This is a genomic window from Amycolatopsis thailandensis, from assembly GCF_002234405.1.
In the GTDB taxonomy this organism is placed as follows: Bacteria; Actinomycetota; Actinomycetes; order Mycobacteriales; family Pseudonocardiaceae; genus Amycolatopsis; species Amycolatopsis thailandensis.
Genome location: NZ_NMQT01000036.1, coordinates 1 through 44,287 on the forward strand (window position 1 = coordinate 1; position 44,287 = coordinate 44,287).

The window sequence follows — 44,287 nt, forward strand, 5'->3', positions numbered from 1 at the left end:
AAGCGCCGGAAACGCTGTGGAGCAAGGGCGTCCCCCGGGAAGGCGAGCCCGGGGAATCCGGCGAGTCCGCCGATGGCGAGGCGAAGGCCGCGGCCGACGGCGAGACGCCCAAGGAAGAGGCGCACGCGGAAGTCGCGGCGGCTCCGGACACCGTCCGGGACTCGGCCGCGGACAAGGCGACCGAGGACCCGAAGCCCGACGCCGAAAAGTAGCGCTTTCTAGCAGCGCAAGTCCGTGAAGGCCTCCTTGAGGGACCCAGAGTCCCTCAAGGAGGCCTTCACGGACTTCAGGCCGGCCGGCGGGCGGGCCTCGTGACCTCCGGGAGATGTCATGAGGGGTCCCCTTGGGACGAAAACTGTCTCAAGGGGACCCCTCATGACACTTCAGGGGGAGACCAGGCCCCGCCCCGTCACCAAAGGCAGGTCCAGCGCGGTCAGCAGCCCGGGCGAAGCCGCCACCACCGCCGGGACCGCGTTCACCAGCCGCATCGCGGTCGCCTTCAGCCCGGCCGTGTTGTGGTCGCCGTCGGTCCCGACCAGGCGCAGGTCCAGCTCGTAGTTGGGCTCCCCGGTCACCTTGACGCGGTAGCAGCCCTGCCCGCTCGGCTGAGGCCAGTCCGGGCCGAGATCGCCCCGGAGCCGCGTGACGTGCTCCAGCACGCACACCGCCCGCCCGCCGCGCATTCCGCGCACCTCGAACCGCAGCGCGGCCGCCGTGCCCTCCTTGATCGTCCCGGAGGCGATCTCGAAGGTCTCGGGCGCCGGAAGCCGTTCGTAGACCTCCTCGACGGCGTCGAGTTCGACGTCCAGCCCTGCCGCGAGCTGCCGCACGACGCTGCCCCAGGCTAGCGAGAGGACACCGGGCTGCAACAGCAGCGGGAGGTCGTCCATCTCCCGGCCGAAGCCCATGATTTCGAAAAGGACCTTGCCTTGGTCGTACGTCGAGTAATCGAGGATCTCCATACAGCGGACCTCGTCGATTCGTTCGCACACGCCCGTCAGCAGCAGTGGCAGCCAGTCGTTCGCGAAGCCGGGGTCGATGCCGTTGACCCACAGCGAAGCGCCGCCTTCGCGAGCGGCCTCGCGGATCGGCTCGATCATTTCCGACGGGACGACACCTTCGGGGTACTGGAGGAACACCGGACTGCTGGACACCACGTTGATCCCGGCGCGCAGGAACCGCTTCAAGTCCTCGACGGCCTCGACGAGCCGGTCGTCGGCCATCGCCGTGTAGAGCACGCAATCCGGCTTCAGCGCGATGAGCGCGTCCGCGTCGGTCGTCGCCGAGACCCCGAGCGGGCGGCCGAGCCCGGCCAGTTCCCCGGCGTCGACCCCCGCCTTGGCCTCACTCGAAACCCAGACCCCGGCGAGTTCGAGATCGGGTCGCGCGGCTATCCCGGCCAGCGCGTGCCGTCCGACGTTCCCGGTACTCCACTGGACCACGCGCACGGCGTTCGCCTCCTATTGTCTGGTTGGTGAACCCGCGTCCGCGACCGACGTCGGCAGGACGCTGCCTGGCATGCCACCTCGCGGTGGGTGAGCAGGGCGTCCTGCCACCGCGATAGCGGGGCCTTCGGCCAGGGCGGGTTCACGCGTATGGTCATTTCCCCGGTACCTCTCAGCTCCGCCAACGGTTCCTACAAGTCAGGCAGGCCCAACTCAAGGTTCGGGGCCTGCAGTCCACCGTCGACTTCGATGATCTTGCCGGTGACGTACCGGCCCGCGCCGGACGCCAGGAACACGACGGTCGCCGCGATGTCCTCGGCCTCGCCGATCCGGCCAAGGGGAGTGGCGGCCTCCATGCGGCCGCGCAGTTCGTCGTTGCCCACCACCACTTCGAGCGCGGACGTCGCCACCGAGCCGACCGAGATCGCGTTCACCCGCACCTTCGGCGCGAGATCGGCTGCCGCGAGCCGGGTGTAGTGCGCCAGCGCGGCCTTCGCCGTTCCGTACGCGGCGAAACCCCGGCCCGCCACCCGGCCCATGACCGACGAGATGTTGACGACCGACCCGCCCGTCTCCAGTAAGGACGGTGCGGCCGCGACGGTCAGCGCGTGCGCGGTGGAGACGTTGAAGCGAAAGGCTTCTTCGAGGAAGTCACCGCTGGTTTCCAGCAACGGCCGGGGATAGGTGCCGCCGACGTTGTTGACCACCAGGTCCAGCCGTCCGAACTCCGTGGCCGCGATCCGCGCCAGCTCTCCGGCGGCGGCCGGGTCGCTCAGATCGGCGGGCACCACATGAGCGCGCCTGCCGGTGGCGGCGATCAAGGCCGCCACCTCGGTGAGCTGGCTTTCGGTGCGGGACGAGATCACCACGTCGGCGCCCGCCTCGGCGAGCGCCACGGCCGTCGCCGCACCGATCCCGCGTCCGGCGCCGGTGACCACGGCGACCTGGTCGGTGAGCCGGAAACGGTCCAGGATCATGCGCGGAACGGTAACACGTTCTAGTTGTGTGGCCCAGTGCGCGAAGAGCGTCCGGAGTGACTAGAGTCGCCTCAACGTGTCTCGTGACAACCCGGAACAGGACATATACTTAGCGGAACGAACTACCGCGACCCCATCAGGAACTCTGTCGTTCCGGGCATCCAGATCGTTACCCATCGGCGGGCTTTCGCGCCCTCCGAACTGATGCCGACGTGTTTCACAGGTGTTAAAGTCGCGCTAACGAACGGGCCATCGTCGTCCCGTGCGCATTCCCCCGGCCGGCCCGTCCGACCGCTGAGCACGACGACGAAGGAGGTCCCTTCATGATCTTCTCCGCCATTCCAGGCAAACAGGGGCTTTACGACCCCGAATCCGAACAGGACTCCTGCGGTGTGGCCATGGTGGCCGACGTCCGCGGGCGACGTTCGCACGGCATCGTCACCGACGGTCTGTCCGCGCTGACGAACCTTGACCATCGCGGTGCCGCCGGCGCGGAGCCGACCAGCGGTGACGGCGCGGGCATCCTGCTGCAGCTCCCCGACGAGCTGCTGCGGGCGGAAGCGGACTTCACGCTGCCCGAGCCGGACGCCGACGGTCACCAGGCCTACGCGACCGGGATCGGTTTCCTGCCCTCGGACGGCGAGGAGCGGAAGAAGGCCATCGCCCTGATCGAGCGGATCGCCGCCGAAGAGGGCCTCGACGTCCTCGGCTGGCGCGAGGTCCCGGTCGATGCCGACCGCGCCGACATCGGCCCGACAGCGCGTTCGGTGATGCCGCATTTCGCGATGCTGTTCGTCGCCGGCGCGGAGACCGGCGGCCGGCGTCCTGCCGGGCTCGAACTGGACCGGCTGGCCTTCTGTCTCCGCAAGCGCGTCGAGAACGAGAGCGTGACCGCGGGCTGCGGCACCTACTTCCCGTCGCTGTCCTCGCGGACCATCGTCTACAAGGGAATGCTGACCCCCGAGCAGCTCCCGCTCTTCTTCACCGACCTGACCGACACCCGGCTCGCCAGCGCCATCGCGCTCGTGCACTCCCGGTTCTCCACCAACACCTTCCCGTCGTGGCCGCTGGCGCATCCGTTCCGGTTCGTCGCGCACAACGGCGAGATCAACACCATCCGGGGCAACCGCAACCGCATGCGCGCCCGTGAGGCGTTGCTCGAATCGGACCTCATCTCCGGCGATCTCACCCGGCTGTACCCGATCTGCTCGGCCGACGCGTCGGACTCCGCCTCGTTCGACGAGGTGCTGGAGCTGCTGCACCTCGGCGGGCGGTCACTGCCGCACGCGGTGCTGATGATGATCCCCGAAGCGTGGGAGAACCACGCCGGGATGGACGCACAGCGTCGTGCGTTCTACCAGTTCCACGCGAGCCTCATGGAGCCGTGGGACGGTCCGGCCTGTGTCACCTTCACCGACGGCACGCTCGTCGGCGCGGTGCTGGACCGCAACGGCCTGCGCCCCGCCCGCTGGTGGCGCACCGCCGACGACCGGGTCGTACTGGCAAGTGAGGCCGGTGTCCTCGACGTCGCCCCCGCGGACGTCGTGGCCAAGGGCCGCCTCAAGCCCGGCCGGATGTTCCTGGTGGACACCGAGGCGGGCCGGATCGTCGACGACGAAGAGGTCAAGTCGGCGCTGGCCAAGGAACTCCCGTACGAAGGCTGGCTGCACGCCGGTCTGCTCCAGATCGCCGACCTCCCGGACCGCGACCACATCGTGCAGAGCCACGATTCCGTCCTGCGGCGCCAGCTTTCCTTCGGCTACACCGAAGAAGAGCTGAAGATCCTCCTCGCGCCGATGGTGGTCAAGGGCATGGAGCCGATCGGCTCGATGGGCTCGGACACCCCGCCCGCGGTGCTGTCGCAGCGTTCGCGGCTGCTCTACGACTATTTCAAGCAGAACTTCGCGCAGGTCACCAACCCGCCGCTGGACGCGATCCGCGAAGAGCTCGTCACCTCGATGAGCCGCATCATGGGCCCCGAGCGGAACCTGCTCGCCCCCGGTCCGGCCTCCTGCCGTCACGTGCAGCTGCCGTATCCGGTGATCGACAACGACGAACTCGCCAAGCTGATCCACATCAACGACGACGGCGACCTCCCCGGATTCGCGTGCAGTGTCCTTTCCGGACTGTACGAAGTGGACGGTGGCGCCGAGGCGCTGGCGGCCGCGATCGAGCGGGTCCGGCGCGAGGCCTCCGAGGCGATCGCGGCGGGCGCGCGCACGCTCGTGCTGTCCGACCGCGACTCCGACCACCGCATGGCGCCGATCCCGTCGCTGCTGCTGGTGTCCTCGGTGCACCACCATCTGGTGCGCACCAAGGAAAGGCTCCGTGTCGCGCTGGTCGTCGAGACCGGCGACGCCCGCGAGGTCCACCACGTCGCGCTGCTGCTCGGCTACGGCGCCGCGGCGGTGAACCCGTACCTGGCCTTCGAGACGATCGAGGACATGATCTCGACCGGCGCGGTCACCGGGATCGAACCCGCCACCGCGATCCGGAACTACGTCAAGGCGCTCGTGAAGGGCGTCCTGAAGATCATGTCGAAGATGGGCATCTCCACTGTCGGCGCGTACACCGCGGCGCAGGTCTTCGAATCCTTCGGCCTCGCACAGGATCTGCTCGACGAGTACTTCACCGGGACGTCGTCGAAGCTCGGCGGCGTCGGCCTGAGCGTGCTCGCCGAAGAGGTCGCGACGCGGCACCGCCGCGCGTACCCCGACAACCCGACCGACCGGGTCCACCGCGGACTCGAGACCGGCGGCGAGTACGCGTACCGCCGCGAGGGCGAACTGCACCTGTTCACCCCCGAGACCGTCTTCCTGTTGCAGCACGCGACGAAGACCGGCCGCGAAGAGGTGTACAAGAAGTACTCCGACGAGGTGCACCGCCTGTACCGCCAGGGCGGCGCGCTGCGCGGGCTGTTCTCCTTCCGCGCGGGTACGCGCGAACCCGTCCCGCTCGACGAGGTCGAGCCGGTCGAGGCGATCTTCAAGCGCTTCAACACCGGCGCGATGTCCTACGGCTCGATTTCGGCCGAGGCACACGAAACCCTCGCCATCGCGATGAACCGCATCGGCGGCCGGTCCAACACCGGTGAGGGCGGGGAAGACCCCGAACGGCTCTACGACCCGGCGCGACGCAGCGCGATCAAGCAGGTCGCGAGCGGCCGGTTCGGCGTCACCAGCGAGTACCTCGTCAACGCCGACGACATCCAGATCAAGATGGCGCAGGGCGCGAAGCCGGGTGAGGGCGGGCAGCTGCCGCCGAACAAGGTGTACCCGTGGATCGCGCGCACCCGGCATTCCACGCCGGGTGTCGGGCTCATCTCGCCGCCGCCGCACCACGACATCTACTCGATCGAGGATCTCGCCCAGCTGATCCACGACCTCAAGAACGCCAACGAGAACGCCCGCATCCACGTGAAGCTGGTGTCCTCGCTCGGCGTCGGCACGGTCGCGGCGGGTGTGTCCAAGGCACACGCCGACGTCGTGCTGATCTCCGGCCACGACGGCGGCACCGGCGCTTCCCCGATGAACTCGCTCAAGCACGCGGGCACGCCCTGGGAGATCGGCCTCGCCGAGACGCAGCAGACGTTGCTGCTCAACGGTTTGCGCGACCGGATCACCGTCCAGGTCGACGGCGCGATGAAGACCGGCAAGGACGTCGTCATCGCCGCGCTGCTCGGCGCGGAGGAGTACGGCTTCGCGACGGCGCCGCTGATCGTCGAAGGCTGCGTGATGATGCGCGTCTGCCACCTCGACACCTGCCCGGTCGGCGTCGCGACCCAGAGCCCGGACCTGCGCAAGCGCTACACCGGACAGGCCGACCACGTCGTCAACTACTTCCGGTTCGTCGCCGAAGAGGTCCGGGAAACGTTGGCGCTGCTCGGTTTCCGCACCCTCGACGAGGCCATCGGGCACGCAGAGGTGCTGAACACCGACGAGGCGATCGAGCACTGGAAGGCCTCCGGTCTCGACCTCGCGCCGATCTTCGAGATGCCCGCCGAGACTCCCTACGGTGGGGCGAAGCGGCGCACGCGGACGCAGGACCACGGCCTGGAGCACGCGCTGGACCGGACGTTGATCCAGCTCGCCGAGGCGGCGCTGGAGGACGCGCATCCGGTCCGGCTGGAACTGCCGGTGCGGAACGTGAACCGGACAGTCGGCACGCTGCTCGGTTCCGAGATCACCCGCCGCTACGGCGGTGAGGGGCTGCCCGAGGACACGATCCACGTGCTGCTGACCGGTTCCGCCGGGCAGTCGCTCGGCGCGTTCCTGCCGCGCGGCATCACCCTCGACATGGTCGGCGACGCGAACGACTACGTCGGCAAGGGACTTTCGGGCGGGCGGATCATCGTGCGGCCGCATCCGAACGCGAAGTTCGCCGCGGAAGGCCAGACCATCGCCGGGAACACCCTCGCCTACGGGGCCACCGGCGGCGAGATGTTCCTGCGCGGCCAGGTCGGCGAACGCTTCTGCGTGCGCAACTCCGGCGCGGTGGTCGTCGCCGAGGGCGTCGGCGACCACGCCTTCGAGTACATGACCGGCGGTCAGGCCGTGGTGCTCGGCCCGACCGGGCGCAATCTCGCGGCAGGCATGTCCGGCGGCGAGGCCTACGTGCTCGACCTCGACCGCGGCCGGGTCAACGAAGAGATGGTGAACCTTCAGACGCCGTCGTCGGAGGACCTCGCCTGGCTCAAGAAGACCGTGCAGAAGCACTACGACCTCACACGTTCGGCCGTGGCCGCGTCGCTGCTCGGCGACTGGCCCCGTCGCTCGGCGGCGTTCACCAAGGTGATGCCCCGCGACTACCAGCGTGTCCTTGACGCGGCGAAGGCGGCGCGCGCCGCGGGCCGCGACGTCGACGAAGCGATCATGGAGGCCGCTCGTGGCTGATCCGACGGGTTTCCTGAAATACGAACGCGAAGAGCCGAAGAAGAAGTCCACCCAGGATCGTCTCGCCACCTGGGGCGAGGTGTACGCCGACGTCGAACCCGGTGAGCGCAACGAACAGGTGCGCGAGCAGGCTTCGCGGTGCATGGACTGCGGTATCCCGTTCTGCCATTCCGGTGGATCCGGCTGCCCGCTGGGCAACCTGATCCCGGAGTGGAACGACCTGGTGCGCCGCGGCGACTGGGCCGCGGCGAGCGACCGGCTCCACGCGACCAACAGCTTCCCCGAGTTCACGGGGAAGCTGTGCCCCGCGCCGTGCGAGGCGGGCTGCGTCCTGTCGATCTCGCCGCTGTCCGGCGGTCCGGTGTCGATCAAGCGGGTCGAGCAGACGATCGCCGACCAGTCCTGGGAAGCGGGCTACGTGCAGCCGCAGGTCTCGGCGGTGTCTTCGGGCCAGCGGGTCGCTGTCGTCGGCTCAGGTCCGGCCGGGCTGGCCGCCGCGCAGCAGCTGACCCGCGCCGGCCACGAGGTGACCGTCTACGAACGGGACGACCGGCTCGGCGGCCTGCTGCGGTACGGCATCCCCGAGTTCAAGATGGAGAAGAAGGTCCTCGACCGGCGGCTCGCGCAACTCCGCAAGGAGGGCACGAAGTTCGTCACCGGCTGCGAGGTCGGCGTCGACCTGACCGTCGAGGACCTGCGGGCCGGCTACGACGCGGTGGTGCTCGCCGTGGGCGCGCTGCGCGGCCGCGACGACACCACGACGCCCGGGCGCGAGCTGTCCGGCATCCACCTGGCGATGGAACATCTGGTCCCGGCCAACAAGTACGTCGAGGGCGACGGCCCGTCGCCGGTGGACGCCGCGGGCAAGCACGTGGTCATCATCGGCGGTGGCGACACCGGGGCCGACTCCTACGGCACCGCGACCCGCCAAGGCGCGCTTTCGGTGACCCAGCTGGACCAGTACCCGACCCCACCGTCCACAAGGGACGACGAGCGGTCACCATGGCCGACCTGGCCCTACATCCTGCGCACCTACCCGGCGCACGAGGAGGCGGGCGAGCGCAAGTTCGCCGTCGCGGTCACCCGGTTCGTCGGTGACGACGAGGGCAACGTGCGCGCCGTCGAGCTCCGGCAGGTTCGCGTGGTCAAGGACCCGGAGACCGGCAAGCGCATGGTGACCCCGGTCAACGACGAGGTCGAGGAACTGCCCGCCGACCTCGTGCTGCTCGCGATCGGGTTCGAGGGTGTCGAGCACATGCCGCTGCTGGACGGGCTCGGGCTCTCCCTGACCGGACGCGGCACGCTTTCGTGCGGCTCGGACTGGCAGACCTCCTCGCCCGGCGTGTTCGTCTGCGGCGACGCGCACCGCGGTGCCTCGCTGGTGGTGTGGGCGATCGCCGAGGGCCGTTCGGTGGCGAGCGCGGTGGACGCCTACCTCACCGGTGCTTCGGACCTGCCCGCTCCCGTGCACCCGACGGCCTTGCCGCTGGCGGTCGTTTAAGCCCCGTAGAGATGTCATGAGGGGTCCCCATAGGACGTTTTTCGTCCCATGGGGACCCCTCATGACACTCCGCGGAGGATGACGAACGGCAGGGGCCGCTCCTGCCCCGGGTGGAGGTCCGGGATCAGGCCGAGGACCGATGCGGTAGGGCCGCCGGTCGCGCCAGGCTTTCCCTCATGAGAAAAACGTTGGCGATACTGGCTTTCCTGCCATTGACCGCGGCGCTTCCGGCGACAGCCGAAGCGGCTCCGGCGCTGAAGTGGACGTCACCCTGTCCGGACTACGGCATGACACCCTCGCCGACCGAAGGCCTCGAATGCGCGAAACTCGAGGTGCCGTTGGATTACGCCGATCCCGGCGGGCGAAAGATCGAACTCACCGTTTCCCGGAAGGCGAGCACCTCCCCGAAGCGCCGGGGGGTCCTGCTGATGAACCCCGGCGGCCCCGGGAGTCCCGGCTTGGCGATGCCCGCGCAACTCGCGCAGCGCCAGGGGAACAGCGGCCTGCTCGAGAGTTACGACGTCATCGGGTTCGACCCGCGCGGCACCACTTACAGCACGCCGGTGACCTGCGACCTGACCGAGGACGAGCGGTTCATCCTCACCGGCCCGTACGCGGACGGCCCGGACGACGTCGTCGAGAAGGCGGCGAAATCCCGGGTGGTGGCGCGGAAATGCGCCGAGGCGAAGACCGCGGATCTCCTGCCGCACATGACCACCGCGAATACCGCGCGCGACATGGACCGGATCCGCGAGGCGCTGGGGGAACGGAAGATCTCCTACTACGGCGTCTCGTACGGCAGCTATCTCGGCGCTTCCTACGCGTCGATGTTCCCGGCGAAGACGGACCGGATCGTGCTGGACAGCCTCTTGGGGCCCGACGGGCTGGGTGTCCGGGCGCACCAGCGTTTCGCGGACGGCTTCGACGACCGGTTCGGTGATTTCGCGGCCTGGGCGGCGGCGCGGGACGACGTCTACCACCTCGGGCGGACCCCTGCCGACGTGAAGGCGAAGTTCCTCGAACTGGCCGGGAAACGACCGGGAATCCGGACCGACACCTGGGGAGCGCTGTACGACGACGCGAACTTCCCCGGCCTCGCCGCGCAATGGGCGGCTTCGCCCGCGTCGGTGAAAGGCGGGCCGCTCGACGGCGACAACCACGCCGCGCTCCAGCTCCAGGTGCTGTGCAACGACACGGACTGGCCGGAAAGCGTTCGCTACTACCAAAAGGCTGTCGAACGCGCCCGCGTGACGCATCCGATGTTCGGCCCCGCCGCCGCGAACATCACCCCTTGCGCCTTCTGGCCGGTGGAACGCCGCGAACGCCCGGTGCGGATCACCGACCGCGGCCCGTCGAACATCCTGCTGGTGCAGAACCTCCGCGATCCCGCGACGCCGCTTTCCGGCGCTCGCGAACTGCGTTCGGCGCTGGGTGGGCGGGCCAAGTTCGTCACGGTCGACGCCGGCGGGCACGGCGTCTTCACCAAGGAGAACGCCTGCGGCAACGACTTCGTCGTGCGCTATCTGCGGGACGGCGTCCTCCCAGCGGGCGATTCCCACTGCCCGGCTCATCTGCCGAAGTAGATGACGATGATCGCCAGCCAGTAACCGAGGCCGCCGACCAGGATGCCCAGCAGCACTCCGGCGGCGGCTTCGGGGTAGGTGCGTTCACGCCGGGCGACGAGCGACCAGCACACCCCGGCGACCAAGAGCCAGCCGAGGTGCATCAGCCCGCCGAACGTGAACGTCAGCACGACGATCGCGCCGGACACGGTCGCGGTCTGCGGCGCGATCTCGAAGTCGAGGGCCTTGAAGACCGACCACACCGCGAGTGTCAGGAGCGCCGCGACGGCCAAAGCGGTCAGTGGTCCCCAGCCGGCGGGCCAGGGAGCTCCCCAGGTGATCGCGATCGGCAGCAGGGGAATCCAGATCCAGAGCGCGAGAACGTTCGTGCCGAGCCGGGCGAAACTCTTCACACCGGAAAGCTACCGGGCAGGTCACGGCCCGGTCATCGTGTTCGGCCGAACGGCCCATACGCCACCACGGATGCGGCCGAACGGCCGCTTGTACGCCCGGTAGCAGGACAAATACTTTCGAAATGTCGTGCAAGTCATACGGCAATTCACCGGTGGCGAAAGGCGGTACGCCATGAAGAGGACGGCTTTCCGGACGGGGATCCTGGCAGCGCTCACGGGGCTGGCGGTGACGGCGCTGACCGCGGTCGCGAGTCCAGCACAGGCCGCGCCCGCCCACCATCAGGCGGCGGCCGACGCGCAGGCCGTCGCCGCCTACTGGACGCCGGAGCGGATGCGGTCGGCGGTGCCGATCGACCAGCTGGTCACCGCGCCCGCCTTCACGCCGAAGGACGTCGCCAAGGGCACGAGCACGATCATCCAGAGCATTCCCAACGGCGGCGGCGCGTGGTCGGGTGCGGGCAAGGTCGTGCAGACCGCCGGTCGCGTGTTCTTCACCATGGGCGGGCGGAACGCGTCGTGCTCCGGTGACGCGGTGACGAGTACGAACGGCAGCGTCGTGATCACGGCCGGGCACTGCGTGAAGTATCAAGGCGCCTGGCACACGAACTGGACCTTCGCTCCGGGCTACGACAACGGCAACACGCCCTACGGCACCTGGGCCGCGAAGAGCACGCTGACCACTCCGCAGTGGGAAGCGAGCGAGGACATGAACTACGACGTCGGCGCGGCCGTGGTGAACCCGCTCAACGGGCAGAAGCTGACCGACGTCGTCGGCGCGCAGGGGATCGCGTTCAACCAGGCGCGCAACCAGTCGATGTACACGTTCGGGTATCCGGCGGCGGCGCCGTACGACGGCACGAAACTGATCTATTGCAGCGGGAGCACGTTCACCGACTTCCTGCTCACCAAGGACCACGGGATGAACTGCAACATGACCGGTGGTTCGAGCGGTGGCCCGTGGTTCCTCAACTTCAGCGAGGCGACCGGCGCGGGCGTCCAGGCCTCGGTGAACAGCTTCGGCTACAACTTCCTGCCGGGTTACATGTTCGGCCCGTACTTCGGCGCGGACGCGCAGAACCTCTACAACAAGGCGCAGGCCGCCTGATCTCCTCCGCCGCCCGTCCACCTTTTGGGACTTTCGTCCCGGTGGGCGGGCGGCTTTCGGCCGGGCATATCCTGGTGCCCGTGAACTGGACAGTGGACGTTCCCGTCGACACGCTCCCCGAACTGCCCCCTCTGCCTCCCGGGCTGCGCGAGCGGCTCGACGACGCGCTTTCCCGGCCGGCCGCGCAGCAGCCCGAGTGGCCGGACGCGGAGCTGACGAAACGCGTCCGCGGCGTGCTGGAAAGCGTGCCGCCGATCACCGTCCCCGCCGAGATCGACCGGCTCTCCGACAGGCTCGCCATGGTCGCCCGCGGCGAGGCGTTCCTGCTGCAGGGCGGTGACTGCGCGGAGACGTTCGAGTCGAACACCGAACCGCACATCCGCGCCAACCTGCGCACCCTGCTGCAAATGGCCGTCGTCCTCACCTACGGCGCGAGCCTGCCGGTGGTGAAGGTCGGCCGGATCGCGGGCCAGTACGCGAAGCCGCGTTCGGCGTCCACCGACGCGCTCGGCCTGCCGGTGTACCGCGGCGACATCATCAACTCACTCGTCGCCAAGCCCGAACTCCGCGTGCCCGACCCCGGCCGGATGATCCGCGCCTACGCCAACGCGGGCGCCGCGATGAACCTCGTCCGCGCGCTCACCGGCGCCGGCATGGCCGACCTGCACCAGGTGCACGACTGGAACAAGGACTTCGTGAAGTCCTCGCCCGCCAGCGAGCGCTACGAGGCACTGGCCGCGGAGATCGACCGCGGCCTGCGGTTCATGTCGGCCTGCGGCGTCACCGACACCTCGCTCCAGTCCACCGAGATCTTCGCCAGCCACGAGGCGCTCCTGCTGGACTACGAGCGCTCCATGCTGCGGATGGACCGCGCGGACGCGGCGAACCCCAAGCTGTACAACCTGTCCTCGCACTTCCTGTGGGTGGGCGAGCGGACCCGGCAGCTCGACGGCGCGCACATCGCCTTCGCCGAACTGCTGGCCAACCCGATCGGTCTCAAGATCGGCCCGACGACCACGCCCGAACAGGCCGTCGAGTACGTGCGGCGGCTCGACCCGCGCAACGAGCCAGGCCGCCTGACGCTGATCGCCCGGATGGGCAACGGCAAGGTCCGCGAGGTCCTGCCCGCGATCGTCGAGAAGGTCGAGGCGTCCGGGCACAAGGTCATCTGGCAGTGCGACCCGATGCACGGCAACACCCACGAGGCGTCGACCGGGTACAAGACCCGGCACTTCGACCGGATCGTGGACGAGGTCCAGGGCTTCTTCGAGGTGCACCGCAAGCTCGGTACCTACCCGGGCGGTATCCACGTCGAGCTCACCGGCGAGGACGTCACCGAATGCCTCGGCGGCGCGCAGGAGATCTCGGACCTGGATCTTTCGGGCCGGTACGAGACCGCTTGCGACCCGCGCCTGAACACGCAGCAGTCGCTGGAACTGGCGTTCCTGGTCGCGGAGATGCTGCGCGGCTGATCCTGGTTTCCCTACGTGCGATGAAGGGGCCTTTCATAGCAAATTTTGCTATGAAAGGCCCCTTCATCGCACTCGGGCAAGTCTTCGCCGGCTTCGCAACGCTGGGCGCCGCCGGACAGTGCTGGGTCGGGGTGGTCGTGAGTGGTAAGTGGTGTTCTAACGTCACTTACCACTCACGACCACCCCGACTGCCGCCGCGCGACGAAGGGGTCTTTCATGTCGCGCGCTAAGCGGTGTCCAGCAACCTCGCGGCCGACTTGAGCACGCCGTCCCGCAGCGAGCCCACGTCCGAAACCGCCGCCCCGTTCGCCTGAAGTCCGATGTGGACGGAGTCGCGGTAGGTCGCCACCGCGATGCCGATCGCCTGCCGCGGCGCCAGCGGCACGAACGGGTACACGCCTTCGATCTTCGTCCCGTCGAGGCTGAGCCGGTTGGGCGGCACCGGCACCGTGGTCACCACGAGGTCGAACAGCAGCGGCGCGGCCAGCCCGGCCGCCTTGCTGCCGAGCCGGTGCAGCATCGGCGGCATCCGGTCGGCGAGCAGCGGGAACGCGCCGGCGCCCCGGCCGGGGCCCGCGGCCTTGTTCCGGCTCATCTCGCGCTGGACGGCGAGCAGCCGCTCCACCGGATCGTCGAGGCCGACCGGCAGGTCACAGAGATAACCGGACAGCTTGTTGCCGCCGAGCTGCTCGGCGGCCCGCCCGCGCACGCTGACCGGGATGAGCGCCCGCAGCGTCCGGTCGTCGGCGCGCTGGCCGCGGTTGATCATCCATTCGCGCAGCGCGCCGCTGAGTACCGCCAGCACGACATCGTTGGCGGTCCCGCCGTGCGCCCGGCGGATCCGCCGGATCTCGGCGGTGTCCAGCCGCACGAAGCCGAGCCGTCGTTCGGTCGACGGCGGCGCGCTGATCGGGGACAGCGGCGACCGGGTCGCGCGGACGACGGACGAGGCGATCCCGGCGGATTTCCCGGCCTGGGCCAGGGTGGTGCCGAGGGCGTCCTTGACAGCGTCCACAGGGGAGCGTGGGGCTGGCGGTTCGGCGCCGCTGCGCGTGCGCTTCGTCGCCCGCGGGAGCCCGTCGAGCAGGCCCACGGCGACGGCGTACGCGCCCGCCCCGTCGGTGAGCGCGTGGTGCAGTTTCAGCAGCAACGCGAATTCGCCGTCCGGCAGGCCGGTGACGAGATGCAAGTCCCACAAGGGTTTTCCGGTGTCGAGCGGCCGTCCCATCCATCGCGACGCGTAGGCGGAGAGTGGGTCCGGTTCGTACAGGGAACTCAGGTGGTGATGTGAAATATGTTCACTGGCAACGAAATCCGGGTCCTCGGCCCAGATGGCGGAGCCGGGCGGGAACAGCGCGGTGCGAGGGCGCTGACGCAGCTTCGGGAGCACCGCGGCCCGTTCTGCGAGCAGCGCGGTCAGCTTGCGCGCGTGCACCTGCCCGTGCGGACGGAAGGTGACCACCGCGCCCATGTGCATGGGCGTCGTTTCGCTTTCCATGCAAAGGAAAGCGACATCGAGTGCGCTCAGCTGCAGGCCTGACATCATCTGCCTTTCCTTGACGCTCCGGCTAGGGGCACAACTGCACCAGCCTGACATGACGGGCGGGTGGTCGTCATGTTTCCGGGGCGCTAACTACCGCTGGTTTCACTCGAACGATGGGATCACGTTCGGACATGGACCACGGCTGTGCGGCAGATGGTGGACAAGGTGCCCGGCGGTATCTCGATGGCGGATCATCGGAGGAAACCGGCAGACTGCACGACCATGACCGAAGAACCCAAGCGTCCCGAACCGCCGCTCACCGGCGACGAGCGCACCCAGCTGAACGGCTTTCTCGACTTCCTTCGCGCCACAGTCGTGTGGAAGTGCTCCGGCCTCACCGACGAGCAGGCCCGGCGGCCGCTCGTGCCCAGCGAGCTGACCACCGTCGCCGGTCTGCTCGGGCATCTGACCCTGGTCGAGCAGTACTGGTTCAACGTGGTGCTCAACGGGCAGGAGGACCTCTGGAAGGAGGCCCTCGAAGCCGACCCCGACGCCGAGTTCCGGGTCGCCATGCAGACCCCGATCGAGCAGCTGATCGCCGCCTACGAGGCCGAGTGCGAGCGGAGCCGCAAGGTCGTCGCGGGGATGGGCCTGGACGACAAGGTCCCCTTCCGCGGGGATCGCGAGGTCAACGTCCGGTTCGTGGTCGCGCACATGGTCGAGGAGACCGGCAGGCACGCCGGCCACCTCGACCTGTTGCGGGAAATGCTCGACGGTCTCACCGGGGAGTGAGCCGGCGAGGGGGCAGCGGGAAGAACCCGCTGGTCCGCTCGACGTACGTCGCGTATCCCGGCCGGGACCGCTGCAAACCCTTCTCCAGCAAAGGTTTTCCGGTTCCCTTGGCCAGCGTGTACGTCATCGCGATCGGCGACAGGATCGTCGCCGCCCCCACCCAGCTCGAACACGCCAGCAGGTACAGGCCCCACCACACGCACGCGTCCCCGAAGTAGTTGGGATGCCGGGTGTAGCGCCACAGCCCGCTGTCGAGGACCTTGCCGTTGTTGTCCGGATCGGCCTTGAAGCGGCGCAGCTGGTCGTCGCCGATCGTCTCGAACCCGAAGCCGACCAGCCACACCGCGACGCCGAGCCAGGCCGTCACCCCGAAGGAGTCGCCGTACATCGCGAACTGGACCGGCAGCGAGACGAACCAGAGCACCACCGCCTGGACCAGGTAGACCCGGACGAACAGCTTGAGCGCCGGATTCGGGCCGGCGCTCTCCGCCATCCGCACGTAGCGCGGGTCTTCGGGCAGCTTGTGGTTGCGCAGGTGGAGGTGGACGCCGAGGCGCACACCCCAGACCGCGGTCAGCAGCGCGGTGACCACGCGCAGCGCCGCCGACCCGTCCCCGAGCGGGGCCGCGACCACCGCGACGAGCGCGAAGCCAGGCCCCCAGAGCGTGTCGACGGTGTCGTACCGCTTGCGCCACCGGGCGATGCCGAAGGTGACGACGAAAGCCACGAGCGTCGCGCCCGCCGTGACCGCGAGGGTCCCTCCGAGCGGCATCAGGACCACTCCCGGGTGGCGGGCAGGGCGCTCAAGCCCGAGTCGGACGAGCGGACCGCGAGGATCTGGTCGACACCCATCCGGTTCTCCTCGAACGCGAGCGCGCCGCCGACCAGGTAGAGCCGCCAGACCCGGGCGCCGGACTCACCGATCAGCGCCACGACGTCGTCCCAGTTGCTTTCGAGCGTTTTCTCCCACGCCCGGACCGTACGCACGTAATGCTCACGCAGCGCGTGGACGTCGCGGATCTCGAAACCGGCGGTCTCCAGATGCCCGAGCGTGCGGCTCAGCGGCCGCATCGTCATGTCGGGGGCGATGTAGCGCTCGATGAACGCGCCGCCGCCCGGCGCCACCGCGCCGCGGGACATCTGCTGGAGCACCAGCCGTCCGGTGGGCTTGAGCATCCGGTAGAGCGTCCGTGTGTACTCGGGGTAGTTCTCCTCGCCGACGTGCTCGCCCATCTCGATGGAGGCGACGGCGTCGAACGGCTCGTCGGTCAGCTCGCGGTAGTCCTGCCTGCGGACCTCGACGCGATCCTCCAGATCGTGCTGGGCGAGACGGCCGCGGATGTGCTGCAGCTGTTCCGCCGACAGGGTGATGCCGACGGCCTGGACCCCGTGGTGCTTCGCCGCGTGCACCAGGAGCGATCCCCAGCCGCAGCCGACGTCGAGCAGTCGCATCCCCGGTCGGAGCCCGAGCTTGCGGCAGATGAGTTCGAGTTTGTCCCACTGGGCTTGTTCGAGGTCGTAACCGTCCTCGTCGGACGTCCAGTACGCCGACGAATAGGCCATCGATTCGTCCATCAGCAGCTGGTAGAAGGCGTTGCTGAGGTCGTAGTGGTGCGCGATGGCGGACTTGTCGCGAAGCAGGGTGTGCAGCTTCCCGGACAGCCGGGCCTCCTCGGCGGGCGGTTTGGGCGGCGGCCCGACGACGCCGAGGCCCACCGCGATCCGCAGCGCCTCGGCCCACTCGCGCGGGCCGAGCTTCGCGCCGCGCGCGGCACCCGACCGGCTCAGCGCCCAGATCCGGCGGAATCCCTCGGCGAGGTCGCCCTCGACGTCGAGATCGCCCGAGACGTACGCCCTGGCCAGGCCCAATTCCCCGGGCGCGTAGAGGAGACGGCGCAGGGCACGGCGGTTGCGGAGCACCACGGTCGGGGCATCCGGGGGACCGGCGCGTACGCCGTCCCAGGTACGGAGACCGACCGGCAGGGAGCCGCCGAGGAGCCGCTCGACGAACGGCACTAGGCGAGACGCGGGACTGTTCGGCATAGTCGTCATTCGGCCCCGGACAGGAAAAGGATGGGTCGTGTGATGCCCCGGTTCACCCGGTCCAATCCGGTCCGGCCCCTGTTCCGAATCCCGTTCGTGCACACCAAGGGTCTACGCATCGGAGTCATCGGCAGCGGCGTGGCCGGCCTCACGGCCGCCTACCTGCTGCAACGCCGCTACGAAGTGCTGTTGTTCGAAGCCGACGACAGGCTGGGCGGGCACGCGCACACCCACGACGTCCCGAGCGCGCACGGCGGCACCGTCGGCGTCGACTCCGGGTTCATCGTGCACAACAAGCGCACCTACCCGAATCTGCTCCGCCTGTTCGGCGAGCTCGGCGTCACCACCCGCGACACCGAGATGTCCATGAGCATCCGCTGCGACGGCTGCGGCCTCCAGTACGCCGGGGCCAAGGGACTGAAAGGCCTGTTCGCGCAGCCTCGCAACGTCACCCGCGGGCGCTACCTGCGGATGCTCGCCGACGTCAAGCGCTTCCACCGGCACGCGAAGCGCGTCCTCGAATCGCCCGAGGCAGGCGACGTCACGCTCGGCGCGTTCCTCGCGATCGGCGGCTACACGAAGTACTTCGTCGACCACTTCATGCTCCCGGTGGTTTCGACCGTCTGGTCGGCCGACCGCACCGACACGCTCCAGTACCCCGCGCGCTACCTGTTCGAGTTCCTGCGCAACCACGGGATGCTGTCGGTCGGCGGGTCGCCGAGCTGGCGCACCGTCGTCGGCGGCTCCCGCGAGTACGTCGACCTCGCCGCCAAGCAGCTGACAGCCGTGCACCTGTCGACACCGGTCCGCTCGGTCAAGCGGACCGGGCAGGGGATCGAGGTCCGCGACGACGCCGACACCCGGCATCGCCTCGACAAGGTCGTCCTGGCCACGCACGCCGACCAGGCGCTCGACCTGCTCGCGGCGCCGACCGACGCCGAACGCGAAGTCCTCGGCTCGTTCCGGTACTCCAGCAACGAGGCGTGGCTGCACACCGACACCGGCGTGCTCCCGACGGCGGAGTCCGCGCGGGCGGGCTGGAACTACGCCACTCCTGCCTGCGGCGCGAACGCGGGCGCGGTCCAGGTCTCCTACGACATGAACCGCCTGATGCGGCTCGACGAGCCGACCGGCTACGTCGTCACGCTCAACCCCGGCACCGCCCCCGACGACGGTTCGGTGCTGGCCAGGATGACCTACGAACACCCCGTCTACACGCCCGGTTCCGTGGCCGCCCAGCGCCGTCTGCCCGAACTCAACGACGGCACGGTCGCCTTCGCCGGCGCGTATCACGGCTGGGGGTTCCACGAGGACGGTTGCGCGTCCGGTGTCCGCGCGGCCGAGAGCTTCGGAGTGCGATGGTGACCCCCATGGCCGTTCTCTACGACTCGACGGTGGCGCACGTCCGGCGCAACGACCCGCCGATCTCGTTCGCCCACCGCGTCTATCTGTGGTTCGTCGACCTCGACAGGCTGCCGAAGCTGCCGTGGTGGCTTCGCCCCTTCGCTCGCTTCGACCCGCGGGATCACTTCGCACCCGAGGACACCTCCAGCATCCGGTCCAAAGTGGACCACTGGCTCGCCGATCGAGACGTCGATCTCCAGGGCGGCCGGGTGCTGATGCTCGCCGGCGCGCGGGTGCTCGGGCACAACTTCAACCCGATCACCCTCTACTGGTGCCATCGGCCGGACGGCGGACTCGAATGCGTCGTCGCCGAGGTCCACAACACCTACCGGGGAAGGCACGCGTACCTCCTACGCCCTGACGCGGCCGGGAACGCTTTCGCGGACAAGGAGTTCTACGTGTCGCCGTTCCAGTCGATGGACGGCGAGTACCGGATGGAGGTGCCGATGCCGGAGTCGCTGCTCTCGGTCAAGATCGCCCTCCGCCAGGGGGAGAAGACACCGCTGACCGCGTCGTTGCGCGGCGTGCGGCGGCCCGCCACCACCCGATGGCTGGTGCACCTGCTGATCACCCGTCCGCTCATGCCGCACCGGGTCTCCGCGCTGATCCGGCGGCATGGGGTCAAACTGTGGGTCAAGAAGGCGCCGATGACCCCGCGGACGCCGCAGACGGCCGGAGGCAGACTTGATGGATGAATCGGCACGTCCCCGCCGGATGGAGCCCGTTCCCGCACCCGACGGCGAGCAGGCGGGTCCGACGGCCGAGGACCTGCTCGTCCGGGTCGCCAAGGGGGACGAGCGGGCCTTCGACGCCTTGTACGACCAGCTCGCCGGACCGATCTTCGGCCTGGTCCGGCGCATCCTTCGTGACGCCGCGCAGTCCGAAGAGGTCACCCAGGAGGTCATGGTGGAGCTGTGGCGCACGGCCACTCGCTACTCCCCGGAGCGGGGGAGCGCGCTGAACTGGGCCATGACGCTCGCGCACCGTCGCGCCGTCGACCGCGTCCGCTCGGCCCGCGCCAGTTCGGAACGCGAGGTCAAGGCGACCTTCGAGGCCGCCCGCGCCCGGCCCTTCGACGAGGTGTCGGAGGCCGTCGCGGCCCGCTGGGAACGTTCGCAGGTGCGCCGCTGCCTGACCAGTCTCACCGAGCTGCAGCGGGAATCCGTGCTGCTCGCCTACTACCAGGGCTACACCTATCGCGAGGTCTCGGAAGTGCTCCAGACCCCGCACGGAACCATCAAGACCCGCCTCCGGGACGGCCTGATCCGGCTCCGGGACTGTTTGGGGGTGACGGCATGACCATGCCCGAAATGCACACGCTCACCGGTGCTTACGCGGTCGACGCGTTGTCAGATATAGAGCGTGCGCAGTTCCAGCGGCACCTCGGGGAATGCGCCTCGTGCGCCCAAGAGGTCCTCGAACTCCAGATGACCGCGACCCGGCTCGGGGCCGCGCTGGCCGAAGACCCGCCGCCGGAGCTCAAGCGCCGGGTGCTCGCGGAAACCATGGCGACCAGGCAGCTGCCACCGAAAACGCGGTCCGGAAGCGGGGAACGTGTCAAGGACCGGCGCCGGGCCCCGCGCTGGGCGATCGCCGCGGTCGCTGCGGCGGTCGTCGGGCTGGCGGGCACCGCCGTGTTCGGCGGCATCGCCTACGACAACCACACCCAGCTGACCGCCGCGCGGGAACGGGCCGCGCAGGCCGCGGACCTGTACGCCCCGGTCGCCGAGGTCCTCGCGGCCGCCGATCTCCGGACCGGGCACGCCGAGACCTCGGCCGGTGGCGGCGGCACCGTGATGATGTCGCGCGCGAAGGACCGGCTCGTCTTCATGGCGGCGCAGCTGCCGAAGAACGATCCAGGCCGGACCTACCAGGCGTGGCTGATGTACCCGGGCACCGCGCCGAAGCCCGCCGGGCTCATTTCCGGTGGTCAGGACGGTGCGCTGCTGGTCGCCGAGGGGCTCGGCGGGGCCGAGAAGTTCGCGCTCAGCGTCGAACAGGCGGGCGGATCACCGACCGGATCGCCGTCGAAGGACGTCGTCATGGTCATGTCCATGCCGACCTGATCTTTGCTTTTACCAGGCCGCCGTTCGCCGCTGCGACCGGGTCGCGCTCTTGCGCCCGGGAACATGTTGTGGCAAAACACCTTTGCGACACACGGCGTGGCTACTGGATTCGAGCCTGCCTGGTGCATACCGTCCTGCTTCAACGTCGGCAGTTGACATAACTCTCGATCTGAACTTCAGCTCGAGGGTTCGGCACAGGCTCAGCGACCGGCGGGCAGCACGGGCACACACGATCAGGAAGGCGGCCCCGATGACGCCCCCGCACAACTACCTTGCGGTGATCAAGGTCGTCGGTATCGGCGGCGGCGGAGTGAACGCCGTCAACCGCATGATCGAGGTCGGCCTCAAGGGCGTCGAGTTCATCGCGGTGAACACCGACGCTCAGGCACTGCTCATGTCCGACGCCGACGTCAAGCTCGACATCGGCCGGGAACTGACCCGCGGCCTCGGTGCCGGCGCCGCCCCCGAGGTGGGGCAGAAGGCCGCCGAGGACCACCGCGAAGAGATCGAAGAGGTCATCAAGGGCGCCGACATGGTGTTCGTGACCGCGGGTGAGGGTGGTGGCACCGGCACCGGTGGCGCGCCCGTCGTCGCCCAGATCGCGCGGAAGCTCGGCGCGCTGACCATCGGCGTCGTCACCCGCCCGTTCACCTTCGAGGGCAAGCGCCGCAGCAAGCAGGCCGAAGAAGGCATCCAGCAGCTGCGCAACGAGTGCGACACCCTCATCGTCATCCCGAACGACCGGCTGCTGCAGCTGGGCGACATCGGCGTCTCGCTGATGGACGCGTTCCGCTCGGCCGACGAGGTGCTGCTTTCGGGTGTCCAGGGCATCACCGACCTGATCACCACGCCGGGTCTGATCAACCTGGACTTCGCCGACGTCAAGAGCGTCATGTCCGGCGCGGGCTCCGCGCTGATGGGCATCGGCTCGGCGCGCGGCGAGGGCCGGGCGATCCAGGCGGCGGAGAAGGCGATCAACTCGCCGCTGCTCGAAGCGTCGATGGACGGGGCGCACGGCGCGCTGCTGTCGATCGCGGGCGGATCGGACCTCGGCCTGTTCGAGATCAACGAGGCCGCGTCGCTGGTGCAGGAATCCGCGCACCCCGACGCCAACATCATCTTCGGGACGATCATCGACGATTCGCTCGGCGACGAGGTCCGGGTCACCGTGATCGCGGCCGGTTTCGACGCGGGCACCCCGACCCACAAGAAGCTCGACCCGTCGACCTTCGGCTCCCGGGCGAACTCGACCGCGTCCGCGCAGGCGGGCCAGGTCAACGGAGGCGGGGCGACGCCGGTGCAGAGCCCGCCTTCGGGTGCCACGCCGGTCCCGTCGACCGGGTCCAACGGCTACCCGGTCGCGCCGCCGCGCCCGCACTCGTCGATGCCGCCCGCCCGCACCGAGGGCAACGGCTCGCTGAGCGGAGGGCTTCCGCAGCCCGGCGGCGGTTCGCGCGGGTACTCGCCGATCGGGTCGAACTCGACCCACGGCAGCCTGCCCGGCCGCGCCACCCCGGTGCACGACGACCCGTCGGACGACGAGGTCGACGTTCCCCCGTTCATGCGGCGGTAGCTCGCCAGTACGTTCCGTGAAGGCCTCCTTGACTACAGTCGAGGGGGCCTTCACTCAGGTCTAGGAGGATTTCGTGCGGGTACGGCGGGTTGTCACGACAAGGGCGGGCGGGGCTTCCCGGCCGCCTTACGACACCTTCAACCTCGGCGATCACGTCGGTGACGACGCGGGTGACGTCTACGCCAACCGCAAACGTCTCGCCACCGAACTCGGTCTCACCGAGGACAGGCTGGCGTGGATGGAGCAGGTCCACGGCCGGACCGCCACCGTCGTCGACGGCTCGGAGACCTCCGCCGCCGAAGCGACCGACGCGCTCGTGACCGCCCAGACGGGTCTCGCGCTCGTGGTGCTCGTCGCCGACTGCGTGCCCCTGATGCTGGCCGACGCCGAAGCCGGTGTCGTCGCCGCCGTCCACGCGGGCCGCGTCGGCGCCAGGGTCGGCGTCGTTCCCGCCGCGATCGAGGCGATGCGTTCGCTCGGTGCCGAACCGGCCCGGACCGAAGCGCTGCTCGGGCCCGCGATCTGCGGCGACTGCTACGAAGTCCCCGCCGACATGGCCGCCGACGTCGAAAAGCACGTGCCCGGCAGTGCCTGCAAAACCCGCAAGGGGACGCCCGGTCTCGACCTGCGCGCCGGCCTCTGGCGGCAACTGGCCGATCTCGGCGTCGGCAAGATCGGCGTCGATCCCCGCTGTACCAACGAAGACAAGACCCTGTTCAGCTTCCGCCGCGACGGTACGACCGGCCGGATCGCGGGGATCACCTGGCTGGACGCGTCGTGAGTGACACCCGTAAGGGGGAACTCGCCGCTTCCCTCGCCGAAGTGGAAGAGCGGATCGGCGCCGCGTGCAAGGCGGCAGGCCGGGCGCGCGACGAGGTCAAACTGCTCGCGGTCACCAAGACCTTCCCGGCGCTCGACGCCGCGCTGCTCGCCGACCTCGGCGCGCTCGACCTCGCCGAGAACCGTGATCAGGAGGCGGGGGCGAAGGCCGAAGAGGTCGCCGGGTTGCGTCCCGACGCCTCCATTCGCTGGCACATGGTCGGCAGTCTCCAGCGGAACAAGGCCAAATCGGTCGTGCGCTGGGCCGACGAGATCCAGTCCGTCGACTCCGAGCGCCTGGCCGACGCGCTCGCGAAAGCCACCAGGTCGGCGCTCGATTCCGGGCAACGCGATCACCCGTTGGACGTCCTCATTCAAGTAAGTCTCGATGACGATCCGAAACGCGGGGGCACTCGGGTGAGCGAAATAAGCCAGTTGGCGGAGCGGATAGCCCATGTGGGTGATATTCGTCTCCGGGGGCTTATGGCGGTGGCTCCGCTGGGTACTGATCCCGCAGAGGCGTTCGAGAAGCTCGCTCGTGCGTCGGAGCGTCTACGGGAAGAACACCCAAATGCCCGTGAGATCTCCGCCGGAATGAGCAATGATCTCGAGCAGGCGATCGCGCACGGCTCAACCTGTGTGCGTGTCGGAACCGCGTTGCTCGGTGGACGCGGTTTAGCCTCGCCCTAGGGAATACCGTCTCGTCGTTACGGGGAGTGGCGGCGAGGGCGGGGGAGCACGGTGCGGGACGCGGCTAAGGCTAGGGAGAGGCATGAGCGCGCTGCAGAAGCTGAAGGCCTACTTCGGGATGGTGCCCGCGGACGAAGACGGCTACGACGTCGAGGACGACTACCGGCGAGGGTACGCGCCGAAGGAATATGCCGAAGACGAGTACGACTACGACGATGAGCCACCGGCCCGGTCGCGGGGTGGACGTTACCGGGACGTCGACGACACTTACGACGAGCCCGCGCCCCGGCCTCGGTCACGCTCCGTGGCCAGTCCGGAGCCTGCCGTCCACGGCGCGCTGGCGATCGATCGCCAGCCGGAACCGGTCGCACGCCTGCGTCCGGTCACCGAGCCGGTCCGTGCCGCGGTGCGTGACCCGTTGAGCCGGATCACGACGCTGCACCCGACGAGCTACGCCGAGGCGCGCGCGATCGGGGAACACTACCGGGAAGGCATCCCGGTGATCATGAACCTCACGGAGATGGAGAACGCGGACGCGAAGCGTCTCGTCGACTTCGCCGCGGGGCTCGCTTTCGCGTTGCGCGGCTCGATGGACAAGGTCACCAACAAGGTGTTCCTTCTCTCACCGCCCGATGTGGACGTCACCGCGGAGGACCGTCGGCGGATTGCCGAAGGCGGATTATTCCTGCGCGGCTGATCACCCGGTGACCGCTGAGCGCAGCCGGATGTGATTTTGTCGACTCATCGGCATCCGAGGCCCGTCAACTGCGTCTTTTGACGCGGGGCATGGCAGAGTGGTTACGTGAATGCTGTGTTGCTGGTCGTCTGGTACGTGCTGTTCGCCTTCTGGCTCCTGCTGACGGCACGGATCGTCGTCGAACTCGTGCGTGCTTTCGCTCGCGAGTGGCGTCCTGCCGGAGGGGTTGCGGTAACGCTCGAGACCATCTACACAGTGACCGACCCACCGGTTCGTCTGTTCAGACGAATCATCCCGACCGTACGAATCGGCGGCGTCGGACTGGACTTATCGATTATGGTGCTGCTGTTGGTTGTGTTCTTCGCGATGCAGCTGGCAACGCCAGGGTGATTTTCGGGGAAGCCCCGGTGGACCTGCAGGCCATGGAGTGCGTGAGGTGATCTGATGTCGTTGACCCCCGCTGACGTGCACAACGTCGCGTTCAGCAAGCCGCCCATAGGCAAAAGGGGCTACAACGAGGACGAGGTGGACGCGTTCCTCGACCTGGTGGAGACCGAGCTTGCCCGGTTGATCGAGGACAACAACGAGCTGCGGCAGCAGGTCGAGCAGCTCGACAACGAGCTCGAGACCACGCGTGGTGAGCTCGAAAACGCCAAGGCCGGCGCCGTCGGCCCGCCGCCGCAGGTACGCGACGAGCCGTCGCGCCGCCTGGCGCCGGTGCCGCCGCCGCAGTCGGCGATGGAGCAGACCCAGGCCCACTCGATGGTGCCGGACAACGGGGAGCCCAACGTCCAGGCCGCGAAGGTGCTCGGGTTGGCGCAGGAAATGGCCGACCGGCTCACCGCCGAGGCCAAGACCGAGTCGGACGGCATGCTCGCCGAAGCCCGGACCAAGTCCGAGCAGCTGCTGTCGGACGCGCGGTCGAAGTCGGACTCGATGGTGAACGAGGCGCGCACCCGCGCCGAGACCATGCTGAACGACGCCCGGACCCGTGCCGAGACCTTGGAGCGCCAGGCGCGCGACAAGGCCACGACCATGGAGCGCGAGGCTCAGCGCAAGTACACCGAGACCATGAACAACATGAACGCGGAGAAGGGCTCGCTGGGCAAGAAGATCGAAGAGCTGCGCACGATCGAGCGGGAGTACCGCACGAGGCTGCGCGGGTTCCTCGAGTCCCAGCTGCGTGAGCTCGACGACCGCGGGTCGGCCGCTCCCGCGTCGGCGTCCTCGACGAACTCGGGGCAGTCGGCGTCGTCCTCGGGCGGCGGACAGGGCTACTCGTTCGGCCCCCGGGCCGAAGCGGGCTGATTTCTGCCCTGCTCAAAGTTTCTACACAGTGGAACGGCCTCGGCACTCTCCGGAGGGTCGAGGCCGTTTCGCTTGCCGCTCGTGTTGTAATTCACCGTGCTCTACATCGTCCTGGTACTGGTACTGGCGGCTCTGGGGCTGCTCGTCGCGGCGCTCATCACCGCGAACTCCCTGTGGGCCTGGATCTCCATCGGTCTCTCCGTCGTCGCCGGGTTGCTGCTCGTCTTCGACTGGCTGCGCCGCCGGAAGAAGCGCGCGGCCGAAGCCGACGCCGATTCCGAAGAGGCCGAAGAGCCGGAAGACTCCGAGGATTCGCCTTCGGTCGAAGAGAGCGACGCGGACGAAGAGAAGAAACCCGAGGACGCCGAGCAGACGGCCTTGATACCCGCCGCCGGTGAACTCGACGACACGGAAGACGTCCCGGAGCCTCAGCGCAACGGTGATCCCGGTGAGGAGAAGAGCGACCCCGCCGATGTGGCGATCGTCTCCGAACTCGAGACCGAGGTCGTCGTCGTCGACGAGTACCCGCGCTACCACGTGACATCGTGCGCGTGGCTCGAAACCCGGGACACGATCCCGCTCGGTATCGGGGAAGCGCGGCAGCTCGGGTTCACCCCGTGCGCACTGTGCACGCCCGACGCGGAGATCGCCGGGCAGCACCGCGACAAGACCACGACCTAGGCGTTTTCCAGCGTCCGCGCCGCTTCGCCGACGGTGACCAGGTCGGCGGCGATGGTGTCGAGTACCAGGCGCTGTTCGTCGTCGGCGTTCGGAGGCACCGGGATTTCCGCGGCCTCGTCGGTGCCGAGCGTGCGCGCCGCCTCGTCGACGGCGTCCGCGACGTCGGCCGGTCCGGACAGCAGCAAGAGCGACGACGACGTGATGGACAGGCCTCGCAAGGCCTCGGCGGCGTTTTCCAGCGCGTCCCGTTGCCCGAGCGCGGGTTCTTTCGTGCCCGGCTCCGCGGCGAGCAGGCCTTGGTGCGCGACGGTGGCGGCGCGGAAATCGCGGCCGAGCGTTCGCGGGTCGACGTCCTCGCCGCGCAGTTTGCGCCCCACCGAGCCGAGCAGCACGCGAGTGGCGCCGACGGCGCTCTCGAATCGTTCCACCGGACCGGGTTTCGGCACGCCGGGGATCGCGGCGAAGCCGAACAGCAGGGCGATGGCACCGGCGAGAACCATCAGGAGCAGGTACTCGACGAGTACGTAACGCGGGTCGAGATGCCTGGTGGTCGCGTTCATGCCGACCGACATCAGGACCATGCAGCCGTTGAACACCGCCGGACGCGTCTGCATGAACGAGAACCCGCCCAGCAACGCGACCAGCCCGATCGGCAGCAGAAACCCTTGTGGCAGAAGCCAAAGGACAAGGGTGAGCACGACGGCGCCGCCGAGTGAACCGCCGATGCGCTGCCAGGCCTTGCCGAGACTGTCCCGCCATTCCGGCTGCATGATGGCGAACGTGCCGAGCAGGAAGGAAACGGTGAGCGGGTCGCCGGGCCGGAAACTCGCGACCACGAGCGCCAGCGCCAGGCCGAGCCCGCAGCGGAGCGCGTGCCGGAACTGGGGCGACTGCCAGGAAAACGCGCCGCTCAACTCGATCCGGCGCAGTTCCTTCCGGAGTCCTTTCGGGACGTCCACACGCGACTCGTCGCGTTCGGCCGCCGCGGTCCGGATGGTTTCGAGAGAATCCCAGAGCGCGATGACCAGCCTGGCCGTGGCGCCGGGCAGCCCGGCGGGTTCCTCGCGCCGCACCGGTTCGACGTCGTCCGGTGCTACCGGGTTTCGGACGGCCTCGGCGAGTCTGGCGGCTTCTTCCGCGGCCGCGGCGAGCGTTTCGCCGATTTCGCGGTGGTTCACTCGTTTCCGGCGGATCTCCAGCAACCCGGTGGCCGCGCGATAGCGGAATACGCCGCCGAGGACCCGGCCGGTCCAGCGCCGGGGCCGGTCCGCGAGCCACAGTTTCGCCGCATGCTCCTGTGTTCCCTCGACGAGTGCGTCCGCCAGTGCCTCACGGGTCTGCTTCGCCGGATCCTTCGCACCCATCAGGATCCGCAGCAGGAGCACGACGCCCACCGCGAGCGCCGGCGCGCCCAGGATCTGCCCCGCCGACGCCGTCCCCGTCAGCTGGAAGCCGTACCCGAACAGCGATGCCATCCCGAGCCCCAACCCGACCGTGACGAACCGCGCCCCGAACGCGGGCAACAGTCCGGCGACGACCACGATCACCACGAGCAGCCCGATCGCCGCCCACTGCGACACCGCTCCCAGCAGCCGCGGCACCCCGACCGCGAGGATCAACGCGGGCGCGAACCACGCCAGCAGCCGCAGATCCGCCCAAAGTGGCCCGCCGACCGCCGCCATGAGGCAGAAGAGCGCGGTCAAAGCCGCCAGGACGGCCGCGTTGCCCAGTCCCAGAAGGAATCCGAGCCCGCTGACGCCGCCGAGGACCACCAGCAGCACGACGAGGAGTCCGGGCCCTTTCATCGGGCCCCATAGATCGACATACCCGTCAACCTAGAGGCGATTGCCGGGACGGCAACTCGGGCCCCGTCGGCTCACGATCACCCGTCCGGCCGCGAAAAGGTGGCTTGCCGGACGGCCGCTGATACGTTGCGGTCATGCCGGAGTCTCCTGCCCCTGATAACGGCGAAGACGCTGGTCCGCCGCGCCGTCGAGGCGGGGATCGGCGGCTTGCTGCTCTGTTCTTTCGGGCTCACGGTGCTGTTCTATGGAGTTTTCCTGCTGAGGGAGAAGAAACCCTCCGAGGGCTCTCCGTTCGGCAAGGCGGATGCCGGCTAGGGTGTGCTGTCGCGTTTCAGGATTGAGCGTGGGTTGATCGTGTTGGGGAAGGGATTCGCGGATCGCGACACAGGCCCGCTAGGTGACACTGGCGCGGATTCCCCATGATCGATCAGCCGGACGGGTCTCCTGTCTGTCGGCCAAGAGGATGAATACCCGTCCGGAACGCTCGCCGTGGCAACGCGCAGCAATGAGAAAACCAAAAGAACCGCCCTGGCTCAAACCTGCCGGAATATTCAGCAAGCTCCTGCTGGACTTGGGTGATTAACCGGACCTTTGAACCGCCATTTACCCCCATATTTTATAGCACAGGTGTTCGAATCAGAGTATCATTGATTTCGTGGCCGACAGCGACAGACCCGAGACGACGCGCACCGAGTGGTGGCGCGTCGACACGGCTGCGTTGCATGCCCGTAAGCAGGAGTTGGAAGTCCTCAAGCGTCGGGTGGATGCGGAGCAGAACGCGATCCTGGCGGAGATCAATGCTCGCGGTGTTCGTGGGTGTTCTGGTCATTCGACGTTGGCGGCGATGATTTTCGAGGATTTCCTGTTGTCGGACAAGGAAGCCAGGGATCGTGCGGATCGGGTGCTGGCGTTGTATCCCGGTCCGTCGATCGGCGGTGATCCGGAGCCTCCGTTGGCGCCGTTGACCGCTCAAGCGGCCGAGGAGGGGGCGGTCGGTGGTTCGCAGATCGACGCGATCATCCGCACTCTGGCGCGGATCCCGTCGAGTGTGCCGGAGGAGGAGGTGCGGGGTGGGGAGAAGATCCTGGTCGATCTGGCCCGTCGTGCCGGTCCTCGTGCGATCGCCCGGGCCGGGCGGCGTTTGCTGGACAAGCTCGATCCTGATGGGAAAGAGCCGCGCGATGAGGACCCGAAGGATGCGCGGCCGGAGTTGCGGTTCGTCAAACACCGCGACGGGACCCTCGGGCTGAAAGCCACCCTCGACCTGGAAACCTACGCGCGGTTGAAGTCCGACCTCGACCCGCTGGCCAAACCCCACAAGGCGATCGACGGGGTGCGGGACTCCCGCACCCAGGACGAACGCTACGGGGATGCTTTCACCGACTATGTGCGGTTGAAGACGACCAGCCGGAACCTTCCCGGTCAGGCCGGGGAAGCCACCCACATCCTGGTCACCATGTCCTATGAGGACCTGATCAACGATCTCGGCGAAGCTCGCCTGGACCTGGTCGGCCCGATCAGCGCGACCGACGCCCGGATCCTTGCCTGTGATGCTCGGGTGAGGCCGGGTGTTCTCGGCACCGCAGGCGAACCACTGGACATCGGGCGGTCGAAACGGACAGTGTCGCTGGCGCAGAAGTATGCGTTGACGATCCGCGACGGCGGCTGCGCGTTCCCGGGCTGCGACATGCCCGTACCCCGCTGCACCGCGCACCACATTGTTTTCTGGCGGCACCACGGCGAAACGAAAATCGACAACCTCGTCCTCCTCTGCACCAAACACCACCGGCTGATCCACCACAGCGAATGGAAAGTCCAGATCGCCCAAGACGGACTCCCCGAATTCACCGCCCCTGCCTACCTCGACCCCACCGGGGAACCGAGACGCAACACGATGTACCTCAGGACATAGGCCGATCTACTGACTGTATAACGACCTACACGGCTGCGCCTGGATACCGGAATTGTCGGACCCTCAAGGGACACTCGTCACCATGACCATCACAGGGACTCAAACCTGGGTCGAATCCCTCGGCGGCCCCGCTCATCGTGGTGCCTGTCTCCGCCTTGTCGCGCTGGAAAGGAAGTATCGAAGGAGGTGACGACGACTATGACCGTGCCTGCGCGGTGAACGCGCTGGCGGGCGCTCTCCCCATCGGCGAGGCGACAGGCCTGGTCCTCGGTGATGAACCCGCCACAACTTGCTACCTCCCGGAGCACCGCGCTTTCCTCCGTTGGCTCGCGGCCGATTCCGAGGGCGACCTGCTCGCTGAAGCCGAGCGACTCCTCGCCGATCCCGCCACGCCGTGGGAAGACTGCGGCCTGTGGGAAACCGACGGCCCCGCGGTCCTCATGGACTCGGTGACCGCGGGCGAGGAACTGGCGTCGAGTACCCCGCCGGCGGAAAGCCGGAGCAGGCGTACGTCGAGATCGAGAAAGGCCGGTTCGTTGTTCGCGCCATCCACACGAGAGGCGAAGCAGCCTGGGTCGGGCTGATCCGCTTGATCCCCGACGGCCGTTGATCCCGGAGGTCGTTTGATCCCGGAGAGCGGCTCGAACACAGGTTTCCACCCACCCCGGACAATCCGGTTGCCGTCGCGCGCTACCCTTGAATCAACTGGCACCGATCCGGCCATCACCGGGGAGCCTCCGGAAGAACAGGGCTCGCGCCCTCAGTAGAACCGGACGGGTACGGCCCGTCACAGCCGTCGAATGAGCGGCCCAGCCGGAACACCAACCGGCCGGGCAAGCGGGGTGGTACCGCGGAACGCGCCGGAAACGGCCGTCTCGTCCCCGTGTGGGTGAAAGCCCGTACGAGAGAGACGAACCGCGAGGAGCACCGAAGATGTATCCCAAGGCACAGGTGGACGGCGAGACCGGCGTCCCGTCCCAGCCTTCGTTCCCCGAGTCGGAAAAGCGCGTCCTCGCGTACTGGGAATCCGATCGGACCTTCCAGGCCTCCATCGACGCCCGCGACCCCGGGGTCAACGGTTCGAACGAGTACGTCTTCTACGACGGCCCGCCGTTCGCCAACGGCCTCCCGCACTACGGCCACCTGCTCACCGGGTACGTGAAGGACCTGGTGCCGCGTTACCAGACCATGAAGGGCAAGCGCGTCGAGCGCCGCTTCGGCTGGGACACTCACGGCCTGCCCGCCGAACTCGAGGCGATGCGCCAGCTCGGGATCACCGAGAAGTCCGAGATCGACGCGATGGGTATCGACGTCTTCAACGACGCCTGCCGCGAGTCCGTGCTGCGCTACACCGGCGAATGGCAGGACTACGTCACCCGCCAAGCCCGCTGGGTCGACTTCGACAACGACTACAAGACGCTCGACCTTTCCTACATGGAGTCGGTCATCTGGGCGTTCAAGCAGCTGTGGGACAAGGGCCTGGTCTACGAGGGCTACCGCGTCCTGCCCTACTGCTGGCGCGACGAGACCCCGCTGTCCAACCACGAGCTGCGCATGGACGACGACGTCTACGCCAGCCGCCAGGACCCGGCCGTCACGGTCGGTTTCCGCCTGGAGGGCAACGACAACGAGCTCGACGGCACCTATCTGCTGATCTGGACCACGACCCCGTGGACGCTGCCGTCCAACCTCGCGACCGCGGTGCACCCCGACGTGCGGTACGTCGTGGTGGAGTCGGCGGAGCAGGAAGGCAAGCGATTCCTGCTCGCCGAAGCGCGCGTCGCCTCCTACGCTCGCGAGCTCGGTGAAGAGCCGACGGTCGTCGGGCACTACACCGGGACCGAACTGCTCGGAACCCGTTACGCCCCACCGTTCCCGTACTTCGCTGGGCACGAGAACGCGCATCGTGTGCTGTCCGCGGACTACGTCACCACCGAGGACGGCACCGGTGTCGTCCACATCGCGCCCGCCTACGGTGAAGAGGACAAGGTCGTCACCGACGCGGTCGGCATCGTCCCGGTCACCCCGGTCGACGCTCAGGGCAAGTTCGACGCGACCGTCTCGGACTACGCGGGCCAGCAGGTGTTCGACGCCAACCCGAACATCATCAAGGACCTCAAGAACGGCACCGGTTCCGCCGGCCGTCAGGGCGCGGTGCTGCTGCGCCACGAGACCTACGAGCACCCGTACCCGCACTGCTGGCGCTGCCGGAACCCGCTGATCTACCGCGCCGTCTCGTCGTGGTTCGTCGCGGTGACCGAGTTCAAGGACCGGATGGTCGAGCTGAACCAGCAGATCACCTGGTACCCGGAGAACGTCAAGGACGGCCAGTTCGGCAAGTGGCTGGAGAACGCCCGCGACTGGTCGGTCTCCCGCAACCGGTACTTCGGCACGCCGATCCCGGTGTGGCAGTCGGACGACCCGGCGTACCCGCGCACCGACGTCTATGGCTCGCTCGACGAACTCGAGCGCGACTTCGGTGTCCGGCTGGAGAACCTGCACCGGCCCTTCATCGACGAGCTGACCCGGCCCAACCCGGACGACCCGACCGGGAAGTCCACCATGCGCCGGATCGAGGACGTGTTCGACGTCTGGTTCGACTCGGGCTCGATGCCGTACGCCCAGGTGCACTATCCGTTCGAGAACACCGAGTGGTTCGAGCACCACTACCCGGGCGACTTCATCGTCGAGTACATCGGGCAGACCCGCGGCTGGTTCTACCTGCTGCACGTGCTGGCGACCGCGCTGTTCGACAGGCCGGCGTTCCGCACCTGCATCTCCCACGGGATCGTGCTCGGCTCGGACGGCCAGAAGATGTCCAAGTCGCTGCGCAACTACCCGGACGTCAACGAGGTCTTCGACCGCGACGGCTCCGACGCGATGCGCTGGTACCTGATGGCGAGCCCGATCCTGCGCGGCGGGAACCTGGTCGTCACCGACAAGGGCATCCGCGACGCCGTCCGCCAGGCCGTGCTGCCGCTGTGGAACTCGTACTACTTCCTCGCGCTCTACGCGAACGCCGAGGGCGTGGAAGGCCAGTGGCGCACGGATTCGAAGCACGTCCTCGACCGGTACGTGCTGGCGAAGACGCACGAACTGGTGACCGACGTCGAGCACACGCTCGACACCTACGACGTCGCCGGTGCCTGTTCGACCGTCCGCGACTTCCTCGAGGTGCTGACGAACTGGTACGTGCGCCGGTCGCGCGACCGGTTCTGGGCGGGTGAGCAGGACGCGATCGACACCCTGCACACCGTGCTGGAGGTGACGTCGCGGGTGGTGGCGCCGCTGCTGCCGCTGACCACCGAGGTCGTCTGGCGCGGGCTGACCGGCGGCCGTTCGGTGCACCTGGCCGACTGGCCGAACGCGCTCGACCTGCCCGCCGACGCTGCGCTGGTGACGGCGATGGACCGGGTGCGCCAGGTGGCGTCTTCGGCGCTTTCGCTGCGGAAGTCGAACAAGCTGCGGGTGCGGCTGCCGCTGGCCAAGCTGGTCGTCGCCGCGCACGAGGCCGAAACGCTGCGCGAGTTCACCGACATCCTGCGCGACGAGGTCAACGTCAAGTCCGTCGAGCTGACCACGGACGTCGCCGCGCACGGCGGTTTCGAGGTCGCGGTGAACGCCCGTGCCGCCGGGCCGCGGCTGGGCAAGGACGTCCAGACGGTGATCAAGGCCGTCAAGGCGGGCGAGTGGACGACGTCCGAGAGCGGCGCCGTCGTGGCCGCCGGGATCGAGCTCGTCGAAGGCGAGTACGACCGGCGTCTGGTCGCCAAGGGCGGCGGCGCGGCCGCGGAACTGCCGGGCGGTGCCGGACTGGTCCTGCTCGACACCGAGGTGACCGACGAACTGGCGGCCGAGGGCCTGGCCCGTGACCTGGTCCGGGTCGTGCAGCAGGCTCGCCGTGACGCCGGGCTCGACGTCGCCGACCGGATCGCGCTGACGGTCGACGCGCCGGAAGACGTGGTCACCGCGGCGAAGACGCACGAGGAGTTCATCGCCTCGGAGACGCTGGCCACTTCGGTGACCTACGGCGACGTCGCCGACGGCTCGGCCGGGACGGTCGGGGAGGGCACGAAGGTGACCGTGGCGGTCGCCAAGGCCTGACCTCGCAAGTGACATGAAAGGCCCCTTCATTGCAAAATTTGCAATGAAGGGGCCTTTCATTGCGGCCGGAAGGTCCCGATCACCGGGATCACGAAAAGGATTCGGAACCGTCGCTTTCTCGCCGCCTACCCGCCTTGCGCGCGAGAAATCGGCAGGCTGGCGCCCGGGGGCGCGCGAGGGCGCGTGCCGTACTGGGGGAGAGCGAATCGATGAGTCCTGCCCGGAAAAGAGGGATCCTGATCGGTGCCGCGCTGGCGGTCGTCGCCATCGTGGTGGCCGCGGTGGTGCTGCTGGTCAGGGAGGAGCAGGCGCCCGCCGCCTCGAGCGGCCCGGGGGAGTCCACCGAGAGCGCGTACGACAGCCCGGCCCAGGTCGCGGCCCGCTTCCTGCGGCAGTTCGACACCGGTGACCTGGCCGGTGCGCCGGTCGACGACCCGGCGGCGGCCACGGCCGCCCTGACCGCGACACGCGGCGCGCTCGGCTCGGCGCCGGTCAAGACCTCCCTGGGCGAGGTCCCGACCACGGCGGGGAACGCGACCACGACGTCGGCCACCTTTCACGCCGCGTGGTCCTTCCCCGGCGACAGCGTCTGGCGCTACGAAGGCAAACTGGAGCTGGTCCGCAACGCCGGGAAATGGGTGGTCCGCTGGGCGATGTCGGTGATCCACCCGAAGCTCGAAGCAGGCCAGCAGCTCGCCGTCGCCCGCGCTTCGGCCAAGCCGGTCGTGGCGGACCGGGACGGCAAGGCCCTCGTCGGCGGTGACGCGGCCGGTGTCGCGCCGATCCTCCAGGGGGCGCTGTCCAAGGTCGCGTCCGGGCAGAACGGCGGCACCGGGACACCGGCCACCGTCAGCGTGTCCCGCGTCGACGCCTCCGGCAAGCCGGTCGAAACGCTCTTCGGGCAGGCCACGGAGACAGACAAACCGCTGGTCTCGACCTTGAGCGTGACCTCCCAGACCGCCGCGCAGAAAGCCGTCGACGGTTTCCAGGGGCCCGCGATCATCGTCGCGATGAAGACTTCGGGCGAACTGCTGGCGGTCGCGCAGAACGGCGCGGCCGGGAATCAGCCGAAGGCGCTCAACGGCCTCTACTCGCCGGGTTCGGCCTTCAAGATCGCCACGGCGACCGCGGCGTTGCAGCAGGGCGGGGTCTCCGCCGACTCCCAGGTGGCCTGCCCGGGCAGCGAGCAGATCGGGACCCGCACGCTCAAGAACGAGAACGCGTTCGACCTGGGGACCGTTTCGCTGAAGACCGCGTTCGCCGCGTCGTGCAACACGACCTTCGGACGGCTCGCCGGGCAGTTGCCCGCGGACGGTCTCGCGAAGGCGGCGACGCAGCTCGGCCTCAACGCGGACTTCGAGATCCCGGGGCTGGCCACCGAGACCGGGAAGGTGGAACCGTCGAGCAGCGGCGACGAGAAGGTCGAAGCCGGCATCGGGCAGGGGAAGGTGCAGGTCAGCCCGCTGGGCGCGGCGCTCATGGCGGCCACGGTCGCCACCGGGAAGCCGGTGGTGCCGAAGCTGTGGCAGGGGCTGGAGACCAAGGTCAACGCCGGATACCAGGCCCCGCCCGCCGGGGTGCTGAACCAGGTCCGGGTGATGATGCGCGAGGTCTGCACGACAGGGACCGCGAAGGCGCTGAAGAGCAGCGGAGCCGTCTTCGGCAAGACAGGGACGGCGCAGTTCGGCTCGGGCGCCGACGCCAACGGCTGGTTCGTCGGCTACCGCGGGGACGTCGCTTTCGCCGTCATGCTCGAAGGTTCCAACGACTCCAAACCCGCGGTCCAGCTGGCGGCGAAGTTCCTGGCAGGCTGACGTTTCGGTGCTCGCCGAACCGTGGGTCTTCTACGGTGGACGCATGGAAACGATCGCCTTGGCCGAGGTCGCGGCCGTGCTCGCCGACCCGAGTCGCGCGTCGATGTGCCTCGCGCTGCTCGACGGGCGTGCCTGGACGGTGACCGAACTGGCCGGGGCGGCCGAGGTCGCGGCGTCGACGGCGAGCGAACACGTGACGAAGCTGACCGAGGCGGGGTTCGTCGTCCGGGTCAAGCAGGGGAGGCACAGCTACGTCCGGATAGCCGACCCCCGGGTGGCGGAACTGATCGAGCATCTGGCGCAGCACGCCGAACACCGTCCGGTGAAGGGATTGCGCTCGTCGGTCCGGGTGAAGCGGCTCGAATTCGCCCGGACCTGCTACGACCACCTCGCCGGCACGGTCGGCGTCGCGCTGCGGGACGGGATGCTCACCACCGGGCTGATCGACGAGGCCGACGGCTTGACGCTGACCGCCCGCGGACGCGAGGTGCTCGGCGCGCTCGGGGTGGAGATCGCCGACGGCCGCCGCGCGATGTTGCGTGACTGTCTCGATTGGACAGTGCGCCGTGATCATTTGGCGGGTCGTGTCCCCGCGGCGTTACTGTCTCACGGAGTGAGCGCCGGCTGGTTGTCGCGTGAGGGCAACCGCGCGGTGAAAGTCCTGCCTGCGGCCGAAAAACCGTTCGCGGACCTCGGTGTCGACCTGGCAGGCCTGCGTCGTCCGTAAAGGACAGTCTGTAACACAGGCCAACCGGACGGTTTTCGACCGGTACACGATCGAGTGACGACCACCGCCTCACTATTCTGGAGCCCTCACGGCGACCGGACGGGAGGCGACATGGAGCAGCTCCCGCTCATCCTCGGTACCGGCGGTGCCGTGCTTCTCGTCGCCGTGATCGCCGTCCGGGTGTCGATCCGGGTCGGCCTTCCCTCGCTGCTGCTGTACCTGGGGATGGGGGTCCTGCTCGGCGAAGCCGGGTTCGGCATCCATTACGACAACCCCGAACTCACGCAGTCTCTCGGCCTCGCCGCGCTGGTGATGATCCTGTCCGAAGGTGGCCTCACCACCCGATGGTCGGCTGTGAAGCCCTCGCTGGGTATCGGGATCGCACTGTCCACAGTGGCCGTGGCGGTGAGCATCGCGGTCACCGGCGCCGCGCTGCACTGGTTGCTGGGCCTGGACTGGCGGATGGCGTTGCTGTGGGGCGCGGTGCTGGCCTCGACCGACGCCGCCGCCGTGTTCTCGGTGCTGAGATCGGCGGGGATCGGGAAGCGGCTCGTCGGCGCGCTGGAGATCGAGTCGGGGATCAACGACGCCCCGGCCTATATCGCCGTCGTCGTCCTCGCCGAGGGGACGACCATCGACTGGTCCCTGCCGCTGCTGGTGGTCTACGAACTCGCGGCCGGTCTGGTGATCGGCCTGGCCTTCGGCTGGATCGGGGCGCAGGCGCTGAGACGGGCCGCGCTCCCGGCGACCGGTCTGTACCCGCTGGCCACGATGGCGGTCTGCGTCGTGGCTTATTCGAGCGGGCAGCTCGCCCACGCTTCGGGTCTGCTCGCCACCTACGTCGCGGCGCTGGTGCTGGGGAACTCGAAGCTGCCGCACCGGTCGGACACGCTGTCCTTCGCCGAGGGGCTCGGGTGGCTCGCGCAGATCGGGCTGTTCGTGCTGCTCGGCCTGTTCGCCTCGCCGGGCAGGATCTTCGAGAGCCTGGTCCAGGGCCTGGTCGCGGGCGCGGTCGTGCTGTTGCTGGCCCGGCCGTTGTCGGTGCTGCTCTCGGCGCTGCCGTTCAAGGTCCCCTGGCGAGAACAGGTGTTCCTGTCCTGGGCGGGCTTGCGCGGGGCGGTCCCGATCGTGCTCGCGCTGATCCCGTTGTCTTCCGGGGTGCCGGGCGCGCAGGAGCTGGTCGACGCGGTGTTCGTGCTGGTCATCGTGCTGACGCTGCTCCAGGGCGCGACGCTGACCCCGCTCGCGAAAGCGCTCGGGCTGGCTCAGCACGCCGAAGCGCACGAGATCGACGTCGACTCCGCGCCCCTCGACGAGATGGGCGCGGAACTCCTGCAGGTCCGGATCAACGCCGGGTCCAAGATGCACGGTGTCTACCTGGCCGAACTGCGGCTTCCGGTGGGGGCGACGATCAGCCTCCTCGTCCGCGACGGCGCCGGCTTCACGCCCAACAAGAACACCCGGCTCCAGGAACGCGACCAGTTACTCGTCGTGACCACCTCCGACGCCCGTGACACGGCCGAACGACGGCTCCGCGCCGTCGACCGCGCCGGACGCCTCGCCAGGTGGAAGGGCGAATCCGGCAAGTAGGTCACGAACCGGCACCAGCTGTTCGTCGGTTGATCTCAGAAAATTCTTCCCTTTTGTACTCCTTTTGGATTACTTTCCCGGCAATCCACTCCATCGAATGGGTGAGTGTCACGGGTTAAGGAGTACGCAAGGTGACGAAACTTCCTGCACGGTTCGCTGGTCTGGGGGCCGCGGCCGCACTCGTCGGAGTGGTTCTCACCGCGCCGGTGGCGTCGGCGACGGGCGCCTTCCCCGCGTTCGGATTGCCTTTCGACGCGGGCCAATCGGTCTACTCGGCGGGCATTCACTCGGACAACGGGAACTCCGGCGTGAAGAACGCCATCGACTTCAGCCCCGGCGACAAGACCGTGCGCGCTCCGCTGGCCGGCACCGTCCGGATCCAGCACTGCGACGGCGGCGACTGGGTGACCGTCGACCACGACGGAGGCTGGCGGACCGGCTACTACCACATGGAGCGCATTTCGGTCGCCGACGGCCAGAAGGTCGCCCCCGGCGACGCCCTCGGCCGGACCGGCAACGCGCTGCCCTGCGGTGGGAGCAGCACCGGCGCCCACGTGCACTTCACCCTGTGGACCCTGCCCGCGGCCGCCGCGCAGGGCGGCGACTCGCGCGACTTCGGCGTCGGCGCGGGCAATTGGAACGGCATGTCGTACGACGAGGTCTCGACCAAGGTCGCCGAGGCCTACGGCGAAGCTGTCGACGGCAAGACCTTCGGCGGCTGGCAGTTCACCGCGGGCACCGATCAGTACTCCGGTACCGCGACCGAGGTCTCTTCGCGTTCCGTCGTCCCGTTGCCGGGCCGATTCCGCGTCTGACCTCCCGTTGCCCGGCGCGGCGCGGCGCCGGGCAACGGTTCTCCTCGATTGCGGAACGCGTGACCGGCGTCTCAACATCCGGACAAGGGGTGGCTTGATCGCCGGTGTATCCGCTAACTTCGTTCGTAGGTCACGAGTGTCAGCGTCAAGCCCCGGCTAGCTGACCGGCAACCCTCCTTCCGCGGTGGGGTGCCCCGGGTGAGGACCTGGCTCGTCGCGTGGTGCGACGGGCAAGCGCGGGATCCTCTGTCGGGTCCCCTGGCCCGGAGGATGACCATGACTCTCGCTCTCGAACGCACGAACGCCCCCGCCGTCGTCGCGGAAACCGTTGTCTCGCAAGAAGTTCCGACGGTGGCGTGTGCCGGTCTGCGGGTTCCGCTGGTCACCGGCGGCGAGATCGGGTACGCCAACCTCGATCACGCGGCGAGCGCTCCCTGTCTGGACAAGGTCCGCGCCGCGGTCGACGAATTCCTCCCCTGGTACGCCAGCGTCCACCGCGGCGCCGGGTTCGCCTCGCAGATCTCCACCAAGCTTTACGAGCGCACGCGCGGGATCCTGCGCGACTTCGTCGACGCGCGGTCGACCGACACCGTCGTGTTCACCCGCAACACCACCGATTCCTTCAACCTTCTCGCCCGCAGCCTGCCGAAGCACACGTCGGTCGTCGTGTTCGACACCGACCACCACGCCGCGCTGCTGCCGTGGAAGGGCCCGAACGTCCGCCGGATTTCGACGCCGCGCACCCGTCTCGCCGCTGTGTCCTCTGTGGACGAAGCTCTCGCGGACTGCCCGCAGGGCCCGCGACTGGTCGTCATCACCGGCGCGTCCAACGTGACCGGGGAACTGTTGCCGGTCAAGGAGATCGCCGCCGTCGCCCGGCGGCACGGCGCCCGGATCGCGCTCGACGCGGCGCAGCTCGCGCCGCATCGCAAGATCTCTGTTCGCGAACTGGACGTCGATTACGTCGCACTCTCGGGCCACAAGCTGTACGCGCCCTTCGGCGCCGGCGCGCTGATCGGCCGCGCCGACTGGCTGCGCGCCGCCCAGCCGTACCTCGCCGGTGGTGGCGCGACGAAGCTCGTCACCCGCGACGCGGAAGATCTGGGCGTGGTCTGGAACTCCGGCGCCGAGCGGCACGAAGCCGGTTCCCCCAACACCGTCGGTGTCTACGCGCTCGGTGTCGCCTGCGAGACACTCGCCGAAAACTGGGACGCGATCGTCTCCCACGAGGACGAACTGCTGACGCGGCTGCGTCGCGGTCTCGCCGGTATCCCCGGATTCGCCGAGCTTCGGCTGTTCGACGCCCCGGTCGACAGGGTCGGCACGCTCAGCTTCGTCGTCGACGGCTTCGAACCGGGCTGGCTCGCCGCGGTGCTTTCCGCGGAGTACGGCATCGGCGTCCGTGACGGTGCCTTCTGCGCGCACGTGGCGACCAAGCGGCTGATCGCCGCCGCCGGTTCGACGGGGCAGCAGGCCGTCCGGGTCAGCCTCGGCCTCGGCAGCACCACCGAACACGTGGACCGGGTCGTCCTGGCGCTGCGCCAGATCGTCGCCCGCGGCGCGCGCTGGCAGTACGAGAAGCCCGAGGGCCGCTGGGTGCCGGAGAACGATCCGCGGGAGCTTCCCCCGTTCTGCGCCTGACCCACTACCCTCACCCCGCATGGGGAACGAGCGACCGCGTTACTGGTTTCCGCTGGCGTTGCTGGGATTCGCCCAGCTGGTGGTGGTGGCCTCGTCCGTCGGCACCGGCCCGCCCGGGGGATGGTTCGCCTACGCGCCCGACCCCGGCCCGGGCCTGTATCAAGGGCTCTATGGCGTGGAGATGAGCCGCGCGACCGCGACCGCGATCGACCTGTCGTTCTCCGGCTTCGGCCGGAACGACGGCTGGCTGTTCGCCGTCCTCGCGGTCTACCTCGGCACAGTGCTGTTCTACGCGATCCGGGCGAAGACCACGCCGTGGTGGAAGGTCGCCCTGATCGCAGTCGGGGGAATGGTCGCGATCCCGCTGGCGGATCTGGTCGGTTTCTGGGAATTCGAAATCGACGGCGACGCGCGGAGCGCGATCCTTCTGACACTGGGCCTGGTCGCGCTCGCCTGGCTGGACCGCAGCGTGCTCGTACTGGTGGTGGCCGCGGCGTTCGTGCTCTGCGCCGTCGTGCTCGCGCGGGGGCAGCTCGCGCTGGTGCTGTCTTCGCTGGTCGCGCTCGCCGGGGCGTTCGCGGCACTGCTGAGCAGGCCGAAGGCGGCCGCCGAGGAGACCTGAGCACGCTCCGTGGACAATGGGGGAGTGAGCACAGAGCCCGAAACCGCGCCACCGGCGCCGCCGCTGCCCAAAAAGCGCGTCGCCGTCGTGTTCGTCGTCGCCGCGGTGCTGTGGGGGATCGACCTCCTCACCAAGCAGATCGCCGTGTCGACGCTGGAGGGCAAGCAGCCGGTCGAGTTCCTCGGCGGGCTGGTGTACTTCCAGCTGGTGCGCAACCCCGGTGCCGCCTTCTCGATGGCGACCGGGCTGACCTGGGTGCTCGCGCTGGTCGCGGTCGTGGTCGTGGTCGCCATCGTCTGGCTGGCCCGGCGGCTGCGTTCGGTCGGCTGGGCGATCGGCCTCGGCCTGGTGCTGGCCGGCGCGCTCGGCAACCTGACCGACCGGATCTTCCGCGCCCCCGGCCCGCTCCAGGGGCACGTGGTCGACATGATCTCCGCGTTCGCGCCGAACGGGCAGGGCTGGGCGATCTTCAACGTCGCCGACTCCGCGATCTGCGTCGGCGGTGTGCTCATCGTGATCCTCTCCTTGCTGGGCAAGGACTACGACGGATCGTCTACGAAGGACAAGAAGAAGGCGGCGAGCGAATGAGCGCGCGGATGTTGCCCGTTCCCGACGGGCTCGACGGCATGCGCGTCGACGCGGGATTGGCGAAACTGCTGGGACTTTCCCGCACTGTCGTGGCGGAACTGGCCGAATCCGGCGAGATCTTCCTCGACGGCAGACCTGCCGGAAAGTCGGACCGGCTGTCCGCCGGCGGGCTGCTCGAAGTGACGCTGCCCGATCCGGCCTCGGCGATCGAAGTGGTCGCGGAACCCGTCGAGGGCATGAAGATCCTGCACGACGACGACGACATCGTGGTGATCGCGAAGCCAGTCGGTGTCGCCGTGCACCCGAGCCCCGGCTGGACCGGCCCGACCGTCGTCGGCGGGCTCGCCGCCGCCGGGTTGCGGATCGCGACGTCGGGCGCGGCCGAACGCCAGGGCGTCGTGCACCGGCTGGACGCCGGCACCACCGGCGTGATGGTCGTCGCGAAGAGCGAGCACGCGTACACCGTGCTGAAGCGGGCGTTCAAGGAACGCACCGTCGACAAGGGCTACCACGCCATCGTCCAGGGCCACCCGGACCCGACGCGCGGCACCATCGACGCGCCGATCGACCGGCATCCCCGGCACGACTACAAGTTCGCCGTCGTCCAGGGCGGGCGGCCCAGCGTCACGCACTACGAGGTCGTCGAGGCCTTCCGTGCCGCGTCGCTGGCCAAGATCAAACTGGAGACCGGCCGCACGCACCAGATCCGCGTGCACTTCTCGGCGCTCAAGCACCCGTGCGTCGGCGACCTCACCTACGGCGCCGACCCGGTGCTCGCGCGCAAGCTGGGGCTTTCGCGGCAGTGGCTGCACGCGAAGACGCTCGGCTTCGCGCATCCGTCGGACGGGCGCTGGGTCGAGTTCGAGTCGGAGTACCCGGACGACCTGGCGAACGCCCTGCGGATCCTGCAGGACGAGAACTAGCTGCTGCGCATTTAATCCTCTGAATGCGCTCTTGGTCTACTCGCGGCGGCGCGGTGCCGAGTACATGAAGGCCCCCTTGCTTGCGCCTGGCTCCGTGAAGGACCCCTTCCTGTACTTGGAGCGCCGCCGCGAAGGGGGCGGTCGTCCGTGAAGGACTCCTTGAGGGACCTAGGGTCCGTGAAGGGCCCCTTCACTACCATGAGGGTAGGGAAGGAGGCCTTCACTACCCTTGCCCGCTGCCAGCGCAGTCCGTGAAGGACCCCTTCACGTACTTGAAACGCGGGAATCAGTCGTCGATCGACCAGGTCAGGGTGCGTTCGTCCGGTTCTGGCCGCGGAGACCAGCGCACGGCGACCACGCGGGTGGCGTCCGGCAGCACGTAGACGGTGTGCCCGCCGAGCGTCTCGCCCGGCCGGACGCCGATCTTGTGCGGCGGCCGCGAGGTGAGGGAGACCGGCGCCTTCGCGATCGGCTTGCCGTCCGCGGTGAGCAGTTCGAGATAGTTGTCCGGCAGCGACACGAACGGGATGTTTCCGCGGTTGGTGATCTCGGTGTGCACCACGACCGACCGTTCCCCGGCCTCCAGCGAGTAGCCCGCCGCGCTGAACAGGTAGTCCGCCGGGTCCTGGACCTCGAGCAACTGGACGGTGAGCTGCTCGCCCTCCAGCCCCTGGGTCTCCATGACGTCGCCGGTCTTGCCCTTCTTGCCCTCGGGGACCTGCCGCGGCGCGGGCTGCTCGTCGCCGCGGGCCCAGGACGCGGTCTGCGGGACGCCCCAGGTGCTGATCACCGGGTCGGCGGGCGCGGGCGGCGGCGCGAACTG

General features: G+C 68.8%; 35 protein-coding genes, 2 pseudogenes and 1 riboswitch. Of the genes and pseudogenes, 29 read left to right on the plus strand and 8 right to left on the minus strand.

Going from position 1 to position 44,287, the window contains the following annotated elements; all coding sequences use genetic code 11:
- Positions 1-212 (plus strand): annotated as a pseudogene (locus CFP71_RS11730) (prolipoprotein diacylglyceryl transferase); the annotation flags it as partial.
- Between the two features lie 171 nt (positions 213-383).
- Here the strand turns inward: CFP71_RS11730 and CFP71_RS11735 are convergent.
- Together CFP71_RS11735 and CFP71_RS11740 are read right to left on the minus strand one after the other, a co-directional pair.
- Positions 384-1,448 carry an NAD(P)H-dependent amine dehydrogenase family protein gene (locus tag CFP71_RS11735; RefSeq protein WP_093933876.1) on the minus strand — a complete coding sequence of 355 codons (1,065 nt, stop codon included), beginning with the start codon at positions 1,446-1,448 and terminating at the stop codon, positions 384-386.
- Positions 1,449-1,636: 188 nt separating this feature from the next.
- On the minus strand, positions 1,637-2,422 hold the full coding sequence (locus tag CFP71_RS11740; RefSeq protein WP_093933877.1) for an SDR family oxidoreductase: 786 nt from the start codon (positions 2,420-2,422) through the stop codon (positions 1,637-1,639).
- A gap of 323 nt (positions 2,423-2,745) precedes the next feature.
- Here CFP71_RS11740 and gltB point away from each other — a divergent pair, with 323 nt between their 5' ends.
- The 3 genes from gltB (at position 2,746) to CFP71_RS11755 (ending at position 10,398) form a co-directional block, all read left to right on the plus strand.
- Positions 2,746-7,314 (plus strand): glutamate synthase large subunit, encoded by a 4,569-nt coding sequence (gltB, locus tag CFP71_RS11745; protein ID WP_093933878.1) that lies wholly within the window; start codon positions 2,746-2,748, stop codon positions 7,312-7,314.
- A complete protein-coding gene (locus tag CFP71_RS11750; RefSeq protein ID WP_093933879.1) occupies positions 7,307-8,815 on the plus strand; it encodes a glutamate synthase subunit beta in 1,509 nt (502 codons plus the stop codon). Before gltB ends, CFP71_RS11750 begins: the two co-directional genes overlap by 8 nt.
- A gap of 176 nt (positions 8,816-8,991) precedes the next feature.
- The gene (locus CFP71_RS11755; protein WP_093933905.1) at positions 8,992-10,398 is read left to right on the plus strand and encodes an alpha/beta hydrolase; all 1,407 of its coding nucleotides are present in this window, start codon (positions 8,992-8,994) and stop codon (positions 10,396-10,398) included.
- Here the strand turns inward: CFP71_RS11755 and CFP71_RS11760 are convergent.
- A complete protein-coding gene (locus tag CFP71_RS11760; RefSeq protein ID WP_093933880.1) occupies positions 10,383-10,790 on the minus strand; it encodes a hypothetical protein in 408 nt (135 codons plus the stop codon). The genes CFP71_RS11755 and CFP71_RS11760 overlap by 16 nt on opposite strands.
- A gap of 172 nt (positions 10,791-10,962) precedes the next feature.
- Here CFP71_RS11760 and CFP71_RS11765 point away from each other — a divergent pair, with 172 nt between their 5' ends.
- Both CFP71_RS11765 and CFP71_RS11770 read left to right on the plus strand, forming a co-directional pair.
- Positions 10,963-11,895: a trypsin-like serine peptidase gene (locus tag CFP71_RS11765; protein ID WP_093933881.1), complete on the plus strand. Its 933-nt coding sequence runs from the start codon at positions 10,963-10,965 to the stop codon at positions 11,893-11,895.
- An 80-nt stretch (positions 11,896-11,975) separates the two neighbouring features.
- The gene (locus tag CFP71_RS11770; RefSeq protein WP_167406086.1) at positions 11,976-13,367 is read left to right on the plus strand and encodes a class II 3-deoxy-7-phosphoheptulonate synthase; all 1,392 of its coding nucleotides are present in this window, start codon (positions 11,976-11,978) and stop codon (positions 13,365-13,367) included.
- 226 nt (positions 13,368-13,593) lie between these two features.
- Here CFP71_RS11770 and CFP71_RS11775 read toward each other — a convergent pair whose 3' ends face one another.
- Positions 13,594-14,913 (minus strand): wax ester/triacylglycerol synthase family O-acyltransferase, encoded by a 1,320-nt coding sequence (locus CFP71_RS11775; protein ID WP_093933883.1) that lies wholly within the window; start codon positions 14,911-14,913, stop codon positions 13,594-13,596.
- Positions 14,914-15,132: 219 nt separating this feature from the next.
- Here CFP71_RS11775 and CFP71_RS11780 point away from each other — a divergent pair, with 219 nt between their 5' ends.
- On the plus strand, positions 15,133-15,642 hold the full coding sequence (locus tag CFP71_RS11780) for a DinB family protein (RefSeq protein ID WP_093933907.1): 510 nt from the start codon (positions 15,133-15,135) through the stop codon (positions 15,640-15,642).
- On the opposite strand, the gene CFP71_RS11785 is transcribed toward CFP71_RS11780, so the two are convergent.
- Together CFP71_RS11785 and CFP71_RS11790 are read right to left on the minus strand one after the other, a co-directional pair.
- A complete protein-coding gene (locus tag CFP71_RS11785) occupies positions 15,629-16,414 on the minus strand; it encodes a DUF1295 domain-containing protein (protein ID WP_093933906.1) in 786 nt (261 codons plus the stop codon). The two genes, CFP71_RS11780 and CFP71_RS11785, sit on opposite strands and share 14 nt — an antisense overlap.
- Positions 16,414-17,685: an SAM-dependent methyltransferase gene (locus CFP71_RS11790; protein ID WP_093933884.1), complete on the minus strand. Its 1,272-nt coding sequence runs from the start codon at positions 17,683-17,685 to the stop codon at positions 16,414-16,416. Before CFP71_RS11790 ends, CFP71_RS11785 begins: the two co-directional genes overlap by 1 nt.
- A gap of 42 nt (positions 17,686-17,727) precedes the next feature.
- Here CFP71_RS11790 and CFP71_RS11795 point away from each other — a divergent pair, with 42 nt between their 5' ends.
- From CFP71_RS11795 to CFP71_RS11845, 11 genes are all read left to right on the plus strand, one after another.
- Complete coding sequence (locus CFP71_RS11795; RefSeq protein WP_244199642.1) at positions 17,728-19,050, plus strand: NAD(P)/FAD-dependent oxidoreductase; 1,323 nt, start codon at positions 17,728-17,730, stop codon at positions 19,048-19,050.
- On the plus strand, positions 19,044-19,784 hold the full coding sequence (locus tag CFP71_RS11800; protein ID WP_093933885.1) for a DUF1365 domain-containing protein: 741 nt from the start codon (positions 19,044-19,046) through the stop codon (positions 19,782-19,784). The genes CFP71_RS11795 and CFP71_RS11800 overlap by 7 nt, the downstream gene beginning before the upstream one ends.
- Positions 19,777-20,388 carry an ECF RNA polymerase sigma factor SigK gene (gene sigK, locus CFP71_RS11805; RefSeq protein ID WP_143267068.1) on the plus strand — a complete coding sequence of 204 codons (612 nt, stop codon included), beginning with the start codon at positions 19,777-19,779 and terminating at the stop codon, positions 20,386-20,388. The genes CFP71_RS11800 and sigK overlap by 8 nt, the downstream gene beginning before the upstream one ends.
- Positions 20,385-21,155: an anti-sigma factor gene (locus CFP71_RS11810; protein WP_093933887.1), complete on the plus strand. Its 771-nt coding sequence runs from the start codon at positions 20,385-20,387 to the stop codon at positions 21,153-21,155. The genes sigK and CFP71_RS11810 overlap by 4 nt, the downstream gene beginning before the upstream one ends.
- Positions 21,156-21,405: 250 nt before the next feature.
- Complete coding sequence (gene ftsZ / locus CFP71_RS11815; protein WP_093933888.1) at positions 21,406-22,728, plus strand: cell division protein FtsZ; 1,323 nt, start codon at positions 21,406-21,408, stop codon at positions 22,726-22,728.
- A 73-nt stretch (positions 22,729-22,801) separates the two neighbouring features.
- Complete coding sequence (gene pgeF, locus CFP71_RS11820) at positions 22,802-23,509, plus strand: peptidoglycan editing factor PgeF (protein WP_093933889.1); 708 nt, start codon at positions 22,802-22,804, stop codon at positions 23,507-23,509.
- Positions 23,506-24,237 (plus strand): YggS family pyridoxal phosphate-dependent enzyme, encoded by a 732-nt coding sequence (locus tag CFP71_RS11825; RefSeq protein ID WP_093933890.1) that lies wholly within the window; start codon positions 23,506-23,508, stop codon positions 24,235-24,237. Before pgeF ends, CFP71_RS11825 begins: the two co-directional genes overlap by 4 nt.
- 82 nt (positions 24,238-24,319) lie before the next feature.
- Entirely contained in the window at positions 24,320-24,934 is a 615-nt protein-coding gene (locus CFP71_RS11830; protein WP_093933891.1) for a cell division protein SepF, read from the plus strand.
- Between the two features lie 114 nt (positions 24,935-25,048).
- A complete protein-coding gene (locus tag CFP71_RS11835; RefSeq protein WP_005155180.1) occupies positions 25,049-25,324 on the plus strand; it encodes a YggT family protein in 276 nt (91 codons plus the stop codon).
- Between the two features lie 54 nt (positions 25,325-25,378).
- A complete protein-coding gene (wag31, locus tag CFP71_RS11840) occupies positions 25,379-26,242 on the plus strand; it encodes a DivIVA-like cell division protein Wag31 (RefSeq protein ID WP_093933892.1) in 864 nt (287 codons plus the stop codon).
- A 96-nt stretch (positions 26,243-26,338) separates the two neighbouring features.
- The gene (locus tag CFP71_RS11845) at positions 26,339-26,923 is read left to right on the plus strand and encodes a hypothetical protein (protein WP_093933893.1); all 585 of its coding nucleotides are present in this window, start codon (positions 26,339-26,341) and stop codon (positions 26,921-26,923) included.
- On the opposite strand, the gene CFP71_RS11850 is transcribed toward CFP71_RS11845, so the two are convergent.
- Positions 26,920-28,728, minus strand: a complete 1,809-nt coding sequence (locus CFP71_RS11850; RefSeq protein ID WP_093933894.1) for an FUSC family protein — start codon at positions 28,726-28,728, stop codon at positions 26,920-26,922. The genes CFP71_RS11845 and CFP71_RS11850 overlap by 4 nt on opposite strands.
- A 646-nt stretch (positions 28,729-29,374) precedes the next feature.
- Between CFP71_RS11850 and CFP71_RS11860 the strand changes: the two genes are divergently transcribed.
- The 11 genes from CFP71_RS11860 (at position 29,375) to CFP71_RS11910 (ending at position 43,464) form a co-directional block, all read left to right on the plus strand.
- Entirely contained in the window at positions 29,375-30,640 is a 1,266-nt protein-coding gene (locus tag CFP71_RS11860) for an HNH endonuclease signature motif containing protein (RefSeq protein ID WP_093933896.1), read from the plus strand.
- Positions 30,641-30,780: 140 nt separating this feature from the next.
- Positions 30,781-31,224 carry an Imm21 family immunity protein gene (locus CFP71_RS11865; RefSeq protein ID WP_208635935.1) on the plus strand — a complete coding sequence of 148 codons (444 nt, stop codon included), beginning with the start codon at positions 30,781-30,783 and terminating at the stop codon, positions 31,222-31,224.
- 349 nt (positions 31,225-31,573) lie between these two features.
- Positions 31,574-34,744 carry an isoleucine--tRNA ligase gene (gene ileS, locus CFP71_RS11870; RefSeq protein ID WP_093933897.1) on the plus strand — a complete coding sequence of 1,057 codons (3,171 nt, stop codon included), beginning with the start codon at positions 31,574-31,576 and terminating at the stop codon, positions 34,742-34,744.
- Between the two features lie 209 nt (positions 34,745-34,953).
- Positions 34,954-36,558 (plus strand): penicillin-binding transpeptidase domain-containing protein, encoded by a 1,605-nt coding sequence (locus CFP71_RS11875; protein ID WP_093933898.1) that lies wholly within the window; start codon positions 34,954-34,956, stop codon positions 36,556-36,558.
- A gap of 43 nt (positions 36,559-36,601) precedes the next feature.
- The gene (locus CFP71_RS11880) at positions 36,602-37,285 is read left to right on the plus strand and encodes an ArsR/SmtB family transcription factor (RefSeq protein WP_093933909.1); all 684 of its coding nucleotides are present in this window, start codon (positions 36,602-36,604) and stop codon (positions 37,283-37,285) included.
- Between the two features lie 111 nt (positions 37,286-37,396).
- Positions 37,397-38,875, plus strand: coding sequence for a potassium/proton antiporter (locus CFP71_RS11885; protein ID WP_093933899.1), 1,479 nt, complete (start codon positions 37,397-37,399; stop codon positions 38,873-38,875).
- Positions 38,876-39,006: 131 nt separating this feature from the next.
- A complete protein-coding gene (locus CFP71_RS11890) occupies positions 39,007-39,690 on the plus strand; it encodes a M23 family metallopeptidase (protein WP_093933900.1) in 684 nt (227 codons plus the stop codon).
- A gap of 128 nt (positions 39,691-39,818) precedes the next feature.
- Positions 39,819-39,933, plus strand: a riboswitch (SAM riboswitch).
- A 33-nt stretch (positions 39,934-39,966) separates the two neighbouring features.
- On the plus strand, positions 39,967-41,331 hold the full coding sequence (locus CFP71_RS11895) for an aminotransferase class V-fold PLP-dependent enzyme (protein ID WP_093933901.1): 1,365 nt from the start codon (positions 39,967-39,969) through the stop codon (positions 41,329-41,331).
- Between the two features lie 19 nt (positions 41,332-41,350).
- On the plus strand, positions 41,351-41,953 hold the full coding sequence (locus CFP71_RS11900) for a hypothetical protein (protein WP_093933902.1): 603 nt from the start codon (positions 41,351-41,353) through the stop codon (positions 41,951-41,953).
- A gap of 24 nt (positions 41,954-41,977) precedes the next feature.
- A complete protein-coding gene (gene lspA / locus CFP71_RS11905; protein WP_093933903.1) occupies positions 41,978-42,541 on the plus strand; it encodes a signal peptidase II in 564 nt (187 codons plus the stop codon).
- Positions 42,538-43,464 carry an RluA family pseudouridine synthase gene (locus CFP71_RS11910; protein ID WP_093933904.1) on the plus strand — a complete coding sequence of 309 codons (927 nt, stop codon included), beginning with the start codon at positions 42,538-42,540 and terminating at the stop codon, positions 43,462-43,464. Before lspA ends, CFP71_RS11910 begins: the two co-directional genes overlap by 4 nt.
- A 286-nt stretch (positions 43,465-43,750) precedes the next feature.
- Here the strand turns inward: CFP71_RS11910 and CFP71_RS11915 are convergent.
- A pseudogene (locus CFP71_RS11915) lies at positions 43,751-44,287 on the minus strand (AsnC family protein); the annotation flags it as partial.

Excerpts from the sequence above, each read along its gene's own strand:
- CFP71_RS11740 (WP_093933877.1), bottom strand. The coding sequence starts at position 2,422 with ATGATCCTGGACCGTTTCCGGCTCACCGACCAGGTCGCCGTGGTCACC.
- gltB (WP_093933878.1), top strand. The coding sequence starts at position 2,746 with ATGATCTTCTCCGCCATTCCAGGCAAACAGGGGCTTTACGACCCCGAA.
- CFP71_RS11755 (WP_093933905.1), top strand. The coding sequence starts at position 8,992 with ATGAGAAAAACGTTGGCGATACTGGCTTTCCTGCCATTGACCGCGGCG.
- CFP71_RS11765 (WP_093933881.1), top strand. The coding sequence starts at position 10,963 with ATGAAGAGGACGGCTTTCCGGACGGGGATCCTGGCAGCGCTCACGGGG.
- CFP71_RS11775 (WP_093933883.1), bottom strand. The coding sequence starts at position 14,913 with ATGATGTCAGGCCTGCAGCTGAGCGCACTCGATGTCGCTTTCCTTTGC.
- CFP71_RS11780 (WP_093933907.1), top strand. The coding sequence starts at position 15,133 with ATGACCGAAGAACCCAAGCGTCCCGAACCGCCGCTCACCGGCGACGAG.
- CFP71_RS11785 (WP_093933906.1), bottom strand. The coding sequence starts at position 16,414 with ATGCCGCTCGGAGGGACCCTCGCGGTCACGGCGGGCGCGACGCTCGTG.
- CFP71_RS11790 (WP_093933884.1), bottom strand. The coding sequence starts at position 17,685 with ATGCCGAACAGTCCCGCGTCTCGCCTAGTGCCGTTCGTCGAGCGGCTC.
- CFP71_RS11795 (WP_244199642.1), top strand. The coding sequence starts at position 17,728 with ATGCCCCGGTTCACCCGGTCCAATCCGGTCCGGCCCCTGTTCCGAATC.
- CFP71_RS11800 (WP_093933885.1), top strand. The coding sequence starts at position 19,044 with ATGGTGACCCCCATGGCCGTTCTCTACGACTCGACGGTGGCGCACGTC.
- sigK (WP_143267068.1), top strand. The coding sequence starts at position 19,777 with ATGGATGAATCGGCACGTCCCCGCCGGATGGAGCCCGTTCCCGCACCC.
- CFP71_RS11810 (WP_093933887.1), top strand. The coding sequence starts at position 20,385 with ATGACCATGCCCGAAATGCACACGCTCACCGGTGCTTACGCGGTCGAC.
- ftsZ (WP_093933888.1), top strand. The coding sequence starts at position 21,406 with ATGACGCCCCCGCACAACTACCTTGCGGTGATCAAGGTCGTCGGTATC.
- CFP71_RS11830 (WP_093933891.1), top strand. The coding sequence starts at position 24,320 with ATGAGCGCGCTGCAGAAGCTGAAGGCCTACTTCGGGATGGTGCCCGCG.
- wag31 (WP_093933892.1), top strand. The coding sequence starts at position 25,379 with ATGTCGTTGACCCCCGCTGACGTGCACAACGTCGCGTTCAGCAAGCCG.
- CFP71_RS11850 (WP_093933894.1), bottom strand. The coding sequence starts at position 28,728 with ATGAAAGGGCCCGGACTCCTCGTCGTGCTGCTGGTGGTCCTCGGCGGC.
- ileS (WP_093933897.1), top strand. The coding sequence starts at position 31,574 with ATGTATCCCAAGGCACAGGTGGACGGCGAGACCGGCGTCCCGTCCCAG.
- CFP71_RS11875 (WP_093933898.1), top strand. The coding sequence starts at position 34,954 with ATGAGTCCTGCCCGGAAAAGAGGGATCCTGATCGGTGCCGCGCTGGCG.
- CFP71_RS11880 (WP_093933909.1), top strand. The coding sequence starts at position 36,602 with ATGGAAACGATCGCCTTGGCCGAGGTCGCGGCCGTGCTCGCCGACCCG.
- CFP71_RS11885 (WP_093933899.1), top strand. The coding sequence starts at position 37,397 with ATGGAGCAGCTCCCGCTCATCCTCGGTACCGGCGGTGCCGTGCTTCTC.
- CFP71_RS11895 (WP_093933901.1), top strand. The coding sequence starts at position 39,967 with ATGACTCTCGCTCTCGAACGCACGAACGCCCCCGCCGTCGTCGCGGAA.
- CFP71_RS11900 (WP_093933902.1), top strand. The coding sequence starts at position 41,351 with ATGGGGAACGAGCGACCGCGTTACTGGTTTCCGCTGGCGTTGCTGGGA.
- CFP71_RS11910 (WP_093933904.1), top strand. The coding sequence starts at position 42,538 with ATGAGCGCGCGGATGTTGCCCGTTCCCGACGGGCTCGACGGCATGCGC.